Source organism: Mycoplasma sp. HS2188 (assembly GCF_025209835.1).
GTDB lineage: Bacteria > Bacillota_I > Bacilli_A > Mycoplasmatales > Metamycoplasmataceae > Mycoplasmopsis.
Genome location: NZ_JAOAOI010000002.1, coordinates 115344 through 173014, shown reverse-complemented (window position 1 = coordinate 173014; position 57671 = coordinate 115344). Strand labels below are relative to the sequence as shown.

The following is a 57671-nucleotide window of genomic DNA, read 5'->3' as shown; positions in this document are numbered from 1 at the left end:
CCAGATATTCTAACCTCTTCAGTCTTTGGCGAATTAATATCAATAATTTCTTTTAATGCCACAGAGGCACCGATGGTGTCACCATCGGGGTTTTTGTGTGTTAATAAGGTGATGAATTTAGCTTCAGATATATATTCTCAAAATTTTTTAAATTGTTCAGTTAAATTATTCATGAGCTAATTATACAAACATAATTAATTTTTTTCGTCAATAAAAAATAGAGCCCTTGCTCTATTCGATATCTTCTTCATCATCATGGATGTCATCATCTAATTCCGATTTATCACCAAACATTTCTGAACGGATATTTTTCAAAATTGATTTTGTTTTATCGTTAGATTTAGATTTTTTCTCAAATGAAATTTCAGAATTTTTCAATACTTCGTCATCTGCATCATCAGTGTATAAGATAGTTGGAATAATAATCGGTTTTCTTCTTTTTTCTTTATAAAATAAATTCTCAAGACGATCAACAATCAACTGTTTTAACTCAACAATATTGAACTCTTCAGTATTTTTTATGTAATATAGAGCGGCACCGTGTGCAACACGCTTAGCTTCTGTAACTAATGGTAGTGATGTTTTAACGTAAAATGCGCCACGTGAAATCAATGAAGGACGACCAATAATATTTTTATTTTTACGGTCTATAACTAAACAAATATTGACAAAACCACTCTCAGCAAGTTGTTGCCTTTCTTTAATAACGTTTGCATTCAGATTTAAAACATTATGTCCGTCAATATAAATTGGTCCATAATCTATTTTTTCATCTGTTTCACTCACAACACCTTTAATAATGTTGTACACACGTCCTTTTTCAGGAATAAAAACATTATCTGGATTTACACCATTACGCACTGCACTTTGACCGTGAACTATACTCATACGATATTCACCGTGGTAAGGAATAAAGTATTTCGGTTTTGTTAATTGGAATATTTTATCATGTTCGTGTTTATAAGCGTGTCCTGATGTATGTAAGTAGCCATCAACACCGTTTTCTTTTATGTCGGCTCCTAATTTTGCTAAACGATTGACAAGAAGCTCAATAACCATGTGATTACCAGGAATTGGACTTGATGAGAAAATAATTAAATCGCCTTTTTCGATTTTAACGCTTTGATGTTTACCGTGTGACATTCTGGCTAAAGCAGCTAATTGTTCACCTTGACTACCAGTAGTTAAAATAACTAAATCTTTATCCGGAACGTTAGAAACTTGTTTTTTATCAACTAAAACATTGTTGTCAACATTAATATAGCCTAGTTTACGACCTATTTTCACCCCGTTAACCATTGATCTACCAAATGTGGCGACTTTTTTACCTAATTTTGCAACAAGTTCAATAATAGCTTTAACACGAGTTAAGTTCGACGCAAAAGCAGTAATAATTATTTTACGGGTTGCTTGACGCATATATTTTTCAATGTCTTTTAAAATATCGTTTTCTGATGGCGAATGGAATGGACGCATAGCGTTTGTTGAATCTGATAATAAAACGGTTAAGCCTTCTTTGCCAATTTGATCTAAACGCGCAAAATCAGTATAACTTTCTCCGATCGGATTGTAATCAAATCTAAAGTCACCAGTACACATTATTGACCCGTTTGGTGTATTGATTCTAATTCCAAAAGCATCGGGAATTGAGTGTTGAGCTGATCAAAAATCAACTGAACATTTGCCAAATCTGTGGACTGCTGATTTTTCAATTTCAACAAATTCAATATCACCTGGGACTTTGTGTTCTTCAAATTTAAGTTTTAGGTACTGAATTGCAATTCTTGGAGCAAATATTTTTTTCAATGGAACTTGTTTAACTAAATAAACTACACCCCCGATGTGATCTTCGTGTCCGTGAGTGATGAATAGGCCTTTGATTTTATGTTTATTTTTAGCTAAATACGAATAATCAGGAATAATACCTTTGATACCTGTTTGGGCTGTATCTGCAAACTTTATACCCGCATCAACAATAAAAATATTGTCATCGTATTCAACAAATAGCGATGATTTACCAATTTCTTGGACGCCACCAATGGCTACTAGTCTTGTAGGTTTCATTCTCCCCCTGTCTATAAATATTATTAATAATAAGAAAATTTACAATTATAGTAATAACTAATGTTATACCACAAAAATCAATAAAGCAAAAAGGCAAATAAAAAAATGGCCGGTAGTAAGGGATTTGAACCCTTGAGCGATTTGCATCGCTATTTGTTTTCGAGACAAACCTCTTCAGCCACTCGAGCAACTACCGATTAATTTATCAATAAATTGATAGATGTGATTCAATAAAAGAATTACCACTTAATTTAATATACATTATAATTAAAAAAGTTAAATAATTATAATAATTTAAAAAATAAATAAGGAGGTTAAATGAATACTAATAATAAATACGATATAGTTGCCGGTATTCCTGCCAACTCTGGTTCAGTATTATTCACTATTGGATCATTCCCAATTCGTACATATTCAATCACAATGATGTTAGGTATGTTAGCTGCAATTTTGACAATTACTTTTTTCTGAAAAAGAGAAAAATATAAATGAGATATTCTATACACATTGATTGTTATTGTAATTCCCACCTCAATCATTGGCGCTCGTTTATGAGACTTAGTTGAAGTAGGCCTTTATGATCCTAGTTTCAAGTGAGCAGACTGGTACAAAATTTGAGAAGGGGGATTGAGTATTCAAGGGGGTGTTGTATTGAGTGCCGCCTGCGGAATGCTTTATATCTACCACCGTCGTCATGAGGTTGATTTTAGAAAGGTTATTGACTTTATTATCCCAACAATATTGATTGGTCAAGTGATCGGACGTTGAGGAAACTATGCAAACCACGAATTATATGGAAAAGTTGACTGAGACGGGTCTTCTGTGTTGATTTTTGGTAAAACCTTCGCACAAAACATGTTTATTTCCGATGCATACAGTGCTTCGTTAAACCAACCAGGACTATTCAGATATCCACTATTCTTATATGAAGGTTTAGCAAACCTTGCTGGATATTTAGTGTTAGTATGAATAATTAATTTATTTGGTTTGGCAAAACCAGGTTCAACATCAGGGTTATATTTCGTATGATACGGTTTAGTAAGATTGGCTCTTGAACCATTGCGTGAAAACGCATACCAAATTTATACAGTAGCTTCATTAGTCTTTATCGCAATCGGAACAATAATGTTTATCTACTTTATGTTCTTCAATTCAGTACACTACGCAAAAATTAAAGACAAATATAGATTTAAATACGTTTATGCGCATCCACAAAGCTACTTAGAACATGTAAACAAAACAAGATTGTTTGATAGAAAAAAACCATTATATACAATCTTAAGGGGGTAAAATGGATTACGATGTAATTATCATTGGTACAGGTCCAGCCGGTTCAAATGCCGCATTATACGCAGCTAGAGGCGGCCTTAAAACACTGATTATTGAAAAAGAAAACACTGGTGGCAAAATTGTCACAAGTGCCACAGTGGAAAATTGATTAGGTATTCCAACAATTTCGGGCTATGATTTGGGTGAAAAAATGGTAGAACACGCCAAAGAAAACGGGGCCAAATTAATCATAGGTGAAGTTGTTAAAATAAACTCTTTATCTGACTTCGAAAAAGAAGTTGTCTTGAAAAATGGCAATGTAATTACTGCAAAATCAATAATTATTGCAACAGGTTTGAAACACCGCGAACCAACGTTTATCAAAAACTATGACAAATTCAGAAATAATGGTGTTCACTTTTGTACAACTTGCGATGCACCGTTATATCGTAATAAAAACGTCGTTATTTTAGGAGGCGGAAATTCCGCTGTTGAAGAAGCTATTTTCGCCGCAAGGTTCGTTAATCATGTGGATATGATTGTTTTGAATGAAATTACTGCCGATAAAGTATTAGTTGATGCACTGCAACAAACCGAAAATATTACAGTTTATACTAAATCGCAAATACTAGAATTGAATGGCGATGAAAACGGAATTAATGAAATTGTGGTTCAAAACAATGAAACAAATGAAATTAAAAAATTTGATTCATTGGCCCTATTCTCATTGATTGGATTTGTCCCAGATGACTCAATTCACAAACACCTTAATTTGACTGATGAAAAAGGTTTTATAAAAGTCAATGAAGACATGGAAACCGCAGTAAAAAATATTTATGCTGCCGGTGATATCATTGTTAAAAAAGTTAGACAACTAATTACAGCAGCGGCTGATGGTTGCATTGCTGCTAAAACATTAATCGACAAATTAAACTTAAATAAATAGAGCAAAATTGGTAAAATTTATTTTTAAAAAATCATTTTTAGGTATAATACAAATACTTTTTATAAGATAATTAATTATTAAATGAAAGGAGCAAAATGGCTAGAGTAGATCAATTAACAGGAAAGCGTGCTCAAACAGGAAATAAACGTTCACACGCTATGAATGCATCTAAAAGAAAATTTAACTTAAATTTACAAAAAGTTAAAGTATACGTTGATGGCAAAAAAGTTACTTTAAGAGTTACAGCTAAAACTGCTAAAACACTTAGAAGAAACGCAGCTAGTGTTTAATTTCTTTCATTATGTATGTTTAAACTCAGCAATAATCATGTTGAGTTTTTTTATTTATATTTTTGTGTATCACACCAACAAATATTGAAAAACACTCGCATAAACGAGTGTTTTTAAGTATTATTAAAGACCTAATTCTTTATCTGTCGGTATTTTTAAAGCTGAACCAACATATGAGAAAATTTCAGGACTTTGTTTTAAATATTCACCATTAAGTATTTTTTGAACACTTTTTACGGTGTCTTTCAATTTAACAAATTCACCTTTTGACTTAGTAAAATGTTCAGTCATAAAGAAGTTTTGAGTAAAGAAGTTTTCAAGTTGCAATGCTTTTTTAACAATGATTTTATTTTCGTCATCTAATTCATCAAAACCTAGTATCAAGATAACATCTTCAAGGTCTTTATACGCTTTTAAAATTCTTTTTGTTTCAATGATTGCGTCAAAGTGCTCTTTGCCAATAATTGTTTCATTGACTGAGTTTGATTGACTTGCTAATGGATCAAATGCTGGGAAAATATTTTTTGCTGTTTGTGTTCTTGATAAAACCAAATTACCATCAAGGTGGTTGAAAACGGCTACCGCTGATGGATCTGATAAATCATCCATTGGTAAAAACATTGTTTGAAATGAAGTTATTGCCCCGTTTGCATTTTTAAACATACGGTGTTCAATGTTGGCAACATCACTTTCCAGTGTAGATTGATATCCACCAACAGAAGGTTTTTTACCTAAAGACGAACTAACTTCGTTTTCGGCTTGAACAAAACGATAAATATTGTCAATAAACAATAATACGTCTTCTTTTTCTTTATCTCTTAAATATTCAGCGGCTGTGATTCCAATAGGAACAATTGACATTCTAGCCCCTGGAGATTCGTTCATTTTTGAAACAAACATGATTGAATTTTTCAACAAATTAGACTCTTTTAATTCGTTATATAATTCAATGCCTTCACGTGAACGTTCCCCTGAACCAATAAAAATATTGCTTGTTTGTTTACTTGCGTTATTAACGTTAAAAATTATCTCTTTCATTAACACGGTTTTACCAACACCAGCACCACCGAAAATACCCATTTTGTAACCTTTAATAATTGGGATAAAGAAATCAATTGCTTTAATACCGGTTTCAATTAGTTCAATTTTAGTATCAATGAATTTATCTCTATTGATTGTTGAATTCATTTCTACATAATCAGGCTGTTCAATTTGCGGTAAAAGAGGATAGCCAGTGAAACTGTAAATATTATTTTTTGATTTTTTGCCCACTGGTACCATAAAGCTTTTTTGAGTATTGAATACTTCATCAGACATCGAGATTGGTTGATATGTATAAATAACAATAGCTCTTACAGTTGTATCGCTTAAAATTCTTTTTACCAATAAGTAAGTTTTACCTTCGTGTAAAGTTAGCAAAGTATTAACTTTAGGTAATTCTCCACCTTCAAATTGAATTTCAATAACATCTGAGTTAAATTTAATAATTTTTCCGGTCATTATTTATCTCCTAACATTGACGCAATTGATGAAAGATATTCTTTATCAAATTCAATAAATTTATGTTCAACTTTAATGTTTCAACCTAAATTTAAGTAATCTGAATATTGTTTTAGAGCAAATGCAAAAAAGTTTTTAACAATATTGTCATCGTATTTATTAGCACTTGAAATGATTTCGAATGTTTCTTTAGCCTCTTTATTCGTGTCAATTAATTTGTTTAGAAAACTCATTGCTTTTTGTTCGTCTTTAACGCCCTTGAATAATCCTCAAGAAATTATTTTTGAAGTTAAAATAATAAATCTATTCGAGTATAGAGAATAACCTCTCTGTGTGAACATTTTTTCAATCATTTTACCTTTTGAAAGCAATAATGATGTTTCAGCATTGAACTCGTAATCTAGTGTTGCTAATTTTAAGTGACGTTTGTATTTACGGTAAATTTTACCTATCTCACCAGCAACTTTTGTTATGGTGTGGTTTTGAACACTCGAACCGGTTCTCGATACTGATAAATCAATATTGATAGCTGGTAATTTTCCGGCTGCGAATAAATCTGAACTAGTTACAACTTGACCATCTGTAATTGAAATAATATTCGATGAAATTAATGAAGTAATATCGCCATCAATAGTTTGTAATATTGGCAATGCTGTAATAGTTTTACGTCCAACAAAGCTTCCTGATCTTTCCAATAATTGTGAATGAGCAAAGAATATATCACCAGGCATCGCTTCTTTACCAACTGGTGCATCTGAAAGCAAAGCCATTTCACGGAATACGTTTGCGTGTTTGGTTAAGTCATCAAAAACGATTAAAACATCATCGGTTTGTGAAATATTTTCTGCGTGTGCCATACCAACATATGGAGCTAAATATTGATCGTATGTTGATGTCGCAAAAGCATCAATAATTATTGTATTTTTCAAGGCATTATGTTTTTGTAAAGTTGAATATACACTAGCAATTGTTTCTCTTTTTTGACCAATAGCAACATAGATACATTTGACATTTTTATTAGATTGATTAATTATTGTGTTAATAGCAATGTGTGTTTTACCGGTTTGACGATCACCGATAATCAATTCACGTTGACCTTTCCCGATTGGTATCAATAAGTCAATTGCAGGAATACCTGTGTAAAGTTGTTCATTTAGGGTTTTTACACTCATCAAATCGTGTGCAAGATTGAATATTGGACTTGAAAATTGAGTTGGTGAAAATGAAGGTTTTGCCATCGCAGTTGGTAAGATAATGTTACCTGCTACGTCAATAACTTTTCCAAAATACGATTGTGAGGTAAAAACATTGAAGTTTGTGTCTAATAATTCAACTTCATCGCCAACTTCTAATTCGTGTTCTTCATCACTTGATAGTAAAATAGCACTTTTGCTATCAGCATTAATTAAAATAAATTTAATATGAGGTTTATTTTTAGCAATAAACATCTGTTTTTGTGAGTAATCAAATTTGCCTTGAATTTCTACCATGTAGTCAAAAATAGATGTAATTACTGGGTTTTTTGTAATTTTAGCCATGTTTTCCTTTCTATATTAGCATTAGCAATACACCGGCAATCATGACGCTGAGTGCAATTCCTAATAAAGTGATATATACGTTTCTTAATTTTTTTTGTTTGATAGTTTTTATGTTTAGAGAAATTAAGATAATAAATAGTGCAAAGATCAGTGAACCCAACACAAGTGTTGAAATACCAAGTTGCTTTTTAATATTCTCAACTTTCGCTTTTCTTTCGCCGTTTTGTTTCAATGCTTCTTGATATGCAGCATCATATTCTTGATAATTGCTATCGGTTACTTCTACCGAATTAGCCAATGTTCTTAAAATAGCAAAGTTTTTGCGCACGTCACTAACTTGATTTAAATACTGATTATATCAAGCGTCAAGATTACGTGGTTTTGATTCGGCATTTGCTTTTAATAAAGATACATCACGAGTGGTTTTATTGAAAAATTTATCAATTGTGGCAATTGTGTAATCGGTATTGTTATTAAGTTTAGATTTAAATTCTTTGTTCATTAAATCAAGGTTTTTAATGATCATTTTTTTATTCAATCTAAATACATCGACCTGATATCTTTGAACAAAAGTATCATATGCCTTAGGAATTGCAACCCAAGTTTTTGAATCGTTAAATCTAGTTGCAGAAATAAATGAAATAAACATTAATCTTGCCTGTTTAGCTACTGCCTTAAAAGATTTTTCGTCAGTAACATTATTGATTTTTTGTCTTCAGTTTTCAATTTCTTTTTCTTGGTCATTAACAAATATGTCTGAATAAATTGATTTAACAAATAAATCAACCATACCAAAAAAAGTATTAGCTAAAACTGAGTCACTTAGTTTTTTATATTCAATATTTTCGTCTAAGCCCAGTGATTCATAGAAACGCAATACAGCGTTTTTTATTGATTCTATGTTTGTGTAACGAATTTTTTGTAATATAGGATCATTATTGTTTGTAAGATTAAATTCAACATTATATACACGTTTTAGATTAGGTTTACTTTTTTCAAACACAGCAACTTTTGCTTGCCCATTTTGAACTGCTTCGACTTCATATTCAAAACGTGTATTGATTGGGTTATTGAAGAAGAACACACCTTTTGCCTTAGAAATAGCTAAGGCATTTAATTCAGCCAGTGATTTGTTTGCGTGTTCAGCACGCACAAAGGGAACTAAACTTGGGATGGCTTCAGCAATAGTATTTGGTGGTACCACTTCAGGTTCTGAAGGTGCATTATCATTAGGCACTAATGGTGGCACATTGGGTGGTGATGTTTGTTCTTGTTGTTTTTGTTGTTCAGGAACAAATTCTTGGTTTTGTGTTAAGTCAAAATCAACAAAACGTGGCTTAATTTTTGCTACTATATAGCTATTTCACGAGTCAAAACCTTTTGGTGTTGTTACACTAAAACCATTGAATGTAACTGTATCTTTTGTTATTTTTTCGTGTCTTAATTCAATATCTTTATCAAGCAATAAAACGTCAGACTCATTGAAAGAAATTTCCATCGATCTTTTCAATAATTCATCGGTATATTTACGAATAGTTTTTTCGAAAAAATCTCGATCGGTAAAGTTTTTTTCATTTGATGTTTGAACCTTAATATCAGCCCCAGGATTAGATACGACTCTTTCGTATTTAGCATCAACATCAGTCACGCTCTTAGCACCAAAAATTACATTATCGTAAATTTTTCCGTTATATTCAACGCTACCACGATCATATAATCTCAATTTAGACACTACGTTTGGAAATGTAATGTAAAATCCATATTTATCAGGATTTTGTTTAATATCATCTTTGTTTGCTTCAAAAAAATCTAATAAAGCATAAAGATAAATTTGTTTTGAAAGCGACTTACGATACTCTATCTTGTCGTCGTTTTTAAGTTTTAAAATTTCATTTTTAATTGCTCCAATGACCACGTCAGGCATTTTGGTCAATGCCTCGTTAAGTCTTTGGGTAGTGAAATTTTTAAAGGTTGAAAACGAAGGGTCATAATCTTTTGGTTGTTCGACTGTGCTATTATCAAATTCATTAGAATTTTCTGTGGAACTAGGTTGATTACTGCTTCCGTCTTCACCTGCACTAATAAATGCTAATGGCAATGAAAGTGAAGTTATTGAACCTAATGAATAAATGAATCTTTTTTTTCTACTCATTATAGACTCCTTCATATTCAATTAAAGAAAATTCTAACAACATTTGCACTTCAAATTGTTTTTGTTTCAACTCGTAGAGTTTAGCAACTTCATCAAGTTTAATACCGATATTTTGACTTGCTGATAGATAATTAATTTGGGCATTTATTGCTTTTAATTCGTTTTTAAATCGGTTTTTTTCAAAATTATTTTTATCACTGACCATTAACTTAATATTAGAAAAAGTGTTGATTATAATACAGTCATTTTCGACAACAATATTAGCGTTTTCGATAAACAAATAAAAATCAGGTTTATTGTTCGATTTTATTTTAATTAAAGTCATCTCGTAGCTAGCTATAGAATCATTTTTTATAGTAATTCATTCACCAAATTCACTAATATTTAAATATAACATTGCGTTTTTGAAATTTAAGGAAACATTTGAAAGCGAGTTAATTTGAATGTTAAATTTATTATTCATTTTACTCCTCTCTTTTTTTTCTGAAAAACATAACAATGTCTTCGATTTCTTTTTCACGTTTATATTTAATTATTTTTTTGTTTAATTTAAGAATATCTTCATCCAATTGTTTAATAATCTGGTTCGTACTAATTAAATTATTTTTAGCGTTGTAAAAATACGATTCAATGATTAAAGAGTGGATAGCGTTTGATAAAAATATGTTTATTTCGTTATCAATAAATTCCTCTAAGTTAGGGTAAATTTCATATTTTTTAACCGGTTTTAAGATTGGCTGTTTAACTTCATTTGATAGTTGGTCAACATCAAAGTTTTCTAACGGAAGAACTGTAAAAGCGTTTTTAAAATTTTTATTGGTATTAATAACAAAACGAACACTGTCATAGCCTTCATCAATATAAAGGTATTTAATTAAAAAAGTCAATTCTTTGGCAATATTCATTTTTGCTTCATTTTGTTTAAATGATTTAATTAAATTTAACTTATTGTTATTGACAAAATCAATAGCCTTATCTCCAATTGCTATAAAATCGGCTTGAACTTTTTTCACGTTTTGCAAAATCGTTTTTTCATAACGTGTGTACGAGTCTGTTGAGTGTTTTTGTTCTTCAGTTAAATAAATTCACAACTCACGTTTTTTACCAAATATCTTTCTTAACATTTTGCTAACAAAAGCATTAGTGAATGATTTTTTCTGAATAAAACTGTTTTTAATATTGTATTCTTTGCGCAAATTGGTTATTAAATTTTTGTTTGTTAAAGCATTATCAACATAAAACCTTAGTTTTTTGTTCAGCTTCATAATCTCAATCAACAAAATATTTTTATCATTGTTAACACGAGTATAGATGTTTTCTAAACTTATTTTTTTCTGTTCAATTTTCTTAAAATGCATAGTTATTCCTTAATTGTTGATAGCATTTCTTTGCTAAATGACAATTTTAAATTATTAGATTGTTTCGAACGATACAAAATCGTATTAGGAATAACTTCCACAAAATCACCTTTATCAATCAATTTATCTATTTCTTGATTTAATTTAACTAAGTATCTTGAAACTGAAAGCTCAGGATCGTGAGAAAGAACAACAACATCATTAGACGATGATTCTTCTTTAGTTAATATTGGCAATAAAATATGTTGGCTAAATTTAATTATTCTGCCAAAACTGATAATGAATTTATTAAAAATAATGTCATATTTTTTGCTAAGTGCTAATTGAACTCTCTCTTCGATAGTTTTGAAGACTTTAGATTCAAAACCTTCGCCAATCGAAAGTAATATTGATGCGTGCAATTGTTGAAAAGAAATAAAATTTTTGCTTTGTCTTTTTTGTTCGTAAGCATCATACAAATTGAATAATGTTAATTCAGTTTGCAATTTTAGATTATGAAGTTCTTTTTTGGAAATTTTGCTATTTTTCATCTTTTACCTCGTTTTTATAGATTGATTTTGCGTTGTTGATTTTGAAAATTACTATTCAAAATTGGGCGATTGCAGCAATTAAGAATGCGATAGAAATACTTACCTGAATAATTGCGAATATTTGCGGAATACTTAAACTCGAGTTAATGAAACTTAATTCATTATTGCCTTTTGATATTAGCAATTGTGAAAAGCTAAATATGCTTAAAACGATAATACTAATAATTGTCAATAAAATAATGAAAATAATACTTGTTTTGGCTAGTGAGTAATTCTTATACATAAATATCGCAAGAATAATAAGCGAAGAAATTATTGAGCTAAATAAAACGATAAGGTCAATTTTGGTATCAGTTGATTTCAATGAAAAAATTGCAAATGCTAGTCAAAGAATAGTATTAAATGTTGCAAATATCAATGTGTTCATTAAAATCCCTTTATTTCTAAATTTAGGAATAACATTGATAACAAAATAAGTTACAAAGAGTAGAACAGGAACTAAAATAAATAGCAATGATAAATAATTATTAGTTTTAACTTCCTCATCAAAAATGTTTCTTGTTGTTTTTAGTAAAGTCATTATTCTGATGCTTCATAACAGTAAAGCGAATAAAATGATTAGATTGAATAATAACTTTTGTTTTAAGTATTCTTTAGAATATTGCTTCAATATTAAAATATTAATTTTATCGTAAATAGCAAAGAAGAAAACAAGTGAAAAACCAACAAATAGAGCAATGATTATCGCTAAATTTGCTGCTTTTTTGACCTCAAATAGGTCTTTAAATCAATTAGCAAATTTATTGTCTTGTAATAATAATTTTCCACTTGAACTTCAAGTAAAAAAGATTGTTATTGCGATAATGAATAATGCAAATTTAAATACTTGGGAAATGATTAAAATATTGCGATTACCACCATTGATAGGATCGCTTTTTCTTTTCAGATAGAAATTAAATATTGAGTGTGTAAAATCACTTAGAAATGTAACCAATAATAAGACAGATACTGCAATAAAGGTGTCTTTATTGATAAACGAATGAAAGAAGAATAACAAGAAAAATGCAGTCAATGAAATCAGTGTATAAGATATAAATCAAGGTCAATAATATTGAACTTTTTCTTTGTTTAACCTTAAATCTCCAAATGCTTTTGAAAAAGGATAAATGAAGACGAAAAGCAGTAATGTCATTCTAATAAAAACAATAGCGTTTATCTCTTTATAACTAGCGTTGGTGTTATTAAAATAAATTCCGTAGTTATTTTTTACACCACTAATTTTTTCAATAATTTCAATACTTAATAAGGTTTTATCTGCAAAAAGAAATAACAAAAGGGTTGTGATAAAAAGCAAAGATATCAGTACTCATTGGTAAATTTTAGTCGAAATATTTCTCTTTTGTTTATTGAGCAAAGACTGATAATCATCATAAACACGCTTATTATCAATTTTAGTGTCTAACATGTCAAATTCCTTTCTGCAAGCTATTGGGTTGCTTTTTTATTCAATAAATCTTGTGTATTAAATTTGAATTCATCAGGAATGTCGTTGTCTGATACACCATTAGCGAACAATTGTGTTTTGAATTGACCACCATATTTTTTCTGTAGTGCTTGTCTATATGAAGTTTTTTGATCTCTTCCGCCACCATAGATTAAGTCATATTGCTCTAAATTGTATTTACCATAAGCGCCTCTATAATCTCAACCTTCAGATCTAAATGCAGCAACAAAATCTGTACGTGCATCTTTGATAATGGTGCTGTGAACACCAACTAATCTATTATCTTGATTTCTAACACTCGAGCCAGATGAACCACCAATTGGAACAAAGTGTCTTAGCATGTATTGAAGACCTGAGTTAAAATATTTGTGAGATTGATAATTATCGTCAAGAGTTGTGTAAATATTGTTTCCACGAATTGGGCTTACAATAAAGCCATCGTTTAGACCAGGTTTATCAATAAATGAACGATAACCAATTTGGTAACTTAAGTAATTTCCTCTATCCAATTTTTCTTTTGGTGTACTTGGTGTTCCACCTTCCGAAGTTGGTACACTGTAGTAGAATTGATAATCTGAGTTTATTCATAGACTTTCGTATGAGTCTTTTACTCTATATTGATCATGATCGGCATATTTATCTAGGAAGAAATCTTCGGTTGATCTTGGGTAACCTAAAGCAAATAATTGATCTGTTTGTTTAGGTTGAACACCTTTTCTAATAACTAAATCATAATTAATTTTTTCATAGTCTTTTAGATATGAATTTCCAAGGAATTTAACTTTTTTACTTTCGTCTAATTCTGCATAATTATTAGTCATAGCACGAGCTAAGTTTTCAGCTCAATTTCCTGAATTAGCAGTAACAAAATCATTGCTTATATCATTGTTATTATTTCTAAGAGAAAAAGTATTCTCAGTATCTAATTGTAGTTTTGAAAAATCAATTTCAACCACTGCAAAATCAATCATTTCTTCAACGCCAGCATACTCTTTTTTATCTTTTTGATCAAGGTATTCAGTTGGAGATGATTTTAGATAGTCAGTACCATCGTAAATTCTTGTAACAGCTTTTTTAACATTTGGGCCACCAAATATATATGTGTCAAAATGTGGATCTAAGCCGTTTATTTTTAATTTAGTATTTAAACCAACTTCAGGCGATGACTTAAGAATGGTAATTCCAAAACCTGTGAAACCTTCACGTTGAAAAATTCTTGCCACGTGTGAGTTTGTACCAAAATATCATTTAGTTGGGTAGCCACCATTTGCAGGTTTTGCGTAATCTAATATTCACATTGTTCCTGATGAACTAAGATAATTTCTGGCTGAATTTTTTTGTTTTTCAAAATCCTGGATTTCTTTTTGTCAACCGGCTATAACCGCATCAAAAGTTAATTTTTTAATATTTTCTTCAATGTTTCTATTGATTTCATCGATTTGATTTTGATAACTAGCTCTAATTCCGTCTTTATCTCTCTCTGCTGTTTCGGGGTGTTCTAAAGTTTGTTTCAATTCGTATTTAAGATATTCAATTTTTTCTTTTTCAATATTGACAAGAGCTTCTATGTACTCTGCTAATCTTTGATTTTGATTATTGTTTTTTCACTCAGTCATTTTGGCAATTTTTGCTTGCAATTCATTTATTTCGACTTCAAAATCATTGGCGTATGTAAAACTTGCTGACACAGTTTGATAGGCAATATCTCTATACTTTTCATTTGGCAATAAACGAGCTAACCCGATTGATTGGAAAATATTTCTATCACCTAAAAAGTCTGTTTTTGAGTATTTTGTCGGAACTGAACCAGAGTGGATTGATAAACCGCCAAAACTACCATCAGGATTAAATTTAGGCAAGGTAAATCCTTTATAAACTCCATCCTCATATGTTGGTATTTTCGCTTCGTCGGCTAAATCATTGAATTTTTGTGCATAAGAAGGGGTGTAATTTAATTCTTCACGCACGCTGTTTTCTGGTTGATCGTGATATTGGTGTTTCAATTCGGTTAAATATTCTTCATTATCTAATTTGTATCTTTCCATTTGGTTAGAATTGATGTATGTGTTTGTTACAACATTTTTTGTTGAATCAAAAGGAATGTTCCCATTACTGTCTGCGCCGTAAGCTGTCTTTTTAAAACCGCTTAAATCAAAACTCTTAATAATGCTTTTTGTTTTGTCTTTTTTATCAGTAATTTCAATGCTAAATTGAGCTAAACCAGTAATATTTGCGTCCGCTGCAGTATTAACACCTATTAAGTTAAAATCAAAATTATTTGCTAAATTATTTTTAAAAGTTAAGTGCACTAAATTAGTAGCATCTTTTGACAATGATAGAGCATCAATTTCCGATCTACTTAAACTTGAATCAAATCCAAAATTAGCGTCAAATAATTCATCAAAACTTAATGATGTTAAATTATCAAAAGAAACATCTTTTGAGTTATTTTGTGTTTGTGTTGTTGGGGGATTTTTTTGTTTGTTATTGTCGATATCGCTTACACTGTCACTTTTTGCACAAGCTGCAGCAACCATTGGAGTTGTTGCTGATATGCCTAAAAGTGAAAGCATCAAGTATCATTTTTTAGTTTTCATATTTTCCTCTCATTATTGGAATTCAATTCCATTGTCAATTTCAACATCGAAACCAGCGCCGCGTAATCTATTAATTAATGATTCGCTGTTTGGAATATCCGCTGAAACTAATACTTTACCTGGAAATAAAGGATCTTCATTTCTAGCTAATTCTCTAAAACGTGCTAAATTAGCAATTGCTCTTGAGTTAATATCTTCATTGATTCTAAAACCGATAGTCGTAGTACCATTTGAAAATTTAATTTTTGGTCTCATCCCTGGTGCTGGTGGAGCGAAGTTTTCTAGTCCTGGTGAATCTAAATCTTTTGCACCAATTTCAAAATATTTATCATTGTTATAGAATGTTGCTCTCCAAATTTTACGTGGAGCATTACTTTGTTTAATTTGGTCCTTAAATACTAAGCCGTGTAATGATCTAATTTTAGGCACTCTAGTGAAGTCAAGTCCAGTTGGATAACTATTGCCACCTTCGTTGTGATCCACATCTAGACCCGGTCCATATCCACCTTGGAAGAAAGGCTCGTTATTACGAGCATAATATGCCATTCTTAAACCTAGATTGATTCTTTCGTATGGATATTGTGAGTTTTCATCGTAATCTTGAGCATCAAAAGCTAATGTGTCAAATGTAATACGTGAAATTGCGGTAACGTTATTAGCGAATTCTGAACTAACATTGTAGTCATTGGTATTGATTCACTCAGTATTTCTAAGTGAAAGTGGGTTAATACTTCAAATATCAAGTAGAGAATTACCAAGTGTGTACAATGCCAATTCTTTAATTCTTTTGTTTTCTAATTCAATTAGAGAACCAGTGTTTGTTGCCCGATCACTAAAGTAAAGTTCAAGCTGTTGTATTTCGTTTGGCAATTCTCTAAGAATAGGTTTGAATGCTTGGGCACTATCATTTTCACCCATATTTTTTATTCTGTACGAAACAACATTAAGATTTTGTTCTTTAACTCTTCGAATTAAACGAATAGTTTTATCATAACCGGCAGTATTGGCCGCATCGATTTCTAAAACCAGTCCTTCGTTAATTTGTTTAGGATCATCAATTGGATTATTTCTTTTCATTTGAATGATTTTTACACCATCGCCATAGGTTACAATATCTCTAAATGCTTTGTGAGTACGAGTAACATCACTGCTACTTCAACCTGGATAAGTCCCGTTTTTGATATCTTCTGGGCTTCTGTTTCATTGAGTATCATAACTGAATACACGACGAGTAAGGTTATCTCTTTTTAATCTCGAAATTGTGCCATTAAATTCATCAGGCAGATTTCAAACACTTGACTCCAATTCTCCGTTTTCAGTGAAATATGTTTCACGTGGGTCTAAAACATAACCTTGTGCTAAGTATTTTTCGGCAGTAGCAGAGATTTTAGTGAATTTATTAAAATCTAGATGTTGATACAATCAAACATATCTTCATTGCTTGCTACCTTGAAAATCCATCGTGTCATATTGTTGTTTTCCTTCATCGTTAAGAAATTCTTTGACCTTATCACTGTCGAATAATCTGCGTCATTTTCAAAATTCTTTATCTCAATATGCTTGGTTTTGTCCAATAAAACTATCAATGTTTTTGGCGTTCTTATCTTGGATTTCGCTTATATAACCAACCAAAGTTTTGATTCCCGATCCATTAATACCAACCGGTGAGTCTTTTGCTTGTTTAATAACGCCTTCCCTCAATTCATTAGTAACATCTACGTGAATAATTTTACCAACAGTGTTATTTTGATAAGGGTTGGGGTTAGTAATTTTGTTACGCACATCATAGTTGTAAACTTGACGTCTTCTTGGTAGTTCAACCTCTGCGTGAACATCAACACCCGCTATCGTTATGTTAGTTAAGTTGTCTTCGTAGGCAACTTTTTTATCATCATCAAGTATTTGAACATCCGGCTTTGGTTGTGGTTTAGGTGTTGGCTTAATTTCAGGTTTTGGTTTGGGTTTGGGTTGTTCGGGTTTTGGTTTTGGTGGTTCAGGTTTGGGTTTTGGCTCCGGTTTAGGTTCAGTATCTGTCTTTACAATTTCAATCTTTTTAGGTGGTTCAGGTTTGGGTTGTGGTTTTGGTTTTGGTTTTTCAATAGGTTTTTCTATTTCTCTAATGTTATTATCAAGGATAGATCTAACGGTATTTTCTAAATCTAAATTATCTTTTGGTATGAATTTTTCATTAACTTTTGCATTGCTTTGATAATCGATTGAATCTGCTGGTTTTGACGTGCTGAAATATACAGTTGTTGTAACAACTGAGGCTATTGTGACAGTCGATAAAAGCGAAAGAGCTATTTTTTTTGTTTTTTTGTTTTTTAAAAATTTCATTTTTACCCCATTAATATTAGACTTATAGAATATATAGATATTTTATTACTAATTAAAATAAAAATTATATCAAAAACATTTTTTTAGGCATTTATTAATGACGAATTAGCATTTTTTATGATAAACACTTAAAAATAAGAACACTTTAGTTATTTGATAATTTCTATACACAAAATAAAAGTATAAAAATATTCTGTTGTTAATATTTTACACCTAATATTGAATTTAAAAAGATGCAATATGAATTGCACCTATAAAATGTTTAATATTTATGATGAGCGATTAAATCATGCAAGATTCACACTCAAGATTTTCACTACCTTCTAGCACTTCTTGACGAACTCTAACGTAGTAAATTGAGCTACATTTTTTACTAAATGCTCTAATGTAGGCTTTATTTAAATCTCTGGTTGTTGCTTTGTCTGTCATAAACAATGTTAATGATATTGCTTGATCTACGTGTTGTTGCGCAGTTGCCACCAAGTCAATTATCGGATTAGGTCCTAGTTCATAGGCACCATCTTGATAAAATTGAATATTTTCGTTGTTTATGTTGTATGCAGGTACATAAACTCTACCAACTTTACCTTCTTTACGAACTTCGACAGGAGCTACTACAGGTTGAAGTGAAGGGGTACATGAAGATAGGTACGAAATACTTCCAGTTGGTGCAATCGCCATTAGATGAGAGTTGGCTAAACCATATTTTTGAATTTGTTTATCTAATTCAATTCAATCAGCTTTTGTTGGTATTTTTACTGAATATTTATTGAAAATGTCAGCAACTTCTTGTGTTTTAGGAGTAAATTTGTCATTTTCACAAGCAGTATATTTCTCTAAATATTTACCGTTGGCATAATCTGATATCTCAAAGTTTTTGAATTTGCCTTTTTCACGTGCTAACATATTTGATGCTTTATAAGCATAATAAGCAACAGTGTAAAAGAAAATGTTAGTAAAGTCCAAAGCTTTTTCAGAATTGTAATAGATATTGTGTGTTGCTAAAAAGCCGTGCATATTCATTGCCCCTAAACCTAAGGCGTGATTTTTATTATTACCATTTTGAATACTTGGCGCTGATGATAAATCAGCAACACGTGAAACAGTGTCTAGTGCTCTAATTGATCGTTGTACAACATTTTCAAAATCAGTACCAGATTTCATAAGTTTATCAATGTTTAAACTTCCTAGATTACATGAAATATCTTGACCTAATTGTTTGATTGTTAAATCACTGTAATAATCGGTTTCAGTTGAAACTTGTGCAATTTCTGAACACAAGTTAGACATTACTATTCTTCCTTGTTTTCGATGTGCGTTATTGGCATTTACTGTATCATCAAAAAGAATATATGGGTAACCTGATTCGAAATGAAGTTCTGAAATTGTTTGGAATAATTTACGAGCACTAATAAATGTTTTTTTAATTTTTGGATTAAATAATAATTCATCATATTTTTCAGTAATTGAAATGTCGCTCATTGATACGCCATAATAATCTTTGATATCTTTAGGCGAAAATAAAGCCATATCTTTATTTTCCTTAGCTAATTGGAATGTAATATCAGGCACAATTAAGCCTAATGATAATGATTTAATTCTTATTTTTTCATCAGCGTTTTCACGTTTTGTATCTAAAAAAGATAATACATCTGGGTGGTGAACATTTAAATAAACCGCACCAGCACCTGGTCTTTGTCCCAATTGATTAGCATAACTAAATGAGTCTTCTAATATTTTCATTACAGGAATTATTCCAGATGATTGATTTTCTAATTTTTTAATTGGTGCACCAAACTCACGTAAATTTGTTAGACACAAACTGACTCCGCCGGCTCTTTTTGATAATTGTAATGATGTTGAAATTGCTCTCGCTATTGATTCCATATTGTCTTCGACACGCAATAAATAACACGATACATACTCGCCACGTTGTTTTTTACCAGCGTTTAAAAATGTTGGAGTTGCCGGTTGAAAACAACCATCAATGATATCTTTGATTAACGATTTTGCAAGCTCAATATTGCCATCGGCTAATAAAAGAGCATTCATCAACACTCTGTGTGAATATGTTTCTAAATACTCACTCTCATCAAACGATTTCAAACAATATGTTGAATAGAATTTAAAAACTCCCATAAAACTAGGAAATTCGTGTTTTAAACTCAATGCGTAATCAGTCAATGAAAGAACATTGTCAAGGCCATATTTATCGATTAAATTTTGCTCGTAATAGTGATTTTTCAATAAAAAATTCAGTCTTTGTTGTTCATTTTCAAACTTTCTTGTTTTTGGTTCTACGTGTGAAATTAAATACCTTTTTACTGCCTCTTTATCTGCACTAAAATCATGTTTCCCATTGAATTTAATTCCTGCAATTGCGTTTAAAGCAATATATTTGTCGTCTTCATCATTCAATTTATTTTTTGTCTCGTTATTCATGTTTTCCTCAAAAATTAATTAGTGTTTTTTGCACATTTTCTACGTCCGCTTTTGTCCCTCTCAACTCATATTGATAAAGCAAAGGAACTTTTAATTTATTTGAAATTATTGCACCAGCAATAGCGTAGGTATCATTAAAATTGGTATTGCCTGAGCTGATAACACCACGGCAATGTTTTCTATTTTGCTCGTTGTTTAAAAATTGGATTACTTGTTTAGGTACGGCACCCTCACGAAATTCCCCACCGCCCGAATAGGTAGGGCAAAATAATACATAATCAAAATCAACACTGATTTTTTCCTCAATACTATATGGTATAGCAGTTGATTTAAAACCTAATTTGTTTACGAAAGTTTCTGTATTTTTAGTATTTGTTGTGAAATAAACACAGTGAATTTCACCTTTTGGTTGAATAACCTCATCTAATTTAATGTAATCTTTGCTCATAATTAAAATTCTCAATCCTCATCTTCAGTTTCTTCGCTAACGCCCATAACATAACTACTGCCATTTCCCGAAAAGAAATCGTGATTTTCATCGGCTCTAGCAGATAATTGGGCGAATACATCCGGTTTGATTCTTGTCTCTTCTTCGCTAAATGGTGAATCATATCCTAGATTTTGTAAAAATTTACCAGCATTATATAAACTAAATTTAATAGCATCTTCAGCCAAGTTTTCACCGTCGCTTAAATGAAAACCATCATAAAGTTCATATAAAAATTTCTTTTCTAAATCAATCAATTTATAAGTTAAGTCAAAAACAAATTTTTTCATTTCTTCTTGCTTTTCTTTAGAATATTTTTCTACTTTGCGTTGATATTTGTAACCACTGTAATAGTTGTGGATCACTTTGTCTCTCAAAATTAATCTAATAATGTCGCTAGTATTAGGCAATTTTGATCTTGCTGCTAAGTAAAATGGCAAGTAAAATCCACCATATAATAAAAACCCTGGCATAAGTGCTGATGCAACTTTTGATTTTAGTGGGTCATCTCCTACATAAAATGGAATTAATGCTTTTGCTCTCGCTTGCAATGCATCATTGTTTATAACTCATTCATGAGCTTCTTCAATTTGTTCGCTAGAACATAGAGTACTAAAAATTGTTCCATAGCTTCTAGCGTGCACACCAACCATAAAAGCAAAGTTAGCATATATAACTTGCTCATGATCGGTAGTTGAATGTGGTATTTGAGCTGTATCCGATACTGTCGCTTGAACTGTATCAAGTAGAGTTAGCCCTGTAAATGTTCTTGTAATCAATTGTTGTCATTTCTCATCTAAAGTATTTCAGGACTTTAAGTCATTTGACACAGGTATTTTTTCAGGCAGTCAAAAATTTTGGGTAATTCTATTTCAAACTTCCAAGTCCTTATCGTCGTTGATTCAATTTCAATTAACACTTCTTAGTCTTCCTTGAAAACCATTTTGATAGTATTCTATTGGTGAAACTGAATTGTAGTAATATTCGTTTTTTCTTTTAATTTTTCGATCTTTCATAATCACCTCCTTTAAAGGTTAATAATTATTATAAACAACCAAAAATGAGGCAAAAAATAAAAATAATAAAAATATTTTTTTGCATTTTTTTGTAGAAAAAAAGTGCTAAAAAATAAGTATTTTTCATCAAAAATGCCTTTTTTGAATAGCAAAAATTAATTGTGAAAACTCACAAGTAAATATTTATCATTTGCACGTTTACCGATAACGCTTATTTACTATTTTTTTGGACAAAAACTAAATTTATTTAATTTACTTATCTCGTTAAAATCTCAAAAAATATGAAAATTAATATCAATTTGTTTAATATAAATTTTTTGCGACAAAAAATTTGCTTTGACCAAAGCAATATAAAAAAACCATGATTACCATGGTTAATATTCCTATCTTTTTCTTGACCTTGAATTGAAGAAAATTACACCGTAAATTAGTGCTCCAACTATAGGGATTGATAGCAGTCAAAGATAATTTTTATTAAAACTAGCTTTATTCGATTTTTGTTCTTGTTTTAATATTGGATTATTTTTAGTGTTTTGATTTTGATGTTGATGTTTGCGTGGCGATTCGTTTGCGATATTGCTTTTTTCAGTGTTTTGTTTTTGTATTTGATTATTGTGTGGCGATTCGTTTGCGATATTGCTTTTTTCAGTGTTTTGTTGAGCGTCTAAAAATTTTTGCTCTTGGTCTGATTTTGTTTGTTTGTTATTTTCTTCAGCAATACTGTTTTTTGTAGGTTTTAAAGATGGTTTGGGCAAAAAGCCCTTAATCTCAAATTCGGCATTTTTATTTAAATTTTTATAATTCAAAGAAAAATGAATAATGATTTTTGAATCTTGTAGATTTTTTTCAATACGATCTATTTTTAGGCTGATATTACTATCGTTGATATTTGATGTAATGTCAGAAATTTCTATTTGCGTAATATCTTTTTCTTTCGGTATTTTAAATTCGGTATTATTTATCAAATTATTAAGGTAATGATTTATGAAATCATCAACAAATGACTTTGTAGACTTAAAATCATCTGCTACTTGTTTTGATATCTTGTCAATTTGAACAGGTTCTAAATTAGATGAATTTGATTGCTCGTAATAATGATTTAATTTAGTATTAAAATCGTTAATTTTATCTTGGATTTGTTCTATATTTCAGTTATTTTTTGAAAAAATTAACTTATCATTGATTGATTTTTGAAGAGAATTTATCAATTGTTGTCTTTCTTGTTCAATTCTTTTTGCTTCTTCTACACGACTTGTGGTCAACAAACCAGTAATTACTTGTGTTTTATTATCTATAAATTCATTGTCAGTTGTACTGATTGTATAAGAAATCGTTATTTCGCCGTTGTCATTATTAGCTGATAAATTTATGTCCGAAATTAGATAATTTGGATCGCAATTGTCTTTATTCAGTTGAGATGCAACAATATTAGATGGTAAGATTGTCTCTTTTGTTTCATCATTGATCGTGAAATAAAATACATTGTAAAAATTCGCAAAATTCGATCTTCTTTGTTCCTTGTCATAATTGTTTTTGGCAGCTATTTTTAAATCATTAATTTTCAGTAAATAATCATTTAGTTTCTCATTTGCTAAATTAATTTCAGTAGTTGTTAAAGCTCCATCACTGATAGTAAGGTCGCTTTGATCGATTAAATTATTAATTTTGGCAATAATTTCATTGTATATATACTGGTCATTATTTAGCCGTTCTTTTTCATCGTTTAATCGGTTCTTAGTCTCTGCATATAGCTGCAGTGCTTGTCTTTTTTCTTGATATTGAATGTATCTTTCTGATTCTGAGTATAATAGTTCAATTTTTTTCTCGACCTCGCCTATTTGATTCAATATTTGGTTTGAGTCTTGACTTATCAAGTAAATATGTTTTAAAACATCGATGGAGTCAATTAAATTTTGCTTATTTTCTTCGAAATTATTGATATAACGTTGATCATTTTCTATATTTGAAATTCTACTCAACAAATCAATGGCATTGCCCACAACATTGTTTAGTTCTGTTGTTCTTTCCTTGATTTGTTGATATTCATCTTGACTGTTTGCATTTACTAACGCGTCTAAAACATTTTCTTCTTGTGTTGTTGATAATAATTTAAATAACTTTTTATCATTATTTATCAAATCATTTTGTTCTTCGAGTTGAATTAATTTTTTTAATGATTGTAATTTTGAGTAGTTGTCAACAGTTCTTAAAACGTCTTTAAACTTGTTCTTTTGGAATGAATATAACTGGGTTGAATTTGTAATTAAATTATCAATATCAGCAATAATTTGGTCCCCGTTAAAAATATTTTTATTATTCAATAAGTAAGAAATTTTTTGTTCAATTTCTTCTATGTTTAGATCATCATTTATTGACTGAGTTATCAAATGTATATTGTTTGATAGTTCTTTTTTATTCTCATCAAGTAATAGTTTATAACCTATTAAATTTTCAAAATCGCTAAATTCATCAACAAGATCTTTTAACTCCAACATTTTTGCATTAACTAATGCAAAATCGACAAATGATTGATTAATTGCATTTATATCAATATTAGATTTAATATTTGTTAACATTCTTTCTTTTTGAGCTTGACTTAAATGAACTAGATTATTCAATTTATTATTAAAATCACCATTTTTTAAATCACTAATTAAATTTTGAATTGGCTCTACTGATTTATCAGTAATGTCATTAATATGATTTAATTTTTCCTTTAAAAGTTCTTTTCATTCACTGAATAAATCATCATTTTCGTCTATTTTTTCACTAATTTCAGTGTAAAGATTGTTTGAATGCATAGCGTGTTTGATATCTGTATCAATTTTATTGTTTGCTGTTTCAAAATAGCTAATGTTAAATTCAATTCGTTTTTGATTTTCAAACATATTATTGATGTCATTAATTGTATTTTTCAATGTATGCATTGCTTTGTTAGAAAAAACGGTATTTTCGTCTAAATATTGTTTTGCCTTTTTCAATGAAGATTTTAGAGTTTGTAATTTTTCTTTGTACAATTCAACATTTTCTTTAAGAATATCAGGCGATGATAAATTCTCGATATTTTCAATAATATCTTCAGTAAATTTATCAAGTAAAGTACGGTTTTCGTCAGTATCAAAAAACTCTTTTATAATCTCAATGTTTTTGACAGCAAGATTAATATTTTTTACAACATTCGGCATTGGACTTGAAAAATTATTTTTAAAATCTTCCGCCGCTTTATTTATCCTGTCTATATTATTCAAATTTTCAATATCTGATATTACATAATTTGGTTTAGTTAAAATTGTGTTTAGTTCATCAACTCAATATTTTTTAGCAAAATCAAAAGAAGAATCAACACTATTTAATTGTTTTTTTGCTTCGGCAATATTTACATTCTTATTAATATTAATAGTCTCGATAGCAACACTAGTAATTTGTTTATTTTTTGTTATTTCGGTCAATAAACCATCAATGTCATCACCACTTATATAAGTGTTGTTATTACTGAATAAATTATCAATTTTACTGATTGCATTGACTTTGGAATTCATTATTTTTTCACTATTTTCATTAGTGAAAAAATTATTTAAATTTAACTCTCTTTGTTCAATATGAAGCAAATTATCGTCAATGTTATTTAAAACAAGCAATTGAGTTTTCAATTGTTCTTTGATTGCATTGAAGTTGTTATTTAATTCGGCAAATTTTTCATTATCGCCGTTCCGTATTTTGCTTAAAGGTGTCATGAAAATGCGTTGTAAATAATCAACAATGTTACTGTAATCTGGATTGTAACTATAATCAATGATCATTGAATATACTTCATTAATCATGTTATTACGGCTGATAATGAAATCATTAATTTCTATTTCCAGTGTTTTGTTAATTTCGTTGTATTTTCTTTGCATATACCAGCCATCATTTGGAGTCATTTTGTAAGATTTAATAGTTAAATTTTGTCCTTGTTTTAATGTTTTATTGTCTAGTTTAATCACGAATTTAGTTGAATTAAAATTATTAGGAATTGTTCTACGAAGCGTTTCATCATCTATATTTATCTCTAAATTCAATCCGCGATAAGCTTCAATATTATCTGATATTAACAATGTTATCTCGGTGTCACCATCGTATATTCGAGAAAAACTTAGGTCCTTAACATTTTTTTCAAGCCCATCATTATCAAGAATTTTATCTGTATAGTTAAAATTAGTTTTATAGATTGCTTGAATTAATGAAGGGCCTGGATAATCAGCAAAAACAACGCCTAGTGTTGATAATTCCTGGTGTTGATTTAAATAATTTACAATTCTTTGATTTATTCGTGCAGAAGAATTATCGGGACGTCATCCCGCAGCCATTGACATAAAATTTACATATACATTGTCTTCTAAATATTCCTTATTACTGGTTTTGTTAAAATGTTTAGTAATCAGATTAATTTTTTCATCAATACTTAATCCATCATATTTATCCTGAATGCTTTGCTCTACCGTTAACTCACGAAAATGATATCCGCCTTTTAAGTCAGTAGTAACCAAGTGGTGTCAATGATTCAAAACAATAATTTTGCCACGATATTGTTGAATATTGAAACCCCTTTCACGTGATAAAGTATTATACGATTTACCCTCCGTGTTGTATAAAAACTTCTCGTATTTATGTAAAACATCATGATATACACTATTAGCTTGTCTTGCGTAATTGTTATCACGAACATTAAAATTCTCATCTTTTATACGCACCAAAATAAATTCCGTTGGATGCTTCTCAAGAAATTTTGTATATTCATAAAATGCATTATCTAATGTTTGATAAGACGTAACAGGACCGTGCACTAACCTACCGTCATTTTGGCTTCGTAAATCAAATGCTCTGATACCTAATTTTAGTTGTTCTTGAAAACTATACACTTGTGTTTGTGCTCTTAGACTCCCAAAAAATCAGTAAATGCCGTATCCATTATACATTGCTGAGTCATGAGTTCCTGGAATTGACAATGAAAACAAGTTTCTATTGTCAGAGAGATTACTCATCCAATCACTCGCATCATACTGGTCGAGATTAATACGTTTAGTTGAAATATGAGCTAAATCATTTTGCTTATGTCAATTTTGATTTACATTTGAAGCTCGGTAATTGAGCGCAACTTGAACAATTGGCAAAATCGCGAGAGTTGTAATACATCATTTCTTTTTCATTATAATCCTCCCGCATAAAGTTACGTTTTTAAACTTTATCGATTATACATTATTTGCAAAATCAAACAAAAACAGAAAGCTAATCAGCTTTATATAGAAATTTTATTGTCTTGATGAAAGGCATGACGTCTTTAACTTTACTATTTTAATTCATAAAGTATCAATAGCACACAAATAATGTTTTAGTTATCGGAGTCTTGGTTTCTTCATATTTTTTGTGCGTGCATGATCTTTTATGTTTTTTAACTGCCTATCCATTTTGAATTTTGTTTTTGTATCTGAACTACATTTTCTAAAATCTGTTCGAATAAAATAGCATTTTACAGACGATTTTATTAGACAAAAATTGCATTGATTTGTGCGAAAGTTGCTCATAATAAAAGTTTAATGTAAAATAATACTGAAATATTGTATAATCCTTTATAAAAAGTTTTTAGATTAATATGGAGGCATATGAAGAAGAAAAAAACAGTTTTAATTTTGACTAATACTCTAGCATTTTCGGGTGGGGTTATAACCACTGCTGCCGTGGCTGCATGTTCGATTCATCGACCTGTCAATAATTCAAATTTAAAAATAGAAAATTTAAAAGAAGCTAATGACAAGCTAAGAAGACAAAAAAGCAATGAATATAATGAATATCTAGCAATAGCGGAAAAAAAATACGACGCTTTTAACAAAAACTCTGAGTCAATTAGCGAAGAACAAAAAAATGAATATAAACAAAATGCATTAAAAAACATCAAGGCTTTGAAAGAAGAATTCAAAAACGATGATAAAACTGAATTAGAAAAATTAAAAAACAAAATACAAAAAATAAAAATAGAAGGCAAAAAAATCAATGTTGCACCCACTGAGGACTTTTTTGACAAAAATGTGGGTAAATTACCCGACGTAAAGCCTAGCCTTCTTTATTTTGCCGGAGCATTCGACTCGTTAGGTTCTAATTTAGTGCAAAAAGTAAATTCTGCATTGGTAGATGATTTTAATTTAGATTTGAGTGAAAAGTCCGCGGTCGATTTTCTTTATAAAACAGGTGAACTTTTGAGTAAAACAACCGATTCAGGATTATATAATTACAATTCAATATATAATGGAAAAATTGCTATTAAAGAACCAGTGCAATGATTACTAGATAGCTATGAAAATGAACGAATAAGTCAAAATTTAGATGAAATTGATTACTATGTCAAACCGTTGGTCGAATTAATAAACAACATTAATCCATTTAAGAACTCAGATTTTGATGGATTTCCACGTGATTACCTTAACTTTATAGTTTCAAAAGAGAATGAACATAAAGTGCTATTCACACCGCATGGTAAAGTGTTTCTTAAAAGACTTTATTTATCTTTAAAAAATTATAACTATGATAGAGAAATAGGTAAGGATGCATGAAGATTTATCACAACTTATTTAAGATGAAACGTGTGAGTAAACGGTTATAAATTTTGAGGTCCTTATGAAATGAAAGAATTTGCCTACTCTTTATTTTTAAGTGATCCAAAAAAGACGGATTTAGTAGAACGCTTCAAGGATGTTTATAGACAATTAAAAGATAAATTTTGAAACGTTAAACCATTTGTTATTGACACAGAGTCAGATCAATATAGTTCTTATAGATATGGCGCAGTTTCTGAACATATTTTAGATGGTAAAAATGGTATTGCTTCAAAATATCCAAACAGAGATGATGTGCAAAATCACGATACACAATATCTACCATATTATATAAGTACTATTTCCTCTCATTATGAGCATATGAGCGACAACCGCAAATTATATTCGTATGCAAAAAATTCCGGATTGGAATATGTTAGATTACAGTTGGGAACTGCTGAACTAGCAAAAATAAAAAATAATGTAATTCAAAATAGATATGACTATGAAAAAAAAGACAGTCATGGTTATTTAATTGAAATGAAAACCCCAGTCAACAAGAAAGAAAAGGAAGAAGTGTTCAAACAAACATTTTTCTACCCTTCCTTATTGCCTGACATTCAAGTTGGATATATAGATCCTGGCACAAATAAGGAAATATATTTTGATGGTGTAATTCAAAATGGAATGAGCGAAGGAAAAATTGTTCCCGCTAATGCAACACCGTTATATTTAAAAAATGTAATATCACGATACTTAAACGAAAAATGAGATAAATACCAATCATTAATGCCGCCATACGTTCCTTTTCGATCTAATCTAAGAAGATTGACATCAGAGCGTTATGATCGTTTCAGATTAGCTTTAGCGACATTGGAATTGGATTTTGACCAAAGCGAGTATACTTTAGCTGATTTATTAGGTTCAAGCGTAAAACCAGATACTGACAAAGTTGGATTGTATAATGAAATTTTTCTAGAACACGTTGGTCAATACCAAGAACAAGATCAATGAGGAACATATTCAATTCCAAAAAATAGTTTTGAGCTTGACTATAGTCATGATGGAATAATTGATTATTACCCTGAACACTATGGAGGAAGAAGTAAAAAAACAATGACAGACGCTATGTTTGGCATGATCTATTTTTTTGAAGATAAAGTTGAATATAATTTCAAAAAGGATAATTTAAGAATTCACCCAGATTGATTCACTTTAAAAGGACTAAATGAGGCACCAATAGATGTTAGTTCGATACCTTATGACTATTTTGTTTATTTCTTAATAAATGATGGCGAAGGTGAGGAGGAATTTAATAAACTTGTCATCGAAAAATATTTAACACCTCCTTTTTCAGAAAATGAAGAAGAATTAAAATTAATAAAATCTAAACTAAACACATATCTTGAAACTAAAAAGAACGATTTTAAACAAAGAACAGGAATCGAATATAATTTTGACAACTGAGCAAAAGTACAGTTAGTTGATTTATATACCAACCCAAACAATAAAGAATTAATATATTCACATTTAAAAGAAAACGAAGATTTTAGTGAAAACATCATTGCTCGAATATTCGACGTATCATTCCAAAAACAAATTGAATTTATTGAACAACAAATATCAAATTAGACTTAAATATTTTTGATATAAAAATCCCACTTTTTGATAGTAAATTAAGACAAAAAAATAGACTCGAATCGTAAAGTTTCGAGTCTATTTTTTGTTTGAGATTATTCTCTATTTTATATGATCTTTGCTATATTAATTCTTTAAATCTTTAAAGTTAAATTCAACAACACCTGTGTTGTACAATACAGACAATTTGCCAATTTTATCATCACTAATTGTCGAAGTATTTTTGATATTGTCGCCGTTGGTATCTGTTGTGTAAATGTAAATATATGCGGCACGATGATTTTTAATAATATATTTGTTATAACCTGGATCGGTGCTTGTTGGAGTATAGCCAGCGTAATCATTACTTACGTCACCACCATCAACATCTTTTGCAAGGTATGACTCGTTTCCTGAATTGTGATTATCTCAGATATCAGTGTGTTGAACCATGTATTTAGCAAAGTCAATATTAGATCACACATATGCTTGTGCATTATCATGTTCATATGTTAAAGTCGGTGTGATAGAATTATCATTTAATATTCTTTGTTTTGTCACGTTGAAACTTTCAAAGTGTGTTAGAAATAGTGACACATTTTTAGTTGCATCGTCAAAATCAACACCCATTCTAATTCTATTTAGAATAACATCAGGCATTGATTTAGTATCATCAATGACTCCGTCATTAACCACAATTGCATTTGCGTTAGCTTCATAGTTAGCTGGACCAACTAATAAGTTTGAAGGTATAGCTGCGTCAATAACAATTTCATTACCTTGAACTGAAATATTCAATGCTTGTAGTTCAGAATCAGCACTAATTTGTGTAGATTGTTGATAAATGTAGAATTGAGGGAATAAGAAATTAATATTGAAATTATCACTTCCTTGTGTTCTTTCGCTATATTGACCATTTTCGACAACACCTACGTGTTTTAGAACTTCGTCATTATTACGTGTGTGATATAGAACAAGTTGTTTATTTCCTTCAATTCCAAGAGCTTTTTTAAATGTTTCTAGAACTTTTTCACTAGCAAGTTCACGATTAGTAACGTCATCTCATCCTAATTCTTCAACATTTCCAATTACTTGTTTTGAATTGTAACCAAGTGAGCTTTTTTCATAGTTTTTAAAGAATACAGAACTTGTTCCTGATTCTAGCGATAAGCTATCTTTAGTTTTGAATCTTAATTCTCTATCAACATCAAAACTAAAGCCTGAATAGTTGCTAAATGAATTTAGATTATCTGGTCTATATTCATATCTCAATTTCGCTTTGTATACTTTTTCACTAATATTAGATGATTGTTTTACAACTCATTTATTCAAACTGGTGTCTTTCACTAAGTAAACCTTGAAGTAAATTGGGCTAAAGTTTGACTCAGAATCTATCTTTGTATCACCAAAATTATCGAACATACTTAAGAACGAGTCATTGTTAGTGATATCTAGTTTTTCTTCTTGAGGATCTAGAGATTGAGTCATTTTATCTAAATTCTTGTTAAAGTCTTCAAAAATGATTGAATCTTTGACCTCTGGATTTATATTATGTAATAAATTCTTGAAGTTGTTATTTAAATCAACATTATTTATATAGTCAATAAATGGTTTTGCACCTGTTATTACACCATCAATTGCGTTTAAATTATCAAAAACAAAAGAGTTTGAGATAAAGTTAGTTGCACTGTGCATTTCTATAGATGTAATTTGTTCGTTAAATGGTGTTCATTTATTGTGGTAGGCTGTAGAAATCACGTTTGCTGAATCTATTTTATTTGCTTTAAGTAGATATTGTCATATTTCATTTAAATTAGCACGTGATGCTGATAATTGTTCCGCTTCATTTTTAAGAGTGCTAATCAATTCACCAAATGATGTTAATAAATTATTTACTTCTTGTATATTGATTTGCAGTTCAGCTGTGTTTGAGTTTGATTTAATAGTTTGTAATTTTGCTACATAGCTTGCTAATGAAGTTTTTAATGTAGAAAAGTTAGCTTCAGTTTCAATAAAACCAATTTGTTTAAATAAACTTTGTTCTTCTGAACCAACACTTGAAGTAACTAGACCTTTATCAAATATATTGCTTAAAACAGTTAATTTACCAGTGTTTTCAGTTAGCAATTCATCAAAATCATTGTTTATAGATTCTTTAAATTGATCAACAACTTCCTGAGATTGTTTAATTAGTTCAATATTTTTGTTCAAGTATGCATTAACAAATGATGTTTGAATATCGATACCTGAATATTGTTTTAAGGAATTAGATATATTCGATTTTGATGTGGTAAATGAGTTAACTACATTGTTTTTAGCAGTTATTTCAGTAAATTTATCTGCTGTAGGTTGTTTTCAAATTGAATTAATCAAAATGTTGTCAGTATATGATTGCAATAACTCTATTTTTTTATCTAGTTTATCACTTTGTACTTGATATGCTTTTTCAACTTGTGAACGGAAAATATCAAGAGCTGCTTGAATCAATTGATTCATTTTATTTATTGATTCTGCTTTTGTTGCTTGATCGTCCAATTGACAATTTTTTATATCGTCGATTGCTTTTTCTTTAAAATGTTCTAATTTAGCGTCTTGTGCATTGTTAGTTGGTTCGTTTAATACTTTGTACAATTGTTCAGCATTTGATGCTAACTGTGTTAATGATTCTTTTTTCTTAGCAATAACATCTTCTGTTAAAGACTGTAATTGAGCTATTTTTAATTTCTTAGCTTCGTTAGTTGTATTATCGTCTTTATTCATTACAACTGCTTGTTCAATTGCTTCACCTAACTTGCTAAATGCACTTTTTACAGCTGCCGAATCAAGTTGCTCGCTAAGACCAGTTTGTTTTAAATTGTTTACTTTTTGTGCTTCACGATAAGCAGAACTTAATTCTTTAGTATTTTGAATTGCATAAGGAATTGAGTCTTCAGTTTCGCCTGATAATCATTGATTTTGTAAATCAGTAAATTCGCTTGGATCAGTATTTTCTTCAAAATGAATACTTTCTAATTTAGTTGTAAATTGTTTTAGTTTTCTTTCTAGATATTCTCTCTCATCAGCATTGATGTTTGAATCATTTTTAATTTCAGACTTAACTACACCAAGTGAAACATAAACATTTAGGCGTGCTTTTTGTAATTCCAATAATTTTATTTTGTTATCTATTTCTTGTTTTTTCTCTTCCATTGTCTGTGCTGTTGGAATTGCTTCATTATACATTTCTTCAGCACTTTCAATCTCATCAGTCAATGATAATTTTTTATCAGCAATGTCATTTGTAGAAGGAGTTATTGAAATAGCATAAGCGTTAATTTCTTCAATTTTTTCGGCTAGAAGTGTTTGACTAACTATAAATTCTTTTAAGTTTGCAAGTTTTGTTTGCACTGCTTCCATTTGTGTAACATTATCTGCGTTTGAATTTTCTTTATATAGATTTTTGACTTTTGCTTTTAAGCTTGCTAGTAATTTTGGATATTTTGTCGTATTGCTATACAATTCAGACTTTTCAAATTCTTTGATTTGAGTGGTTGTTTCCATGCGTTTTGCACGATTGCTTGTTTGCAATGTTAAAGCATTCTCGATATTTGTTAAACGTACTTGGGTTTGGTCGGCGTCAAGATTTTCACTACCTTGTGGCAAGTTATCTCACATTGCTTTAATTAGATTTTGTTCATCTTTTACTGTGTTAGCGTATAAATCGCCAGGTTGGTTTTCTCTTTGTTGTTTTCACTGCTTAATAGTGTCTGAAATCTCTTTTTGTTTGGCAATAAATAATTTTGCTTTTTGAGCCATCGCATCGGCAGAAGATAGTTTTTCATCTTTTTGTTCAGTAGTTAAATTGCTATCAATAGTAGCGGAATTAGAAATACTTTGTAATCAGTTTTTCGCTTTTTGTAAGTTACTTTCTCCGTTAACTCCATTTAGATCAAAATAGTTTACCGAATTACTTTCAGCAATAGTATCTTTCACTAGTTTATCAATTTCTAATGCTTGTTCTAGTCTTGTTTTAGCTGCTTGAATCTGTTTAATTTTTGCTATATATGCATTTTTGATTCTATCAACCGATTCTTGATTTTTATCTTCATCAAGCGAAATTGAATTTGCGTATAACTGTTGAACTTCTTTGATTAATGGATTTAGATCTTTAGAAATAAGTGATGTAACAATGTTTGATGTGTTAGCTGAGTTATTTTCTTTTAATGTTTGAGCTGAACCTACCATTAATGCAAGTGCATCTGAGTATTTTTTAGTTTCATCAATTACATCAAGTTTATTTTTAATTTTACCTAAAGTTGTTTTATCTAGAGTATCAGCATTGGTGTTTTTAATGTCATCTAGTATTTTATTAGTTAGTATTCTAAATTCAGGATCAACTGAATTTCCTAGATTTTTTGCTTCGCCAAAAATCTCTGTAATTGCGTCATTAACTACAACTCTATCTGGGTTAGATTCACCAGGTAATTTTGAAAAATTGTCAGCGTGATCAATCAACTCGTTGGCCAATGCTTTATTTTCACTTCTTTTCCCGATTTCTTCTTTAATTTTTGTGATTTTAGCAATCAAGTCTTTATGTTTAGATTTTATTGTTTCAACATCAAAAGGACTTTCTGGGAATAGGTTTTTGTTAAGCAATGCTTTTAATTGTTCAATACCTTCAGTAATTTCGTTATCTTCTGGGTTTTCTTTTGCTAATTCTTTATATTTTCGAATAGCATCTACAACGTCTTTTTGAGTGTCGTTATAGTTTTTCATTGCTTGTGTTTGTTTTGAAATCTGTAGAGCTTGTTCTTCAGTATCAATACCGTTAGCACTATTTAAAATAGCGTCAACATAGTTGGTAAAATCGTTAGTTAACTCTTTAACAGTATTGATTTCGTCATCTGTAACTGATTTAATTTCGTCGTTTGCGAATTTTTTGTACTTATCAATTGCGTTTTCAACAACATCTTTGTTGTAAGCTTTTTTCATTGCTAATACAGCAGCCTCAATAGTAGTAGGTGTTGATTTATCAATATTTTGTAAATCTTGTAAATATTCTTGTCTTGCTAACTTATAGTTATTGAAGTCTTCGCCTTCAGGAGCAGAAGCGCCATCTCCAATAAATGCTTTTTTGTCATATTCTGCTCTAATAGCTTCAGAATCACTTTTTGCTTTGTTGTATTTTGATAATAATTTTTGTTTTTCTTCGATTAATTTAGCAATTTTGTTTTCAAGTTCTACACGTTTTTCATCAATAACTTCTGGGCTGTATGCTCCATTATCAGAATCTAATATGCTTTGATATTGAGCTTTAGCTTCATTTACGCTATCTTTAATTGATTTTAACAAGTCACGGTTTTCTTCAGCGTCGGTTAATACTTTTGGTAATTTATTTACGACTACTTTACGTAATTTGTTTTTAGCTTGTGCAATTTGAACTGCTTCTTCAATTGCAGCTTGTTTACGCGCAATTACCTCAACTGTATCTTTTGGTTCAACAGTTAAGTTTGGCATATTTTCCATAATTATTTCTTGAAGTTTATTTGCTTCAATTGCACTATTAGTTTCATCTAAATCTTTATCATTTTTTATTTCATCGTAGGCATTAATGGCATTCTTAACAACATCAATTAGATCATTTTCGGCATTTAGTTTCTCTAAAGCGTCTACAGTATCTGGCAAGGCATCTGATGCTATTTTTTGTTTAGAATATTTATCAAGATTTATGATTGCTTTGTTTAATTCAGATTTAAGTGCGTGTGGAGATTGGCTATCAATTGTGTATTTTTTAGCGACTATTCTCTCGTTCAATGACTCGATTTTGTCTTGATTATAAGCTAAGTCAAGTTTCGCCTTCTCGTTAGATATTTCATGCAATGCACCATCTAATTTGTCAATATTTGGCAAATCATCACCTGAACCGACTGCAATAAATAGAGCGTTAATTGAATCTTTTACTGATTTAGCCTCTAGAATAGCTTCTGGAACTCTAGTTTTTCTATCTGGATCACTATTGTATTTTTCAGCATCTTTTTCATACTCACTTAATTTTTCTTCAAGTTTTTTCACTAATGGAACTGATTGCGATAGTTTATCCGCCTTAGCTAAAAGATCATTTTTTTGTTCTTTAGTCAAGTTTGGACGTTGTGCTTGGTTATACAAATCTTTTCATCTTGTACGAAGACCATCTTCGCCTGGACTTTGTGTCGAGCTTTCTGGATAAGCTTTATCAATAGCTTCTTTAATTTTGTCTAATTTTTGGTTTAAAAAGCCGTCTTTACGTTTTTCATTAATTTCATGAAGTAGTGTTGTGGCTTGCTCCGATAATTTTTCAATCTTGTCAGAATCAATAACATCATTTGATAATTCTTCGACAATTTTTGCCCTGATTTCATCAATTTTGTTAAATTCTTCTGCGAAATTGTCTCTAATATCTGGATCAGATTCAATTTCTTTTCTTGTTTTATCTAATTTATCAATAATTTTGCTTACATCATCAATATGTTTAACATCTTGTTGAGTATTTTTAGCAACATCCATAACCGACTTTATCGAGTTTAGAAAATCATCATTGAATAAATTTGAATCATTATTTACTGCATCATCTTGAAGTAATAAATCATTTGTTTTTTGGTTTTGTTCTCTTAATAATTTGTTTGATGATGTTAATTTTTTCAATTGGTTAATTTGATATTCCGTTGGTAGATAATTCGTGTCGTTTGTAGGGTTGAAAGAATCGTATGTATATTGAATTGCTTTATATAACTCTAATGTTGCTTTATCTTGTACTATCGATGTTTCTAATGCGTTAACGATAAATTTATATTCTTTTATTAGTTCTAATATTTTGTCTGAAATTATAGGGTTAAATTGAAGTGAAACTTCTTTATTAACTCTGCCATTAAGCTCATTTAATTTTTGTTCTAACAGTTCGTAATTAACATTAAGTGGTTTTAAATCATCACTTTGTAAAACAGTTGCAATTTCAGTAATTCTTTGTTCTAGTTGTTGGAAATCAGTGATTTTGTTTTTGTTTAGTTTTGCTAGTTGCTCAATAGTTTTTGAGCGTAGAAATGCTAATTCTATTTTTTGTAAACCACGCAATTGTTCACGAACATTGTATTTGTACGCAACTAATTTGTCTTTATCTAAATTAGCATAAATGTCTAGGCTTAAAATTCTATTTTGCAAATCAGTAGCCAACTGTTTAACATTGCCATTTAGATACAATGCTTTAAGTTGTTCAGGATAATTGTTTAAATTTAAGATAGTTTCTTTGATTTGAGAAGCTAAATCTCTAAATTCAAAACGAGTTTCAATTAAAGTATATACAGAGTCAATTTTATTATTAACTTCTTTAACTAATTTTTCAACATTAATATCTTTCTTACCGATTTCTTTGACAAAATTATTGAATTCGTCTAGTTCAATTTGAGTAAGTAGTGGGTTAGGATACGCATTAGTTACTTGTTTAGTAATTTTTGCAAAATGTTCTTTTGCAACATTGAATTTTTGCTCTAAATTACGTAAAGTGTTAAATGAGTTTCTTAGATTAGTTACAGTTGAAATTAATTCATTTTTATCAATTTCTTGTATTTTTTTAGTGTCTATCAAATTCAAGAATGATTTATCAAATTTTAGATTTTGTTCAATTTTTTCAAAATTGGTTTTTGGGAATGCTTTGACAAAAGCTTGATATTCATCAATAATTTGTTGATTTGTTGAGTTAGCTGAGTCTAACATACTATTGAATGTTTTTAAGTTATCTAATGCGTCATTTAAATCATTTGTGGTTGTTGATACCTGAATTTTAAGCGAACTTGTGTTGTTGAAATAATCGCTTAACGACATATAGTTTGATATTGATTTTAAATTAAGATGTTTGTCTAGCGCTTTCTTAGTAACAATTTTTTCATTTGAAATTAAATTAACTAATTTATCGAAAATTTCACGGTTTGCTAGTGCAGAATTTTCTTTTCTAATGTTAGATTTCAATATTGCTATTTCATCTTTAAGATCTTGGGTCAATTGATAATTGGTTGGAATAACTGAAAGCATATTATTGAATACATTTGTAAAGTTTGAGTTTACAATATTATTCATTTCAGTTAACACTTCGTTATATCTGTTTAAAAATTCTGTATTTTCACTACTTGCGTCTTTAAGTTTGTTTTCAATGTAAGTTTTATTAATAGCAATATTATTGATTCTAAATCTTCTATCTAGAAGATCATTTTCAATTTGAAATACATTTTGCATAACTTCATTACGCAATGCTAATGTAGGGTATTTTTGAATCAATGAAACAACATTATCATCTAATGTATTATTTGGTTCCATTAAATGAACGCTAATTAGCTCATATTGATCATTGATTTTCTTTGTAAATTCAGTATTGAATTTTTTAATTCATTCTTTTTTAGCATCGTTTGAAAGGCTAGAAAATTCTGCAAATGAATATTTAGGATTTATCGATTCAATATTATCAAATTGGCTACGTAAATCAATTTCTCTTAGTCTATTAACTTGACCTTCCAATAGTTGTCTAAACTCATCCATTTTGTCATCAAATGTACCAGCATCCAACTGAGAATTAGCTCACTTGTTAATAAGTCCTAATTGATAATTTCCGATTCTATTAAGGGCGATAAATTTTTGAAGTGCGGTTGAATCAGGATTAGTAATAGTGAATTCTGCTAAGTTCGTTTCATTATCCAATTCTTTCGATTCTTGTTCGTTTAAATTGAAAGTATTTTTATATTTAGCGAACGGAGCATTAAATTCCTCATATCTTCTAATCGCATTTTTACGATTAGAAATCTTTGACTCTTTTGAGCTAATAGCAAGAATTGTTAAAGCTGAAGACCCAGCTGTTAATAATACTATTGATGTTAATAAAATATTACTTTTCTTCATTAGTTTCTCCCTTCTTCTTTTTTATCGTGTAGCGTTAGATAAATATCAAACTTGTCTATAACGTTATTTAATTCTGGACCGTAGTAATTGAACTGTCCAATTCTTCTACCTCTATAGTTATCTCTAGCCTGAGCTCTTTTGTCATTGAAACGAGTCAAGAAGTTTTGCGCAAATACATTTGCTTTAATTGCGTTTAATGCTTCTGCATCTGTAACACCTTGAACATCAGGACTTGAATTTATTGCCGATTCAGTTAGACTATTAAATGAATTGTTGTCAGTAGACTCCAATGGTAAGTAAATGCTTCAATTAGCAAAAGCATCTGGGATATTGTTGTAAGCATATCCAAAATCCACGTTTGAATTGAAGTCAACTGTCGTTGATGTTTCGTAAAAAATGTAAAGAACCGCATATTTACCTGTATCCGATACTACTGGAATAGAAACAAAGAAAGGAATATACGAAGTGTAATTAGTGCCACGTAAAACTAAGTCAGATGAACTCTGAATTCAGTACATAAATTGCTTATTTCCAATTTTCGGTATATTTCAGTGGTCGTTAGTTCCGCTATTTATTTCAGCCAACAATCCAGCAACACTCTCTTTAAATTTAATTTTAAATTTTAAATTAGGACCTGATGTGGAAAGATCGGTATTTGAATCATAGTTACCATCTAAAATTTGTTTTAGACTTAATGAATTTACATTCGCTGGTTTTTGTATTTCATTTTTTATTGCATTATCTCATTGAGCATCATCAAAGGAAACATCTTCTCTATAAAAAGGTAAATTATTTCTACTTTGGTACTGTTGACCACCTTTTAATAGTCTTCCCAATAATACAGTATTAAATGTTTTATTATTTCATCCGGCTTTTGATGCTTCAAAAAGAACTTTGCTACTTGAATAGCTTCTACTTTCGGCAACTGTTGCAGAATCATTTTTATAAATATCGTGTTTAGATATTCTTAACGCTTTTAGTGTATTAAATGTTACTCAAACATCATTGAATTTGATTTCAAAATCAGTAACATCATTAAAGAAGTTGTTAGCTTCTTCGCCACTTGTCGGTCTAACATATTTAACCTTAATATTAAATTTAGTTTTCTTAATACTTGTGTCACTTTGAAGAATTGTTGGAACTCATTCATCAGTTGTGTTTGTTCTGGTAATGAAAACTTTAACATTATTTGTGTTATATAACTTGTAATTGTTATCGTGCGCGCTAACATCTTTTAGGAAAATGAATTTATCAAATTGGTCCATAAATTCATTAATTTGAGTTACTTCTAATTCTAATTTATCGTTATTTGGATCAGCAGCTCTAACTTTTTCAATTACAGTTTCTAATAACACATCTGAGTTAGGTAAAATTTCTTTTCTAATTTTTGCTTCATCATTTCCTAATAAGTAATTAAAGGAGAATTGTTTGTTTGTTTCTTGCTCCATTCATTCTAATAATGAAACACTTGGTTTATACACGCTGAATAAAGCAGAAAGTTTTTGATTAATAGATAGATCATTTTTCTTAGCTAATTCAGTGTTTGCTGAAGATTGGTTTGCATCTGTTAGTGAATTATAAATTGATGCGTATGTCAAAATAATGTCAGCAAAAGGAATGTTGGTTTGTGCATTTTCACGATAATCTTCGCCAGCAACTAATTTCAACATCTCATTCATTGTTCTTTTCTCAATAAATTTATTGTAATTACCTTGTAAACCGTCAACATCGTTTTCGCTAGTTCCATAAATCAATAAATCGATTTTGTTAATTGCATTTAGGATGCCTTTTGATGATTGTTCATATTTAGCAAATTCATTTTCAATTTGTTGTTGTGTATTTGAATCAGTATCTTGGTTATAGTCAATTGAATCATAGGTTTTAACACCTAATGAATTAAAATCACTTGTGATTGTTGAGTTGGCTGAGTTAACTTCTGATATATGAGTTTGAATTGTTGCAAAACTTCCGTTTTTATCCGCAATTTTCTTGATTAAATCATACAAGTGTGAGTGATCGGTAGTGTCTTCTTTCAATTGTTCATTGAAATTATTTATTTCACTTTTTAGATTAATAATAGATTTTTGAGAGATTGTTTTGATTGTTGAATAGTCGTTTTCTAATACGTTGTATAGACTTCTTAATTCTTTTGTTCTTAAAATGAAATTAGAATCATTTGTGGTTGAGTCATGAACCTGTGTATATCTGTTTAAATCGTCTTTAATTCCGTTGATAAATAGGTTTAAACCTAAGTATTTAGAAATTTTACTTGATTGTTCTGGTGTTAAAACACCTGTTGTTGAACCACTTGTATAGTTTTCTCCACTTAGGAAGTTAACATAAGGTTTTAATCTTTCATACATCACTTTTAAGCGATTTTTTTCGTAATTAATAATAGCTTCTTTTTGTTTTGCTATTTCTGTATTTGCAGCGATATAAATTTCGTTTACTGATTTAATATTAGCTAACGTTTCAACAGAATCGTTAGCATTATTTCTAATTGCTAGATCCTTAAAAGCTCGTTGTTCAGGACTTTGACTACCGGTATATGTTTCACTTAGATAATCATCAATAACTTTGATTTCGTATAAAGCTTGTTTAACTTCTTTATCTTTTTCTGCTTTTATTCTTGCAATTATTCCGTCAATATCGTTTTCAATATTGTAAATCGATTGTAATTTATTAGCTTCGTCGTGTGGTGTTGGATAGTCAAATGTTTGTCTAATGTTTGTGTTTGCATTAGCCAATATTGTTTGTAAATCATCATAAAGCGCTTTCATTTCGCTTGTTTCTTTGTTGTAGTAATCATTGTCACTTTTACCGTCAAATGATTTTGCTTTTGCGATTGCAGCATTCAATTTCTTAGTATTTGCCAACGCAGTGTCAAAACTATTAGCACCACCAGATAAGTATTTATTGGTTAGTGTGTCGATTGTATCAATATTGATTGTTGTATAGTTAGCTAAATCACTAATTAAACTTGAAAGAATTGCTTTTAGTGGAGCTTTTAACTGATCGTTTACAGTACTGTCACTGTCTAATGTTTCGCCTTCAAGTTCATTTACTTTTTCATTGTATTTAACAAGTAAATCAACTTTAGCAATCAATGAAGTTAATGTTTCATTTTTTTGTTCAATGTCCGCTCTATTTAATTGATTGAAGTAATAGTTATCGGTAGTTTGGGTTGCTGAATCTTTATCAATTTCTTCGTATTTAGCAGTAATGTCTTGAATTACAGCAGTTAATTCTTGTGCTTTATTTCCGCTAGTTTCATTTACTTGGGTTACTTTATCTTTAGCAGCTGCAACTGTATTAGCTAATTGAATATATAAGCTTAATAAATCGTGCGCTTTAATAGTTTCTTGTTCAATTGTTTCAATTTGTGAAATGTTAGCTGGCAAGATGACATTTTTAACTTTTGTTAATTGTTCTTTGAAGAAAATGTTTTGATCTTCTGTTAACTCAGCATATTTATTTCCTGGATTTTGGATTTGATTAATTTGTCCTTGTTCAACAACGAGTAATTCTTTAATTTTGTCTAAAGCAATAGCTCTAGCTTTATATAAATTATCGGCAGCTTCATAATCTGAATTTAGATTTTGTTTTAAAAGATTAATTCCATTTGATAATTCGGTTGAATTGAACTCGTCTGTAGGAACATCAGGGACTGAATTTAGAACTGCTTGTCCGATGTTTTTTTCATCAGATTCATAACCATATTGAACATTGCCATAAGTTCAAGGAGTTTTTTCGTAATGACCTAATTTTTCAAGTTGAATATCAATTAAAGAATCGGTGTTTGAAACAATAGTATTTAACAGCGAAATTTTAATTGAGTCATTTTTTATTTGACTACTTGCACCATATTCAATTAATTTTGCAACAAATTGTTTAAATTGTTCTTTTTTGGTTGTAGGATCAGTTGCTTCTCCTGTACCTAGTTTATATGTTATAGTTTCGACTTTTGCATTTAACGCAGTAATATCAGTATTTAATTTGGCATATTCGCCTTCACGTCTAATTAAAGTATCAATTTCTTCTTTTAAAGTAGAGAAAGCAGAAAAATCAGTGTATTTGCTTTTTGCTTCAGTTATTTTTTCTTGTAGTTTTTGTTTAAATTCAGCAACACCAGCAGCTAATTCTCCTGTAGTTGCATCAATATTGGTGGTTGCTTGTTCAGATTTTTTAACAAACTTAGCAAATTCAACAATATTTGCAATATTAGCTCTAACTTGTCTAACTTTATCAGCGATTTCTGCAATTTGTTTCTTGTCATCGCCTTTATGTTCTTCATCGCTTCTTTGAACATTATCAAGATCTTGAACATATTTATCCAGTAAATTGTCAACGGCAGTTTTGGCACTTGCATCAGCGTCAACACCATTCATTCCATTTGCAAATTGTTCTTTAACACTAGCAATTTCTGCTTTTTCTTCATCTTTTAACTCATCAAACGAACTTGCTTCAGCATATTTTTGTTCAAGTTGAACTCTTTTAGCATCAATTTCGTATGAGGTTGGTGACGAAACACTCGGCTCTTCGTTTTCAGCTAATGGACTTGACTCTTGGTATGCTTGTGTTAAAAATGATTTGTTTGGATCACTTTCAGGTAATGTTTTAATTTTTTTCGCAACTTTTGCTTGTTCATCTAACAATGCCTCAAGCGACTCAAGTTTAGCAGTTTGCACAATAACATCACTGACGCTATTATCAACAGTGTCATCATTAATATTTTCGTTTAATTTTGCAACTAGTTTCTCTATTTTATCAATTGGGTCAACACCATTTAATGTTAATGCTGGTGATTCAGCTAATTTTGCTTTTAAGTCATTGATTTTTGCTTCTAGTTTTGCTTTTTTATCATTGAATTTGTCTTTATTGAATGCTAATTCAATTTTATCTTTAATATTTTTAAAGTCATCAAGTGTAGCTTTATCAAAATTACTTTGTTCGCCTGGTGTTTCAGGGGTTTTGTTAATTAAGTTCTCATACTCTAATTTTAATTTTTGTACATAACTTCCGTTTTGCGGATCGTTTGAATTATATGTAGTGAAATGTGAATCTTTTTCTCGTTGTTCAAATTCTTTTAGTGTCTCAGCTAAATCGTCTTTTGCACTATCAAATTGTTTATTCAAGTCAGTTTTACGATTAGTGTAATTAATTAAAGCAATTTTCATTATATTTTTTGCTTGAATTAATTGGGCATTTGTTGAGTTCACGTCACTTAAAATAGATTGTTGCTCAGCAATAATCTCTGCTATTTTGGCATCTAAATCATTAAAAATAACTCTTTGGACTTTGTCGTCGCCTTTGAATTGATTAGATTGAAGATTTTGTAATTTTACAATCTCATCTTTAGCTTCTTTTGAAGATTCAATTTTTTGTAACATTGAATCAATTCTAGAAATTTTTGTGTTAATTGTACCGTTAGAATCATCTAAACCAGCACGGTTTTGTTTAATAACCTCTAATAAATTACTTGCTAATTCAGGGTATTTTTGTTTGTCAATTTTGTCATAAATTAAGGCAGCTTTTTTAAGTTTTGCTAATAATGGTTGTTTTTGAGCTAATTTAACTGCTGTTGAGCTAGCACTAATCTCAGCTTCAACATATGCGTCTTGAACACGAGATTGAAGACCTTTAACTTCAGATTCTAAAGCACTAATTTTGGCTTCGTTTTCTTTTATAGCATCTTGGTCTACAAGGTTAATGCCATCTTTTCATAATTGTTCAAGTTCTTCTCTCTTAGTGTTAATTTGAGAATTTAGTTCATTAATTTCGGCATTTTTAGAATTTACAGTTTCAACAGATTTATCTTTTAAGCGTTCGAATAGTTTGACATCATTAACTAATAGGTCAAAAGGTTCTTTCGAAATATCTGAACTGTCAGTTAGTTCAGTTGGTTTGATTTGGTTTGATGATAATTGTAGTTGTTCTTTTTTAAGTTTTGCTAAAGAAACATTGATCTCAATTTGTTTTCTTAAGTTGCTAATTTCTCTATTTTTTTGGTCTAATCACGCTTTATTGTGAATCATTACATCGTAAAGTTGATTATTGATGATATCTTTTAACTCGTCAATTTTTTGTTGAGTTTTAGCGTTTTCACTTTCTAAGCGTTCAACAGCATTTTTGAACTCAGTATTTGCTGCAACATCATCTCCGAATAGATTTCCATCAGCTTCTTTTCTTAAATCGGCAGTAACAATAAGTGCTCGTTTATGGTCAGATTCAAGGTTTTTTGTTCCTACTTCAAGAGTTGAAACAGCTTCGATTGCATCGCGCAATACAACCATTTCATTAACTACTTTTTGACGTTCATTTTTCTTCTGTAGTTCGTTTTTGTCAGTGCTTTTACCAATAGCTTCAGTTTGAGCTTGTAATTTTGCTAGAGCTTTTGCAAGTTTAGATTCGGCTGGAGTTTCTGATTCGCCAGGTTCTCTGTAAATAGCAAACACATCATTCAATAATTTATTGATTTCTGCTGCTGCAGTTCTACCTTCAAGTTCATTTCTTTTATCGCCGAAGTCTTTTAGTGCAGCGTTTAATTGTGATTGAATTTCAGATAAGTTTACATTAGGGTCAGTAGGATTATTCAATGCATCGACAGCTTTTTGTCTTAGATCTTTAATTATTTTCAATTCTTTTGCTAAGTAGATTTTTACTTGATCGTTGTCTTTTACACTTTCAATAATATTATCAGCAGCATCTTTTTCAGCACCTAACGACTTAATTTCTGCTATTTTATTTCTATATATTTGGTGTTCTGCTTCTAATTTTTCTAGTAGCGAATGTTTTGTATCATCACTCAGTGAATCATCTTGTTGAATTAATTGGGCTTTGGCTGCAATTTCTTTTACTTTTCTTTTTAATTCGTCTTTAACTGAGTTGTCATCATCACCAAATTCAATTTCAATCAATCTTAGTGTTTCATCAGTTTGATTTTTGATTGAATTTACACGGTTTGATAATTTAGCATCTTGTAGAATTTTAAATGCATTTTTAGCAGCACCATTTTTGCTTATTAAACCATCATTGCTGATGTATGAAGCCATTTCTTCACGAGTAGAAGTTGAATAATTATTAGCATATTCAATAAATTTATTTTTAACTGAGTCTCACAAGTTAACTAAATCTGGTGAGACCATACCTTTAGCAAATTCGGTTTTTAATTGGGTCAATAAATTAGCAAGTTCTTTTTTGTTGTGAACTCTCTCAAAATTCAACATTTCTTCGAAATGAGATGCTAATTCAGCATTAGATGAAGAATCAGTGTTAAATGAAGCTAATTGAGTTAGTACATCTTGGATTGGTTTAAGATCTTGTGATGTCGAAAACTCGGCGGCATGAGCGATTGAATAATCAATTTGTGATTTAAGAATTTGTAAATTATTTTTTAAAAATTCATGGATAGTCTTAATCGAATTTATTTTAGCGATTTGTTCGTTTAATAAAGGTACAAAAGTAAAGAAATCATCGTATTGAAGTTTATTGATTTCAGCTTGAATTAATGATTGATCTTTTTTGTCTAAATGAGAATTTTCTAAAAGAGAAGACACTGAAATATACAATTTGTTAGCAATTGTAATTGAATTAATATCTCTGATTAAATTAGAATAAACATTTTGAATGTCATCATATTTTTTATTGTCGATATATTTTTGGGCTTTATTCAAAATTTCGTTAAGTTTTGCTGTGAATAATGGTTTAAATTCATTGGTTTTTGATTTTAGGTTGCTTATTAGATTTTTAGCTAATTCCAACACTTCACTATCTGATTTAAAGTATTGTGCTGTTTTTGAAGTGATAGATGAAACAAAGCCTGAAATTAAATCATAGGCGCTTTCATCATTTGTGTTATTGATGATTGTTGTATTCAAATCAATTGGATTAGAATTTACAAACAATTCTAGAGCATCTAGTTCGTTGCTAATTTTATCTTTGCTTAATTGTTCCAAGCTTGTTAAAGCAACTTGTCTTTTTGCTTCTCTAATTTGTGATAGTAGTTTATTAACACTATCTTTATTGTTGCCTGTTTCGTTTGAATATAATTTTGATACTTCTTCATCAAACAACCTGTGGTAAACATCAACAGCATCTCTGGTAATTATTTCTTGGTCAAGTCTTGAATAAATAAATTTGTTAATATTGCTTATTTCATTAATTTTTGAACCCAAGTGCAATCTATCTAATTTTGTAATATTACCTAATTGAAATACATTAATATCTAGTTCAATTGGGAAAGTGATCTTATCTTGTTTTTGAATAATTGTCTCAACTTGTTTTAAAAATTCACCTGACTCGACATTTTGTGCTAAAAGATTATCGAACTCATTACGTAAATCTACTGATTTTATAATACTTCTCAATTGTTTAGTTGCCTTAATTTTGGCGCTTTCACTTTTTGCGTCTTTATACAATAGCATTGGCATCATCGATCTAATTTTATTTCTTTGATTTAGCATATTGGTAATTGAGGCTTTTAAGTCAGTATTATCTGAATTAAATCTACCTGCGCTCAATTGTTTTGAGTAGTTAATAGCTTTTTGTAACTCGGTAATACTTTCTTTACTTAAATCATTTTTTGATTTTAATAAGTCTTGAGCTTGTTTTGTAACTTTATCAAGCTGTTCATATGAAACTGTGTCTTCTTGTCTCTTAAGATCAGAATATGTATGAAGCAACGGAATTGTTATAGCTAAAGCAGCAGCAGGAATACCTGTGCTCAATAAAGTTGCAAGTGCTATTTTTTTCTTTTTATTTTTATCTGACATATAAATCTCCTTTATTTATTGAATCAATGGAAAATACCATGTACTCTTTGTTGTGTTGTAAGCAACAAACCGTCTTGTTGAGTACCTCTGTAAATTAAAAAATCCGCTAAATATGCAATAGAAACTGCAAGTATTAATAGAAAAATAATTGCAAAAACGATTGTAAGAATAGTCATAGCTTTTCCTTCGCTATTTCGACTTGATTTTTTTTCAAAATCAGTTGTTTTTAATTCATCAACCATAATACCTCCTTAAATAATATGTATATTTATTTAATATTAATATAAATAGACATACAATCTTCCGTATAATACAAAATTTTATGAAATTCAAAAGAATTAATTTTAAATTAGGTAAAAACTAATAATTTTGCTTGTATTTACTGAAAAAAACACCAAAAACACTGAATAATTACAGGTTTTTAACCAACAAAATTGAGCAGTGTTATTCACAATGGCAACAAAATTAATATTTTAAAATGTGTGTTCTTAATATTAATCAAACGCAAAAAGTGTATAATATTTAAATATTAATTTAGACATTAATTCAAATTTAGGAGAGATATGTTAAACATCAAATTTATTCAAGAAAATAAAGAAAAAGTTAGAAAAAATTTAGCAAACAGAAATTTTGATTTAAGTGTATTTGATAATCTTGTTGATTTATTGGAACAACGTGGTAAATTGATGCACGATGCTCAAACAAAACGTGCTGAATTATCAAAATTTACTAAAGAAGAATTTGCAAACGCAAAAGGTGATAAAGAAAAAATATCTAGATTAAAAATCAAAGCGGCAGAACTAAAAAAAGAGCAAGTTGAATTAGAGAAAAAAGCTCAAGAAATAGATGAAGCTTCTAATCAATTACTTTGAACAATACCTAATGTTACATTGGAAAGTGTACCAGTTGGTAGAAGCGATAAAAATAATGTAGTAATCGCAACTCACGATAATTTAGGCAAAGGATTGGTTGTTAAATCAAAACCACATTACGAGATAGCTAAGAATTTGAATTTAATTGATTTTGAGCGTGGTGTTAAACTATCAGGAACTAGATTTGTAGTTTACACCGGCTTAGGTGCTAGATTAGCTAGAGCAATCCAAAACTTCTTATTAGATTTACACACTAGCGACGGTTATGAAGAATTTTCTACTCCTGTTATAACTAAGCCAAATATTCTTTTTGGAACAGGACAATTACCTAAATTTAAAGAAGATCTTTTCAGCGTTGATGGTAACGATTGATACTTAATCCCTACAGCCGAAGTAACTTTAACTAATCTACTAAATAACGAAATTGTTGATTTATCTAAACCACAAAGATATACAGCATTCACTGAATGTTTTAGATCTGAAGCGGGAAGTGGCGGTAAAGATACAAAAGGAATAATCAGATTACATCAATTCAAAAAAGTTGAATTAGTAAAAATAACCAACGAAAAAGATGCTTTAATTGAATTCGAACAAATGTTAGCACAAGCTAAAAAAGTTTTAGAATTATTAGAACTTCCATACCGTGAAGTGTTATTGTGTACTGGCGATACAGGTTTTTCATCAAGAAAAACAATTGATTTAGAAGTATGACTTCCTTCTGAAATTCAATACCGTGAAATCTCTTCTGTTTCATATATGGGTGATTTTCAAGCAAGACGTGCAATGATAAGATATAAAGACGAAAACGGAAATAATCAATACGCACACACAATGAATGGTTCTGGTTTAGCGATTGACAGATTAATTGCTGCTATTTTAGAAAACTATCAAAACGAAGACGGCTCTATTACTGTTCCAGATAAGTTAATTCCATATATGGGAACTCATATTATCAAATAATAAACTAATATTAAACCTAAAAATACCGTGGCTTATGCCAAAGTATTTTTTCATTACACTAAACGCAGTATTATTGCAAAAAATATTGGGATAATACTGCGTTTTGTTCAGTAAATATACACGGCTAATAATCTTTGGGAAATGTCTATATTTATTGACGATAATCAATAAAAACTCTTATTTTTGTATAAAAAATCAACACTCGTGTGTTGATTTGATGATTAATTTTAATTATCAATAATATGCTTCTATTTTTCTTGACTTTCAATTACATCATAGTCAAAATCTGTTGGAACATATCTACCAAAATATTCAACTTCTACAGAAACTTTTTTAGTGTTGTCATTTGCTGATATCACTTTTCCAGTTTGACCTTTAAATGGCCCGTCGATTATTTCTACTATTTCACCAATAGCAAATTTATTTTCGGTTTTACCGTCATTAAAGTCTTTAAAGAATTTTTCTTCTGATTTGAAACTTCTTTTAATTTCTCTTAACGAAACTGGAGTTGGTTTAGCTCCCTTACCCGAAGAACCGATAAGACCTGTTACATATTGGGTGTTACGAACAACAAATCACGCCTCGTCACTCATAAACATACGAATAAAAATATAGCCACTATACATGTTAATCGTTTTAACTTTGTATTCTTCGCCGTTAAGTTTTTTTTCTGCTTCTTTGGCTGTTAAACTTGGTTTTTTAAAAATTTTAAAAGCACCATCTGGGGTAGCTTCATTATCAAAATCAGCTTCAACTTGTTCACTTATTATTCTATTTTTTAGTGATTCAACAACAATATCTTCTTTACCTGATACTGTCGAAATCATATATCATTGAAATTTTTTATCCATATTTACTCCTCTAATTAATACCTATTTTAGTTCATAGTAAGGAAATCAAGGTTGCAAAAAGCATTACTATTAACGTAAAAAGTAAGGTAAAAGCAATAACTTTTAAAAACGAAATTCAATTTGTTTTTTGTGATGGTCATCTTACTCTTTTCAATTCACGCACAAATCTTCTAAATTTAAATTTTTTCTTTTTTTCAACTTTTGGCTTGTTTTTGGTCATTATTTTTCCTCTTTATGTAAAGTATGTGTTTTACATTTTGGGCAGTATTTTTTCACTTCAATTCTTGTTAAATTACCAGAACCTTTTGTTGTTGAGTAATTTAGTGAAAAACATACAGAACAACTTAATGTAATTTTTTGCTTTTTCATATTAATTATATTTAATCTCCTTAATTTACGTTAAATAAAAAAGTGCTCAGCACTACCATTAGTATACACTATTTGCAGTAAGTGCTGAACATTTTTCCAATATTATATTGATAACTGTTTAATTTGGTCGCAGTTAATAAATTAACATATCTCGTATTTCTTAACTTATGAATTAATTTCACATTTTTGCTATTTTTCAATACCTTTTCAGTGAAAATCTTTAAATCAAGCTCGCCCAAAATTTTATCTAGTTTTTCACTAGCTGATACATCATAAACATAAAACAATTCATCGGCTGGTGTTGAAATAAAATTCGGACTACGTTTTTTACAATTTCAATATTTGAACTTATTTAAACTGAAAAATTCAATTGATTTCAATAAAAAAGTTCTTAAAGTAGCATTTTCGCTAATTTTGTAATTAGTTAACATCCTAGGAATTGTGAATAAAAACTCATAATAAATATCGCCTCAATCAAGCAAGTTTTGCGGATTGCGGTATAGCATTATTTTTACTTTTGTTTTTAGATCATGACCATATAGATAGTCAATAATCTTTATAATTTTTTCATTGTTTGATGTTCTTAACAAATTAACCAGGTCCTCATTATTCAGTTTATCTAGCTTTGAAAAGATCATTTTACCCCTTGGTTATTTGATTAATCAATAAACCGGCAGCAACTGATACGTTAAGCGATTGTACACTACCACGTTGGGGAATATAAATAATAACATCAGACTCATTCAACACCGGCTGACTAACACCATTGCCTTCATTTCCGATGACTAAAATTGTTGGTTTGTTATACTCTATCTGATCAAAATGCTCTGCATTTTCGTTTAAAGCAGAAGAATATACTCAGTATCCAACCTTTTTTAAACGTTTTAGTGCTGCAACAATATTATTTACTTTAATAAATTTAATACCAGCAAAACCACCTGAACTAATTTTTAAAACTGTTGAAGTTATGTCGGCACTTCTGTCTTTTGAAAGAATAATGTGTGTGATGCCGAATGCATTTGCAGTTCTAATTATGGCTCCTAAATTGTGTGGATCTTGAATCTTATCTAACACCAAAACATTTTGGGGTTTATCTTTTTCGATGCTATTCAATTCATGTATAAGAAAACTTTTTAAAACAGCAATAATTCCTTGATGATTTTCGCTTGTAATCTCGCTAAAAAACTCGTTGCTCTTAACAATAACATTCGCTGTTGTTTGTTGCTTAATTTTTTGTGAGAGTTTATCAGAATTGACATAAACAACATCGATTGGCAATTTATTTGTTATCGCATCATTTACTGAATTTCTTCCTCACAACATTAATTTTTCCATATTTTTGTTGCTTTTTTTCATAATATATTCCAATTCTTTATTTGTTAATAAAGACCGCTTTCCATTAATTTTTCTCTTAGTTTATCAGCGTTTTCAAAATCTTTTTTATCAACAAATACACGTCATTTTTTGTATATTTCCAATATTTCTTGATATTTTGTTACATCAGTTAGAGTGGGATGAATAATGTTAATAATTGTGTGAATATTAAGGGCATTTTCAATAGACTCTGTTTTATTGAATAATTTTAGCTCTTCATTTAATAATAAATTGTATTTAGCAAAATCATAATTTGCCAACGCTTCAAAAATTTCATTTACTTTAGGAGATCTCTGAATTTTTAAATCAGTTCCGAGTTTAGAATAAATCTTAAATATTGCTTTTTTGTACTTAGTTTCGATTGTTTGTAAATTTGATAGTAATTCTTGCGTAATATTTATTGGCGCAGTGAATTTAGCTGTTAATAACATTAGTTTATAAACTTCGACTCCGTATGCGGCAAAAAATTCACTTGGTAGCACAACATTACCTAATGATTTTGACATTTTGATACCTTCTAAATTGATCTGACCACTACGCAATCATTCTTTTGATAAATTTGATTTAAAAAGTGAATAATGTTGAATGTTTTCGTTCTCGTGATGTGGAAAGACTAAATCCATTCCACCGCCGTGAATATCAACTCCGTATGAACCAAAATGTTTGGCAATTAAAGCACAACATTCAGTATGTCAACCAGGTCTACCATCGCCAAATTTTGATGGGAATTTAATACCTTTAGTTGTTTTTTTTCATAGTGCAAAATCAGCTTTAAATTTTTTAGAGCTAAAGTCATCTTCGAATATCATTTTGTCAATGTTTTGTTTAGAAACAACACCATAGTTTTCAATATTTTTTTGAATATCAAATCAAACATTGCCACTATCATCAATATAAGCGCTTCCACTTTTAACAATATTGTCAATATAATCAATAATTAAATCAATATTATCTGTAACTTTTTCAATATGTGTGATTGTGTCAATATTAAGTGATTTTAATAAGTCAAAATATTCTTTAGTGTATTTCTCGCTAACATCTTTTTCAGTAGTGTTAGTTTGAATTGCTTTGTCAATTATTTTATCGTCAATATCTGTTATATTGTGAATCAATGAATATTCTCTACCAAGAAATTTGTGAGCTTTTAATACTAAATCAAAAGTTGTAATTGGCCGTAAATTCCCAATGTGAGGAGTACTATATACAGTCGGCCCGCATAAATAAATTTTTAACATGTCTTACATTATATATTAAAACAAGTACATTAAATTATTTGTTAAGCTCCGCAACACTAAAAACAAAAAAATATTCACAATTAGGCCAATAAAATGCATGTTTATAAATAAGAATTGCTAATAATAAAAAAAATAGTATTATTAAAATATGCAAAAGTATGATGAAAATAGTATCCAACAAATGAAGGGATTGGAAGCTGTTCGTAAGCGTCCAGGTATGTACATTGGTAGTACCGATGTAAATGGATTGCACCATTTAGTTTGAGAAATAGTTGATAACTCAATTGACGAAGCATTAGCCGGATTTGCTAATGTTATTTCTGTAATTTTAACCAAAAACGGTTCAGTGATAGTTAAAGATAATGGTCGGGGAATACCGGTTGGTAAAACCAAAACTGGTAAGACGGCAGTTGAGCGTGTATTCACTGAATTACACACAGGTGGTAAATTTGATGATAGTGCTTATAAAACATCCGGCGGTCTACACGGGGTTGGAGCTTCGGTAGTTAATGCATTGAGTAATAAATTAATTGCAACAGTGTATAAAGAAGGCGGAATTTATCAAACTGTTTTTGAAAATGGCGGTGAAATTACACAAAAAACAAAACTAATTGGCAAAACAAAAGAGAACGGGACAGCAGTAGAATTTTGACCTAATTACGAGCTTTTTAAAAGATCGAAATTAAGCTACGAAAAAATATCTGAAAGATTAAGAGAAAGCAGCTTTTTAATAGCTGGTTTAAAGATAATTTTAATTGACGAAATAAAAGACTTATACACTGAATTTCAATACGAAAACGGAATAAGTGCATTTGTTGAATTTATGAATGATTCTAAAAATCCAATAGGTGAAGTATTCACATTCAGAGAAACAAAAAGAGATATTGAGGTTGAATGCGGTTTTCAATATACTGACAGTTATAATGAAACAATTTTATCTTTTGTTAATAATGTTAAAACAAAAGATGGCGGAACACACGAAACTGGTTTGAAATCAGCATTAACTAAAACATTCAACGAAATCGCCATGGATGAAAAAATAATAAAAGGTAAAAACACTTTTGACGGCGATGATATTCGTGAGGGTCTAACAATTATTTTGAGTGTGAAAATTCCTGAAAAATATCTTGAATTTGTCAGTCAAACTAAAGAAAAATTAGGGACACCTGAAGCAAAAAGTGTGGTCGAAGAAATTGCTCTAAAACACCTTAAAATGTGAAGTGTGGAAAATAAACCTTTAGTTAAAAAAATACTGGATAAAATCAAAAAAGCATCCGAAGCTAGGGCAAATGCACGCCGTGCTCGTGCAGAGGCCAGATCAACTAAAAACGCACTAAAAGAAAAGCAAATACTTAGTGGTAAATTAACTCCGGCCCAGTCAAAGATTGCTGCTGAAAAAGAATTGTTTTTAGTTGAAGGGGATTCAGCTGGTGGGACTGCTAAAAAAGGTCGAAATAGAAAATTTCAAGCAATATTACCATTACGTGGAAAAGTGTTAAACACTGAAAAAGCCAGATTATATGAAATACTTAAAAACGAAGAAATAGCCACAATCATAAACACAATTGGTGCTGGTGTTGGTGAAGATTTCGACATCAAAAAAAGTCAATATGGCAAAGTAGTAATTATGACTGACGCCGATACTGATGGGGCACATATTCAAATATTGTTATTAACATTTTTCTTTAGACACATGCGTCAATTAGTTGATGCAGGAATGGTCTATATTGCCTTGCCGCCTTTATTCAAAATAGCAAGCGCAAAAAATAAAAAAGAAATTGTATACGCTTGAGATGAATTGGAATTAAAAGAAATTTTACAAAAAAGTGCCTTTAAAAACGCCGAGGTGCAAAGATATAAAGGGCTCGGAGAGATGAATGCTGACCAAATTTGAGAAACAACTATGAACCCTGAAACTAGAACATTAATTCAAGTAAAAATTAATGATGTTACTTTAGCTGAAAGACGTGTGTCTACATTGATGGGTGACAATGCTGAACCTAGAAAAGATTGAATCAATGCTAATGTTGAATTTAGTTTAGAAGACGATTACCAAATTTAATAAAAATGTAAGGGAAGGGATATATATGACTGATAAAAAGAAAAAAAAGATAGATGAAATAGTCGATAATATTGTTGCGGAAAACATTGATGCAATAATGGCCGATCGTTTTAGCAGATATTCTAAATATATCATTCAGCAAAGAGCCTTACCTGATGCGCGTGACGGTCTAAAACCAGTTCAGAGAAGAATCCTTTATTCAATGAGTGAACTGGGTCTGTTTGCTAATAAACCTTTCAAAAAATCAGCCAGAGTTGTAGGGGATGTTATTGGTAAATATCACCCACACGGCGATAGTTCTATTTATGAAGCAATGGTTAGAATGGCTCAAGATTGAAAAATCGGTCACACCTTAATCGAAATGCATGGGAATGTCGGTAGTATCGATGATGACCCTGCTGCTGCCATGCGTTATACAGAAGTGAGATTGGCTAAAATCAGTGAATATATACTCGGAGATTTAAAGAAAAATACAGTAAAATACGCGCCAAACTTTGATGATAGTGAAAAAGAGCCGGTTGTTTTACCTTCAATAATTCCTAATTTATTGTTAAATGGAGCTAAAGGTATTGCTTCGGGTTATGCGACTGACATGCCACCACACAATTTAAACGAAATTATTGACGCCTCAATCGAATTGATTAAAAATCCGTTAATTACATTACCTGAATTAATGAAATATATAAAAGGCCCTGATTTTCCCACAGGTGGTGTAATTTATGGAAATCAAGGAATTAAAGATGCATTTGAAACAGGTAAAGGGCGTATAGTTTTAGTATCAAAATACTCAATTAAAGAAGATAAAAACAATAAATATATTGAAATTAGTGAAATTCCATATGGGGTAGTTAAAAGCAAACTTGTTAGAGATATTGACATTTTAATTTCAAGTGAAAACATTAATGGTTTACTTGAAATTAAAGATATGTCAGACCGTGATGGAATAAGCATTGTCATTACATTAGAAAAAAATGCAAATGTTGATACTATAATTAACTTTTTATTACAAAAAACAGAATTACAAGTCTACTATAACACAAACAATGTAGCCATAGTTAATAACTCGCCTCAATTGTGTAATTTACACAATTTACTAGGTCAATATATTGGGCACGTAAAAGATATTAAAACTAAAACATTAAAATTTGACTTGGCAAAATACCGTGCCAGACTTGAAATTGTGGAAGGTTTTATTAAAGTTTCCGAAATCACTGATGAAGTTATAGAAGTTATTAGAAATAGTGAGAATGGAAAGCAAGGTGTTATTGAAAATTTAGTTAAACACTTTGATTTTACAATCAATCAAGCGACAGCGATTGCTGAATTGAGATTATATAGACTTTCAAAAACTGATAAAGCGGCCTTTATCGCCGAAAAAGCCGACCTTGAAAAATTGATTAATCAATGTGAAATCTTATTGAAACACCCAAGTAAATTTGATTTATGAGTTATTGAATTATTGAAAGCAATCAAAAAAGAATTCGGTGTTGAGCGTCGTACTACTATCAATGAAGAAGAAATTAAAATTAAATATGATGAAGCCGATTTAGTTGCGAGCGAGGAAGTTCTTTTGGCAATAACAAGACACGGTTATATCAAAAGATTTTCTCCTAAAGTTAATCAATCGAATGACTGAACAACGTTTGCAATAAAAGAAGAAGATCGAATCATTTTCAATAATAAAGTAAACACAACTGACAGCTTATTAGCTTTTACTAATATGGGAAATTATGCTCTAATACCTGTTTATAAATTGCAAGAAAGCAAATGAAAAGAGTATGGCTCACACCTATCTGAATTTGTTGAGTTATTGTCTGGCGAAGAGGTTGTTTCAGTTATAGCTGTTTCCGATTTTGAAATTGAAAACTATGTTTGCTTATTCAGTCGCGAAGGGCAAGGAAAACGTGTGTTATTGAAAGATTTTTATGTTTCACGAAATAGCAAAACATTCACTGCTTTATTGTTAAAAAACAATGATGAATTAGTCGGAGCTAAACTTTCGGATGGAAACAAAAGTATTCTTATTGCTACTAAAAAAGGGCTTGGTTCTTTATACAGCGAAGCGG

The 57671-nt window shown here is 29.9% G+C and carries 31 protein-coding genes and 1 tRNA gene (2 of these 32 cut by a window edge); 7 read left to right on the top strand and 25 right to left on the bottom strand.

Annotated elements, in window-relative coordinates:
* The 3 genes from N1F73_RS01590 to N1F73_RS01580 all read right to left on the bottom strand — a co-directional run.
* On the bottom strand, positions 1-173 hold the beginning of the coding sequence (locus tag N1F73_RS01590; protein WP_260359664.1) for a bifunctional oligoribonuclease/PAP phosphatase NrnA. Its footprint begins 751 nt before the window's first position; the window shows 173 of its 924 coding nt (coding positions 1-173); the start codon lies at positions 171-173; its stop codon lies beyond the left edge, outside the window.
* 58 nt (positions 174-231) lie between these two features.
* Entirely contained in the window at positions 232-2064 is a 1833-nt protein-coding gene (locus N1F73_RS01585; protein WP_259289842.1) for a ribonuclease J, read from the bottom strand.
* Positions 2065-2170: 106 nt separating this feature from the next.
* Positions 2171-2260 (bottom strand) — tRNA-Ser (locus N1F73_RS01580).
* Positions 2261-2382: 122 nt separating this feature from the next.
* Here N1F73_RS01580 and lgt point away from each other — a divergent pair.
* The 3 genes from lgt to rpmB all read left to right on the top strand — a co-directional run bounded on the left by lgt (position 2383) and on the right by rpmB (position 4569).
* On the top strand, positions 2383-3354 hold the full coding sequence (lgt, locus tag N1F73_RS01575) for a prolipoprotein diacylglyceryl transferase (protein ID WP_260359660.1): 972 nt from the start codon (positions 2383-2385) through the stop codon (positions 3352-3354).
* A 1-nt stretch (position 3355) separates the two neighbouring features.
* On the top strand, positions 3356-4279 hold the full coding sequence (locus N1F73_RS01570; RefSeq protein WP_260359657.1) for an NAD(P)/FAD-dependent oxidoreductase: 924 nt from the start codon (positions 3356-3358) through the stop codon (positions 4277-4279).
* Between the two features lie 95 nt (positions 4280-4374).
* Entirely contained in the window at positions 4375-4569 is a 195-nt protein-coding gene (rpmB, locus tag N1F73_RS01565) for a 50S ribosomal protein L28 (protein ID WP_259289845.1), read from the top strand.
* A 123-nt stretch (positions 4570-4692) separates the two neighbouring features.
* Here the strand turns inward: rpmB and N1F73_RS01560 are convergent, their stop codons facing one another.
* The 13 genes from N1F73_RS01560 to N1F73_RS01500 form a co-directional block, all read right to left on the bottom strand.
* On the bottom strand, positions 4693-6069 hold the full coding sequence (locus N1F73_RS01560) for an MSC_0618 family F1-like ATPase beta subunit (protein WP_260359655.1): 1377 nt from the start codon (positions 6067-6069) through the stop codon (positions 4693-4695).
* Positions 6069-7607 carry an MSC_0619 family F1-like ATPase alpha subunit gene (locus N1F73_RS01555; RefSeq protein WP_260359654.1) on the bottom strand — a complete coding sequence of 513 codons (1539 nt, stop codon included), beginning with the start codon at positions 7605-7607 and terminating at the stop codon, positions 6069-6071. The genes N1F73_RS01560 and N1F73_RS01555 overlap by 1 nt, the downstream gene beginning before the upstream one ends.
* Positions 7608-7617: 10 nt before the next feature.
* The gene (locus N1F73_RS01550) at positions 7618-9759 is read right to left on the bottom strand and encodes an MSC_0620 family F1-like ATPase-associated subunit (protein ID WP_260359653.1); all 2142 of its coding nucleotides are present in this window, start codon (positions 9757-9759) and stop codon (positions 7618-7620) included.
* Complete coding sequence (locus N1F73_RS01545) at positions 9752-10222, bottom strand: MSC_0621 family F1-like ATPase epsilon subunit (RefSeq protein WP_260359652.1); 471 nt, start codon at positions 10220-10222, stop codon at positions 9752-9754. The genes N1F73_RS01550 and N1F73_RS01545 overlap by 8 nt, the downstream gene beginning before the upstream one ends.
* A gap of 1 nt (position 10223) precedes the next feature.
* Complete coding sequence (locus tag N1F73_RS01540) at positions 10224-11117, bottom strand: MSC_0622 family F1-like ATPase gamma subunit (protein WP_260359651.1); 894 nt, start codon at positions 11115-11117, stop codon at positions 10224-10226.
* 2 nt (positions 11118-11119) lie between these two features.
* Complete coding sequence (locus tag N1F73_RS01535) at positions 11120-11647, bottom strand: DUF2714 domain-containing protein (RefSeq protein ID WP_260359650.1); 528 nt, start codon at positions 11645-11647, stop codon at positions 11120-11122.
* Positions 11637-13112 (bottom strand): MSC_0624 family F1-like ATPase-associated membrane protein, encoded by a 1476-nt coding sequence (locus tag N1F73_RS01530; protein ID WP_260359649.1) that lies wholly within the window; start codon positions 13110-13112, stop codon positions 11637-11639. The genes N1F73_RS01535 and N1F73_RS01530 overlap by 11 nt, the downstream gene beginning before the upstream one ends.
* A gap of 20 nt (positions 13113-13132) precedes the next feature.
* Positions 13133-15748, bottom strand: coding sequence for an Ig-specific serine endopeptidase MIP (gene mip, locus N1F73_RS01525; RefSeq protein WP_260359648.1), 2616 nt, complete (start codon positions 15746-15748; stop codon positions 13133-13135).
* A 12-nt stretch (positions 15749-15760) separates the two neighbouring features.
* Positions 15761-18085 (bottom strand): putative immunoglobulin-blocking virulence protein, encoded by a 2325-nt coding sequence (locus N1F73_RS01520; protein ID WP_260359647.1) that lies wholly within the window; start codon positions 18083-18085, stop codon positions 15761-15763.
* A gap of 282 nt (positions 18086-18367) precedes the next feature.
* The gene (nrdE, locus tag N1F73_RS01515) at positions 18368-20527 is read right to left on the bottom strand and encodes a class 1b ribonucleoside-diphosphate reductase subunit alpha (protein WP_260359645.1); all 2160 of its coding nucleotides are present in this window, start codon (positions 20525-20527) and stop codon (positions 18368-18370) included.
* Positions 20520-20975, bottom strand: a complete 456-nt coding sequence (gene nrdI, locus N1F73_RS01510; RefSeq protein ID WP_260359642.1) for a class Ib ribonucleoside-diphosphate reductase assembly flavoprotein NrdI — start codon at positions 20973-20975, stop codon at positions 20520-20522. The genes nrdE and nrdI overlap by 8 nt, the downstream gene beginning before the upstream one ends.
* Before the next feature lie 2 nt (positions 20976-20977).
* Positions 20978-22030, bottom strand: coding sequence for a class 1b ribonucleoside-diphosphate reductase subunit beta (gene nrdF / locus N1F73_RS01505; protein WP_260359631.1), 1053 nt, complete (start codon positions 22028-22030; stop codon positions 20978-20980).
* A 383-nt stretch (positions 22031-22413) separates the two neighbouring features.
* The gene (locus N1F73_RS01500) at positions 22414-27216 is read right to left on the bottom strand and encodes a hypothetical protein (protein ID WP_260359629.1); all 4803 of its coding nucleotides are present in this window, start codon (positions 27214-27216) and stop codon (positions 22414-22416) included.
* Positions 27217-27669: 453 nt separating this feature from the next.
* Here N1F73_RS01500 and N1F73_RS01495 point away from each other — a divergent pair, with 453 nt between their 5' ends.
* Positions 27670-30228: a hypothetical protein gene (locus N1F73_RS01495; RefSeq protein ID WP_260359628.1), complete on the top strand. Its 2559-nt coding sequence runs from the start codon at positions 27670-27672 to the stop codon at positions 30226-30228.
* Between the two features lie 132 nt (positions 30229-30360).
* On the opposite strand, the gene N1F73_RS01490 is transcribed toward N1F73_RS01495, so the two are convergent.
* The 3 genes from N1F73_RS01490 to N1F73_RS01480 are packed head-to-tail and all read right to left on the bottom strand — an operon-like array spanning position 30361 to position 48124.
* Positions 30361-39111: a hypothetical protein gene (locus N1F73_RS01490; protein ID WP_260359627.1), complete on the bottom strand. Its 8751-nt coding sequence runs from the start codon at positions 39109-39111 to the stop codon at positions 30361-30363.
* Entirely contained in the window at positions 39111-47882 is an 8772-nt protein-coding gene (locus N1F73_RS01485; RefSeq protein ID WP_260359626.1) for a hypothetical protein, read from the bottom strand. Before N1F73_RS01485 ends, N1F73_RS01490 begins: the two co-directional genes overlap by 1 nt.
* 11 nt (positions 47883-47893) lie before the next feature.
* A complete protein-coding gene (locus N1F73_RS01480; protein WP_259289863.1) occupies positions 47894-48124 on the bottom strand; it encodes a hypothetical protein in 231 nt (76 codons plus the stop codon).
* A gap of 321 nt (positions 48125-48445) precedes the next feature.
* Here N1F73_RS01480 and serS point away from each other — a divergent pair, with 321 nt between their 5' ends.
* Positions 48446-49714 carry a serine--tRNA ligase gene (gene serS / locus N1F73_RS01475; RefSeq protein WP_260359625.1) on the top strand — a complete coding sequence of 423 codons (1269 nt, stop codon included), beginning with the start codon at positions 48446-48448 and terminating at the stop codon, positions 49712-49714.
* A gap of 248 nt (positions 49715-49962) precedes the next feature.
* Here the strand turns inward: serS and nusG are convergent, their stop codons facing one another.
* The 6 genes from nusG to N1F73_RS01445 form a co-directional block, all read right to left on the bottom strand.
* Positions 49963-50565, bottom strand: coding sequence for a transcription termination/antitermination protein NusG (gene nusG, locus N1F73_RS01470; protein WP_259289865.1), 603 nt, complete (start codon positions 50563-50565; stop codon positions 49963-49965).
* Positions 50566-50575: 10 nt separating this feature from the next.
* Positions 50576-50785 carry a preprotein translocase subunit SecE gene (gene secE, locus N1F73_RS01465; RefSeq protein WP_259289866.1) on the bottom strand — a complete coding sequence of 70 codons (210 nt, stop codon included), beginning with the start codon at positions 50783-50785 and terminating at the stop codon, positions 50576-50578.
* Positions 50785-50934: a 50S ribosomal protein L33 gene (rpmG, locus tag N1F73_RS01460; RefSeq protein WP_259289867.1), complete on the bottom strand. Its 150-nt coding sequence runs from the start codon at positions 50932-50934 to the stop codon at positions 50785-50787. The genes secE and rpmG overlap by 1 nt, the downstream gene beginning before the upstream one ends.
* 68 nt (positions 50935-51002) lie before the next feature.
* The gene (locus N1F73_RS01455) at positions 51003-51572 is read right to left on the bottom strand and encodes a hypothetical protein (RefSeq protein WP_260359623.1); all 570 of its coding nucleotides are present in this window, start codon (positions 51570-51572) and stop codon (positions 51003-51005) included.
* A gap of 1 nt (position 51573) precedes the next feature.
* Positions 51574-52290, bottom strand: coding sequence for a 23S rRNA (guanosine(2251)-2'-O)-methyltransferase RlmB (gene rlmB / locus N1F73_RS01450; RefSeq protein WP_396888675.1), 717 nt, complete (start codon positions 52288-52290; stop codon positions 51574-51576).
* A gap of 23 nt (positions 52291-52313) precedes the next feature.
* A complete protein-coding gene (locus N1F73_RS01445; RefSeq protein ID WP_260359621.1) occupies positions 52314-53543 on the bottom strand; it encodes a class I tRNA ligase family protein in 1230 nt (409 codons plus the stop codon).
* Between the two features lie 148 nt (positions 53544-53691).
* Here N1F73_RS01445 and parE point away from each other — a divergent pair, with 148 nt between their 5' ends.
* Both parE and parC read left to right on the top strand, forming a co-directional pair.
* Complete coding sequence (parE, locus tag N1F73_RS01440; protein ID WP_260359619.1) at positions 53692-55605, top strand: DNA topoisomerase IV subunit B; 1914 nt, start codon at positions 53692-53694, stop codon at positions 55603-55605.
* 25 nt (positions 55606-55630) lie between these two features.
* Positions 55631-57671 carry the 5' portion of a DNA topoisomerase IV subunit A gene (gene parC / locus N1F73_RS01435; protein ID WP_260359617.1) on the top strand. It continues 536 nt past the right edge of the window, so 2041 of the gene's 2577 nt are visible here — the first part of the coding sequence; it begins with the start codon at positions 55631-55633; its stop codon lies off the right edge, out of view.